Below are 57,671 nucleotides of genomic sequence, written 5' to 3' on the forward strand. Positions count from 1 at the left end.
GAATTTTTGCGTGAAATCCACACCACCACCTGTGATGACAGTAATCAGCGGCATGATAATGTCTTTTACCAATGAATCAACAATCTTACCAAATGCCCCACCGATGATCACACCGACAGCCAAATCAATCATGTTGCCTTTTACCGCAAATTCGCGAAACTCTTGAACAATGCTCATTGAAATCTCCAGTTATTTTTTGACTTTAATTTATGTGATGAAGTATACATTATTGAAATCTATATATTTCCATCTAATTTACTTGGTTTTGTAAATTTTCTACAACGCTTTGTTGAACAACTTATACAAAAAAAACCGCTGATCAAAATCAGCGGTTTTTATCATCCGAAGATAAGAATAACTTATTTGTTACGCTTACGTTCGTTTTCAGTCAACCAGCGTTTACGGATACGGATTGACTTAGGTGTTACTTCAACTAATTCATCATCTTCAATGAACTCAAGCGCTTGTTCAAGCGTGTATTCAACAGCAGGAACAAGAGTCAACGCATCATCAGTACCAGAAGCACGTACGTTAGTTAACTGTTTCGCTTTAGTTGGGTTAACCACCATATCGTCTGAACGTGAGTTAATCCCAACGATCATACCTTCGTAAACTTCTAACTGTGGCTTAGCGAATAGACGACCACGGTCTTGTAAGCTGAACAGTGCATAGCCAAGGCAAGTACCTTGAACCATAGAAATCAACACACCGTTTTGACGCTTCGCAACAGTACCTTGTTTCATCGGACCGTAGTGAGAGAAGCTTGAAGTCATGATTCCTGTACCAGAAGTCATGGTCAAGAATTCTGAACGGAAACCAATTAAACCACGTGAAGGCACAGTTGCTTCAATACGGATACGGCCTTTACCGTCAACTTCCATATTGGTCATTTCACCTTTACGGCTACCCATTTGTTCCATTACAGAACCTTGGTGCTGTTCTTCAACGTCAAAAGTTACGTTTTCGTATGGTTCTTGTTTTTCACCGTCAATTTCTTTGATGATTACTTGTGGGCGAGATACGCCCATTTCGAAACCTTCGCGACGCATGTTTTCAATTAAAACTGAAAGGTGAAGTTCACCACGGCCAGATACTTTGAAACGGTCTGGACTGTCAGTATCTTCTACACGTAATGCTACGTTGTGAATTAATTCGCGGTCTAAACGTTCACGGATGTTACGTGAAGTAACGAATTTACCTTCTTTACCTGCAAACGGTGAATTGTTTACTTGGAAAGTCATGGTCACTGTAGGTTCATCTACAGACAATGGTGGTAAAGCTTCAACATTTTTCGGATCACAAATGGTGTCAGAAATATGAAGTTCATCAATACCTGTGATACATACGATATCGCCTGCTTGAGCAGAGTCAACATCAACACGCTCTAGACCGTGGTAACCCATAATTTTTAAGATACGGCCGTTACGCGTCTTACCGTCTTTATCAATGACAGTTACAGGTGTATTCAAACCAATTGAACCACGTTGAATACGACCCACACCGATAACACCTACGAAGCTGTTATAGTCAAGTGAAGATATCTGCATTTGGAATGGACCATCAGCATCAACTGCTGGTGGTTCAACAATGTCAACGATTGTTTGGAATAACGGGGTCATGTCGTCAGCCAATTCTTCCGGAGAAGGACCAGCAACACCACGTAAGCCAGATGCATAAACAACTGGGAAGTCGAGCTGTTCATCAGTCGCACCCAAGTTATCAAATAAATCAAATACTTGGTCGATTACCCAGTCACAACGTGCGCTTGGTTTGTCAACTTTGTTGATAATTACGATTGGTTTCAAACCACGCGCGAACGCTTTTTGCGTTACAAAGCGAGTTTGTGGCATTGGACCTTCTTGAGAGTCAACCAATAACAATACACAGTCAACCATCGACATTACACGTTCAACTTCACCACCGAAGTCTGCGTGTCCCGGGGTGTCGACGATGTTAATACGATACTCAGTATTCGTACGAGCATCAGTCCATTTAATTGCAGTGTTCTTTGCAAGAATGGTAATACCACGTTCACTTTCAATAGCGCCCGAATCCATGACACGCTCAATCTCACCTGCGCGATCACCGAGAGCACCTGATTGTTGAAGTAATTTATCGACAAGTGTGGTTTTACCGTGGTCGACGTGGGCAATAATTGCAATATTGCGGAGATTTTTGATATCTGACATAGAATTCGATAAGTCTAAAACTTGAGGGCAAATTATACAGAAAAATAATAGATTTTAGTAGTGACAGTTTATTGACAAGCTCATTTTTTTTCACAAGTGGTCGGCATTTTGTTTTGTAAAGCCGTGTAACTCGATTAGAATAGCGCCATCTTGGCCCACAGCTTTTGGCTTATGTCTCATCAGAATCAATCTCCCCATTCGCAAGATCAGCTTGACTTGGTCTATGGTTTAAATGACCGTCCAAAGCCGCTGATTGCTTTCCTCGCTGCTTTTCAGCACTTACTTGCCATTATTGTTCCGATTGTTACGCCGGGCTTACTCATCTGCTTAGCTTTAGGCGTATCCCAAAAAGATACCAACATGATTTTATCCATGTCTTTGGTTATTTCTGGCATAGCAACCTTCTTACAATGTAAAAAAGTGGGTCCTTTTGGCGCAGGTTTACTGATTGTTCAAGGCACAAGTTTTAACTTTATTGGCCCAATTATTGGAATTGGGTCTGCCATGGTTGCTGCAGGCACACCTGTAGAATCAGTTATGGCAGCGATTTTTGGCGTGGTGATTGCAGGTTCATTCATTGAGATGGGCGTTTCGCGTATTTTGCCTTGGGTCAAAATGCTCATTACCCCATTGGTCACAGGCATTGTGGTGCTGTTGATTGGTCTGACTTTAATTAAGGAAGGCTTAATCAGCATGGGCGGTGGCTATCAAGCCATGTCAAACAATACCTTTGCCAATGCAGACAACTTAATCATGTCGTGTACAGTGCTGGCACTGATCATTATATTGAACCGTATTCATATTACTTGGGTCAAAAGTTCAGCCATTTTAATCGCACTGATTGTCGGCTATATCCTTGCAGCCTTTATGGGACATCTCGATTTTTCAGGTCTAAAAGATGCTCCTTTGGTACAAATACCCACACCAATGCACTTTGGAATTGACTTCTCTTGGAGCTTGTTTATTCCTATGGCCTTTATTTATCTGGTCACATCTTTAGAAGCAATTGGTGATATTACGGCAACCTCTAAGCTTTCCAACCAACCAGTCGATGGTGCAATATGGATGGAACGCATTAAAGGCGGTGTATTGGTCAATGGGGCAAACTCATTCCTCGCGGGTATTTTCAATACCTTCCCTAGCTCGGTCTTTGCGCAAAACAATGGTGTGATTCAACTTACTGGCGTTGCGAGTCGCTACGTCGGTATCTGGATTGCCGCCTTGTTGGTCATTTTGGGTTTACTTCCTGCGGTTGCAGGCGTGATTCAAGCCGTTCCTCAAGCCGTGTTAGGCGGTGCTGTCATGGTCATGTTTGGTGCTGTAGCAGCATCAGGCATTAATATTCTTGCAGGAGTACATCTAGACCGTCGCGCCCTGCTCATTATTGCGATTTCACTCGCATTAGGACTGGGCGTTGCTCAAGTACCACAAATTTTAGAGCACCTGCCTGAATTGTTCCGTAACATTTTTAGTTCAGGTGTTGCAACAGGTGGTATTGCCGCACTGGTTTTAAATATTGTGCTTCCTGAAACGAAGAAATAAGTTTTCATTTCTGTATGCACCTTGCCCAGCATTGTCTGGGCATCGTTTTTACTATGGAGTAAATAAGATGGATCCACGAAGTGAAGTTATTCTTCGTCAGCAAACATTTCTTTCTGGTTCAGTTCTGTTGGTCAATGCACCGTGTGATGAATTAAGTTCAGAACTGGCAGGGACAGTTGAAACCCATTTTTGGACTTGGAATTTTAACGAATTACAATATTTTCAAGCCCAACAAAGCTCTGTACATTTTGGCACCGATTTGCCAGAGACAGGTTTTGAACAGGCAATCGTCTTTGTCCCAAAATCAAAAGAACTACTCAACTACGTCCTATACCAACTGGTCGGTCGTATGGCCGTAGGTTCTTCCATCTTTTTAGTTGGTGAAAAAAAAGGTGGCGTGGAACGTGCAGCAAAGCAACTGCAACCTTTTGGCAAAAGCCTCAAATTAGACAGCGCTCGACATTGTCAAATGTGGCAATTGGTCACCGAAAAGACCGTAACAGCAAAACCTTTGGCCGATTGGGCACAACATTACACGGTACCAACCCCTAAAGGTGAATTACAGATTTGTGCATTACCCGGTGTGTTTAGCCAAAACCGCCTAGACGTGGGTACCGCCGTGTTATTACCTCACCTTTCACAGGTCACCTCTGGCAAAATTGCAGACTTTGGCTGTGGTGCTGGTGTAATCAGCGCCTATTTAGCCAAATTGAATCCGAAAAACCGCATTTTTTCTTTAGATGTCGATGCCTTTGCACTCGCCTCTACCAAAATGACCTTTGAAAGAAATAATCTTTTACCAGAACAACTTGAGATTAAAGCAGTCCGTGGAATTGAGGATGCACCCCTCTTTTTGCACGCAATCGTCAGTAATCCCCCATTCCATCAAGGCATTCATACAGATTACAATGCCAGCGAAAATTTATGCAAAACTTCCCGCCGTCATCTGAAATCAGATGGCGAATTGTGGATTGTTGCCAATCGCTTTTTGAATTACCCATTACTTATTGAGCAAAGTTTTGGTCAATGTACAACCAAAGCCGATCAACAAGGCTTTAAAGTGCTGTTTGCTAGCGCACAAAAGAAATCTTAAGGAACAACGATGAGCGAAACGACTCAACCAGCTCAACTCAAGCGTAAGCTTGGAGCTCGTCATCTGAATATGATCGCCATTGGTGGTTCTATTGGTACAGGTTTATTCTTGGCCTCAGGTGCAACCATTGCAAATGCTGGTCCAGGCGGTGCATTGTTAGCCTACTGCTTAATTGGTGTGATGATTTACTTTCTCATGACCAGCCTAGGTGAACTTGCGACCCATAACCCAACTTCAGGTGCCTTTTTCACTTACGGCACCAAGTATGTTGAAGGCGGCTTTGGTTTTGCCCTCGGCTGGAACTATTGGTACAACTGGGCCATTACGGTTGCATTTGAATTGGTTGCTGTCCAATTTATTATGAAATTCTGGTTCCCAGATATACCTGGTTTCTACTGGAGTGCCCTGTTCTTAGCTGTTGTCTTCGGGATCAATGCCCTCACAGTGAAAGGCTTTGGTGAAAGCGAGTTCTTCTTCTCATTGGTTAAAGTCTTTGCCATTATTGTGTTTATCATCATTGGTATCTTCATGATTGCTAAAATCATGATGACGCCTGGTGTCACAACATTCGCGAACTGGTCCAAAGGTGAAGCACCCTTTGTTGGTGGTCTAACTGCACTGATTGGTGTAGCCATGATTGCAGGATTCTCGTTCCAAGGTACAGAAATGGTTGGGGTTGCAGCAGGTGAATCTAAAGACCCGCAAAAAACCATTCCGATTGCCATCAAGCAAATCTTTTGGCGTATCTTGTTATTTTATGTGGTGTGTATTTTTATTATCGGTACACTCATTTCCTATGATGATCCATTGCTTCTACAAGCTGCTTCATCTGAAAATATTGCGCTTTCTCCTTTTACCTTACTCTATGAAAAAGCAGGTTTTGCTTTTGCTGCGAGTGCAATGAATGCTGTGATTTTAACTGCGATTCTTTCAGCAGGTAACTCGGGCATGTATACCTCAACCCGTATGCTGTTTAACATGGCACAGAATGGCAGTGCGCCTAAAGTCTTTGGCAAACTCGACCCACGTGGCGTGCCAATGAATGCACTGTTTGCAACCACAGCAATTGCTGCACTCTGCTTCTTAACCACCTTTATTGGTGAAGAGCAAGTATTTAACTGGCTACTGAATATGTCAGGCATGTGCGGTTTTATTGTTTGGTTAGGGATTGCGGTTTCACACTATCGCTTCCGTAAAGGCTATATTACTCAAGGACATAAGATTGAAGATTTAGCTTATCGTGCAAAATTCTTCCCTTTTGCGCCATGGTTTGCTTTTATTCTCTGCTCAATTGTGGTTCTAGGTCAGAATTACCAAGCGGTACTTGCGGGTGAGTGGTTATCAGTTTTATCCACCTATATTGGGATTTTCTTATTCTTGGTGATTTGGCTCGGTTATAAATGGAAATACAAAACCAAGTTGATTTCTTATCAAGAAATGGATGTTAGCCCGATGAAGATAGAGCGAGAATAATTTCCTCTTAAAAAACAGCCTTCGGGCTGTTTTTTACTTCTTAAATTTACCATTAAAAATTAACTATATACAAAATAAAGCTTACATAATCGCAGTCGAAGCAGATGAGTTCTGGAGTTTTCCAATCAGATAATCAATATACAAAACCGTATATTTTAAACTAAAAAGCCCCGACTTCCTGTCGAGGCTTTATTAGATTCTTGCTGCGGTATAACTCCTGTCGTACCGTTTTGCATCCGTTCTACACTATTATTGTTATTGTAAAGAAACATCCTGTTCCTGATAAATCCATCATATAAATAAATCATTAGGATTGCGAGACGCTATAAGGATCAAATGCTGTCAGCCAAAACCTACAAAAAACCACCGACATCTATTTCGAATAATCTCGCGCACCAAATAATGCCGTCCCAATCCGTACCATCGTCGAACCTGCCGCAATCGCAGCCTCCAAATCTGCTGACATGCCCATACTTAAAGTATCCCAATCTTCAGGATGTGCATGGAGTGTTTTCACCTGATTAAACAGCGTTTTGGCATCCCATAATGCCGCTGTATTATGCGGTGCAGGAATGACCATGATGCCACGAAGTCTTAAATGCGGAAGTTGGCTCAGCTTTTGTACCAACTCTGCAACTTCTTCTGGCTGACAGCCATCTTTACTGTCTTGCCCATCAATATTGACTTGCAAGCAAATATTCAAAGGTGGCTGAGTTGCTAAACGTTGACTCGATAAACGCTCAGCAATAATTAAACGATCTACCCCATGCACCCAAGCAAATTTTTCCGCCAGATGCTTGGTCTTGTTACGCTGCACATGCCCAATAAAATGCCACTCAATCTCCAGATCAGCCAAAGTCTCAATTTTTTCAAGGGCTTCTTGTAAGTAGTTTTCACCAAACTCACGCTGTCCTGTTGCATACATCTCACGCAATGCTTCACTTGGATGAGTTTTCGATACTGCAAGCAATTGCACAGTTTCTGCCTGACGTCCTGCCTGTTGACACGCAGCCTCAATTTGCCCTAAAACTTGATTTCGCGACTCTTTCAAACTATTCATTGACGATATTCTCATTTCATTCATCTTTTTTTACGTTCAAGCAACTCTAACTGTTGGTTAAGTGGCAGGAAAGCCTTATTATTCTATCAAAATAATTAAGATTTATATGATCTCGGGGAATTCATGGACATTACAGAATTATTGGCTTTTTCTGCAAAAAACGGGGCTTCTGACTTACACTTATCTGCGGGTATGCCACCAATGATTCGCGTAGATGGTGAAGTACGTCGCATTAACTTACCAGCTTTAGAACATAAAGAAGTACACAAACTGGTGTACGATATTATGAATGACAAACAACGTCGTGACTTTGAAGAACAATTGGAAACTGACTTTTCCTTCGAAGTTCCAAGCATCGCACGTTTCCGTGTAAACGCATTTAACCAAAACCGCGGCGCTGGCGCAGTATTCCGTACCATTCCTTCAAAAGTTCTTACCATGGATGACTTGGGATTAGGACAAACATTTAAAGAGCTTTGTGACTTACCACGTGGTTTAGTTTTAGTCACGGGCCCAACGGGTTCTGGTAAATCGACCACGTTAGCAGCCATGATCGACTATATTAACGACAAGCGTTATGACCACATTTTAACCGTCGAAGATCCAATCGAATTTGTACACCAATCAAAAAAATGCCTGATTAATCAACGTGAAGTACATCGTGATACGCATGGCTTTAACGAAGCATTACGTTCTGCACTACGTGAAGATCCAGACATTATTTTAGTTGGTGAGATGCGTGACCTTGAAACCATTCGCCTAGCCCTGACCGCTGCAGAAACAGGTCACTTGGTTTTCGGTACACTGCATACCACTTCTGCGGCCAAAACCATTGACCGTGTGATTGATGTATTCCCCGCTGAAGAAAAAGATATGGTTCGTGCCATGCTTTCTGAATCATTACAAGCGGTTATCTCACAAACACTCTTAAAGAAAAATGGTGGTGGCCGTGTCGCCGCGCATGAAATCATGATTGGTATTCCTGCTATTCGTAACCTAATTCGTGAGAACAAAGTTGCGCAAATGTACTCTGCGATCCAAACAGGTGCTAACTATGGTATGTCCACCTTAGACCAAAGCCTTAAAACGCTGGTATCTAAAGGTATCATTAGTCCACAAACAGCACGTACTGTTGCCAAACAACCAGAATCATTCTTATAAGAATATCAAAACGGAATTAGGATAAGGTTATGGACTTTAACGACTTACTCAATCTCATGATTCAACAAAAAGCATCTGACCTTTTCGTCACAGCTGACGTTGAACCATCCATGAAAATTAACGGTCAAATTATTCCTGTTGCGAAAACCAAGTTAACAGGTGAAATTGTTGGTCAGCTCTTAAATTCAATTATGAGCGATAAACAACGCAAAGAATTCGCTGAAACACGCGAATGCAACTTTGCGATTATGAATCGTGATAAAACAGCACGTTTCCGTGTCAGTGCTTTTCAACAACGCGACCAACCTGGCATGGTGTTACGTCGTATTGAAACCAAAATTCCAACGATGGATGAACTCAAGCTTCCTCCAGTACTCAAAGATTTAGCCATGACCAAACGTGGCATCATTATCTTTGTTGGTGCAACAGGTACTGGTAAATCAACATCATTGGCTTCAATTATTGGTTTTCGTAATCACAATTCGAAAGGTCATATCATTACCATTGAAGACCCGATCGAATTTATTCACGAACATGCGGGGTGTATTATCACTCAACGTGAAGTGGGTATCGATACTGATTCCTTTGAAATTGCATTGAAGAATACTTTGCGTCAAGCACCCGATGTGATTCTGATTGGTGAGATTCGTTCACGTGAGACCATGGACTATGCGATTGCCTTCGCAGAAACAGGACATTTAGTTTTTGCAACACTGCATGCCAACAACGCCAACCAAGCCATTGACCGTATTATCCACTTCTTTGAAGCGGACCGACACAGTCAACTGTTTATGGATTTATCTTTAAACCTAAAAGCCATGGTTGCACAGCAACTTATTCCAACCCCAGATGGTAATTCACGTCGCGCTGCGATTGAGATCTTGATTAATTCACCATTAATTTCTGATTTAATCCGCAAGGGTGATATTCATGAAATTAAAGATTTAATGAAGCGTTCACGTGAACTCGGTATGCAAACCTTTGACCAAGCACTTTATGATTTGTATAAAGCCAAGCAAATCACCTATAAAGATGCACTGAAACACGCCGATTCACCAAATGATTTACGCTTACAAATCAAACTCTCTGAAGAGGGAGCTGATCGCTTAATGAATGCAAGCTCACATATTACCTTTGATGGTCAGTAAATAGATACAGATTCAAGATTGAAGAAAAACGGGCCTATTGGCTCGTTTTTTAATGCAAAATAAAGCATTTATTTTTTTATCGCAAAGAAAAAGCAGCCTTAAGGCTGCTTTCTCAAATCAAAATCAATAATTAATTATTGAGCTTGACCAGGTTGTACTGTAACAGTACGGCTACCAGTGATTGTCGCGAATACGCGACGGTTCATAGCACGACCTTCTTTAGTTTTGTTGTCAGCAATCGGTTGATCCCAAGCGAAACCTTGAGTAGACAAACGAGATGCATCTACATTGTATTCATTTACAAGAGCAGATTTAACAGAGTTAGCACGAGCTAAAGATAAACGTTCGTTCAATGCACGTGGACCAGTGTTATCTGTGTGACCTTCGATGCGAGCAGTAGCGTTTGGATATTCAACTAACTTCTCAGCAACTTTAGCAATTTCTGGCTTGTATTGATCTTTGATGTTTGATTTATTCGTATCAAAGAATACACGAAGTTCCATGTTAAGGTCTTCAGTCAATTGCTCAGGAACTGGCTCAACTGGAGTAACTGGCTCAACTTCTACTACTGGTGCAGCAGGTTTCAAGTGACCACCAAGAACAACGTTAAGACCAGCTAAAGCTGTGTAGTTCCAGAACTTTTCATCAAAGTCATAAGTACCACGAGCTTCAGTACGAAGAGACAATGCGTCGTTTAAGCGCCAGAAAGCACCTAGACCAGCATTACCAATCGTGTCTTCTTTGTCTGCATAAATGCCATCAAAGTCAGTTTTAGTCTGACCAGCACCTAAAAGTACGTATGGCTTGATTTTGCTGTCATAGTTTTTAGTGAACAAATCAGAAGTAGCATAGAAGTTACCAGCTACAGTACGTTGTTTGTATTCAGCACCCTGTACGCCAGTACCGTCAAGATCACCCTTAACTTGGTTATATTCAGCTTCAAAGCCTAACCATGGAGTTAACTCAACACCTAATGCAGCACCAACGAACATATCGTCTTGTAATTCTGCATGGCTAGTTAGTTTGTCATTATTATGCTCAGAATCCTGCCAAGTATAACCGAGCATTAAAGGAGTAATGGTTACACCAGCATTAGCAGCAGCTAAAGGTGCAGCAACGAGCATCGCTAAAGCAATACGACTCATTTTCATGGATTTATCCTCCAGAGATAAACAATTGTTGTTCAAGCTAAGCCTAAAATTTTAGCTATCCTGAGATAGGCTTTTTTAAATACCCCAGTTTTATTTTTAAGCTACTCACCTTGAATAATACAAACACTTAATTCGTTTGTCCAAGTGTTTGATAATTTTAATCAAGTAAATTATTGACAAAATTACTTACAATTTCAGTTGTAGTTCAGTAAATTTATAATCTCTTGCTTTTTAAGAATAGCTTATCCTCACTTGCGATTCACTATAGCATTTTCTTATTCACTGAGAAACACATTTTTCATTATAAAATGAATAAAAAACAAGAGATTAATATTCATTATTAACTTAAAAAAATACAGGTACTTAGGTTATTTTATATGCACCTCAATAAATATATGGCTTATACATTAGTAGAACTTGCCATTACAATATTAGTTTTGTCAATACTTGTTACACTTGCTTTACCTTATTACCACGAAATGAAAGCAAACCAAGAGCGCAGAACAATTTTTAGACAAGTTGTAGGTAGTATACAACTCGCAAAACAGCATGCTGCTATACATCATACCAATGTTGTAATGTGCTCTTCACAAGACATGCAAAACTGTAAAGAAGCGATGTGGGAACAAGGTTTTATTTTATTTCTCGATTCCAATCAAAATAGACAGCTAGATTTGAATGAAACCTTAATTACCCAAGAACGTACGGACTTGTCCTACGGCACATTAAACTGGCGTGGAACCTTGCACTTCTCCAGCCTTAATTTTATGGCTGAAGATGGTCTGCCCATCGGCTCAAACGGCAGTTTCTATTACTGCTCATCAACTGTAAAACATATGAAGATTATCCTGAATAAAATGGGTAATTCACGCAGCATTGACCTAAGCAATTGTTGAAAACCGATGAGTCAACAGCAAAAGCAACATCTAATTTCCAGTTTTCAATATACTGCATGAGATTGAACAATAACCAATTATACTCGTTCGGAGATATATCAATGACTGATATCGTGATTGTAAATGGCGCACGTACTGCAATGGGCGGTTTTCAAGGAAGTTTATCTGGTCTAACTGCACCAGAACTTGGTGCAACAACCATCAAGGAAGCGATTGCTCGTGCTGGCCTACAACCGACCGATGTAGAAGAAGTCATTATGGGCTGCGTTTTACCTGCTGGTCTGAAACAAGGTCCTGCTCGCCAAGCTATGCGTCAAGCAGGTTTACCAGATTCAACAGGTGCCGTTACAATCAATAAATTATGTGGTTCTGGCATGAAAGCAGTCATGCAAGCTGCCGATATGATTAAAGCAGGTTCTGCTGAAATCGTGGTTGCAGGTGGTATGGAGTCTATGACCAATGCACCCTATGTCTTGACCAAAGCACGTGCGGGTTACCGCATGGGTCATGGCGAAGTTAAAGATCACATGTTTCTTGATGGTTTAGAAGATGCTGAAACTGGTCGTTTAATGGGCTCATTTGCACAAGATATGGCCAATACCCGTGGCTATACACGTGAGCAAATGGACGCATTTGCAATTCGTTCATTACTACGTGCGCAAACTGCGGTCAACGAAGGTTACTTTGCAGATGAAATTGTCCCTGTGACCGTTTCAACACGTAAAGGTGATGTTGTTATCGATAAAGATGAACAACCTTTCAACGCCAACATTGAAAAAATTCCTACATTACGCCCAGCATTTGCCAAAGACGGTACCATTACTGCTGCAAATGCCAGCTCAATTTCTGATGGTGCATCAGCTTTAGTTTTAACTTCAGCGGATAATGCATCTGCAAAAGGTTTACAGCCATTGGCTAAAATCTTGGCTTATGCATCAAACTCTCAACATCCTTCTGAGTTTACGATTGCTCCTGTTGGTGCAATTGAGAAAGTGTTAAAGAAAACTGGTTGGGATGCGCAAGACGTTGATCTTTGGGAAATCAATGAAGCGTTTGCCATGGTAACCATGTGCCCAATGGATGACTTTAAACTTGATCCTGCAAAAGTGAACATTAATGGTGGTGCTTGTGCGCTAGGTCACCCAGTCGGTTCAACAGGTTCACGGGTTATTTTAACGCTCATTCACGCCTTAAAACGTACTGGCGGTAAGAAAGGGATTGCAGCTTTATGTATTGGTGGCGGTGAAGCAACGGCTGTTGCAATTGAACTTTTATAAGTTTCAACATTCTACTATTCGCTATTCTTAAGTAAAAATCCTCCTTAACGGGGGATTTTTTATACTTACATTTTTTCATTATTCTTTTTGATCAAGACTGTTAAATTAAGACACCCAAAATAAAAAACGGAACATATAACAATGCAACTCAACCATTATCTGAATTTCCAAGGTGAAGCCGAAGCTGCTTTTAATTTTTATAAATCTGTGTTCGGTGGTGAGTTTGCCATGCTAAAACGTTATGGTGATATGCCCTCTGATGAAAAATCTCAGCTCAGCGATGCCGAAAAAAATTATATTCTACATGTTTCCTTACCAATTAATGAATTTACAATTCTGATGGCCTCCGATACCACTGAACAGTTTTGTGCAGCAAATAGCCCTTTTATCAAAGGCACCAATCACTACATTTCCATTAATTTAGAAAAGCATGAACAAGCAGAAGCACAACGTCTGTATGAAGCGCTGTCACAAAATGGGCAAATTGAAATGCCCTTGGAAAAGACCTTTTGGGGTGCACTCTATGCGGCATTTACCGATCAGTTTGGCGTGAAATGGATGGTGAATTGCCAACTTGAAGAGATGTAATGTTTCACCAAAGAACAAATGATTTTTTTGTAAAGATGGCTGTTATAAAAAAAGCCAGATTTTATCTGGCTTTTTTTAACTGAAGGACTTAAGCCCCAGTTTGATAACTTGCTTGAGCAACCGCAGTGGATGCTTGATACGGATGTCTAAAATCATTTAAACCTGCCGCAGCTTCCTGAATATCTTTACCTTCTTTAATCACAAAAGTATCGAAACCAGAACGCTTCATATAGTTTAAGACATCCTTAAACACATCACCTGTCGCACGTAATTCGCCTTGGAAACCTTGGCGACGCAACAATGCAGCAAATGAATAACCACGACCATCGTTGAAACCCGCAAAATCAATAAAGATCGCATCTAATTGATTTAAAGGAAATTCATTAATTTCAGGAGAAGCATCCACAGTAATCAATAATGCTTTTTTACCTGTAATATTGGTAAGTTGATCCAACTGATCAACAGTCAATACCACATCACCTTGCGGTAATACAGCATCTTCGCCAATGAATTGGTAACTATTGTCTGCCACTGTGCCATCTTTAGAGAGCACTTGAAGTGCGGTATTAAGCATAAGCACGCTCCTTGAATGGTTGAATGCCAACACGGCGATAAGTTTCAATAAACTCTTCACCTTCTTGACGTAAATCAAGATAAGTATTCAGAATTTCTTCAATAATGTCAGGTACAACTTCTGCTGCAAATGATGGCCCTAAGATGTCACCAATCGAAGCATCATGGTCTGCATTACCGCCTAAAGTAATTTGGTAGAATTCAGCACCTTTTTTATCGACACCTAAAATACCAATATTACCCACGTGGTGATGACCACAAGCATTCATACAACCTGAAATGTTCAAGTCGATATGACCCAAATTGTAAACCGTATCTAGGTCATCAAAACGACGTGAAATCGCTTCAGAAATTGGAATCGATTTCGCATTTGCCAATGAACAGAAGTCACCACCTGGGCAGCAAATAATATCGGTAATAAAACCAATATGCGCACGCGCCAAGTCATGTTGTTCAAGCGTTTGCCACAACTCAAACAAGTCTTTTTGAGGTACATCGACCAACGAAATGTTTTGTTCATGCGTGGTACGTAATTCACCAAAGGTGTATTTGTCTGCAAGGTCTGCAATCAAATTCATTTCTTCAGTCGTCACGTCACCTGGTGCAATACCTGCGCGTTTTAGCGAAATGGTCACTACACGGTAACCTGTCACTTTATGTGTATTGGTATTAATGTTGAACCATTGTTTAAACTTCGGATATTCAGCAAATAATGCTGTGAAGTCTTCATCTGCCAATTGCTGATATGCAAATGGAGTAAATTCTTCATCAAGTTTCGCTAAAGTTTCAGCATCTACTTTTAGCGTTTGCACAGTGTGAGCAAATTCTGCTTCCACTTTTTCTGCAAACACTTGAGGCGTTAATGCTTTGACTAAAATTTTGATACGGGCTTTGTATTTGTTGTCACGGCGGCCGTGTAAATTATACACACGAAGTACCGCTTCAAGATAAGCAATCAAATCTTCACGTGGCAACCATTCTTTGATGATTGAACCAATGATTGGTGTACGACCTAGACCGCCACCCACTTTGATTTTATAACCGATCTCACCCGCTGCATTTTTCACGATATACACACCAATATCATGGAATGACGTTGCAGCACGATCTACTTCTTCTAAAGCAGACACCGCAATTTTGAACTTACGTGGTAAGAAGGCAAATTCTGGGTGGAAGGTTGACCATTGACGAATCAATTCACACGTTGGACGTGGATCAGCAACCTCACCCGCAACTACACCTGCATATTGGTCAGTTGTGGTGTTACGAATACAGTTACCTGAAGTTTGAATCGCATGCATCTGCACAGTTGCCAATTCGGCAAGCATGTCAGGCACATTTTCAAGTGCAGGCCAGTTAAACTGAATGTTTTGACGTGTTGACACGTGTGCATAACCACGGTCATATTCTTTCGCCAATTCCGCAACCTTGCGTAACTGCGTAGAGCTCATCAAACCATAAGGAACAGCAATACGTAACATCGGCGCATAGCGTTGGACGTATAAACCGTTTTGGAGACGTAGCGGACGGTATTCATCTTCAGTGAGTTTACCCGCTAAATAACGTTCCGTTTGGTCACGGAACTGTGCAACACGTTCATTGATCAGTTGCTGATCAAAATCAGTATATAAATACATGGCGTACAGCTAGTAGTTTCATTATAACGGCTCACAGCATAACGATATTTAGACTATCAACAAAACGCGTTTTTTACATATTTCATAGCGGTTTTATTGATAAGCTTAAATTCCTGAATACCAAACAACTTTCCCTAGAATATTGTTTGCAGGCACAAAACCCCAATAACGACTATCGGCACTCTGATCACGATTATCTCCCAGAACAAAAACCATCCCTTCTGGTACGACACATTCATGACGAGTATTATAGATTGGACAATTTTCCATAAAAGGGTACTCTTCGATTGTATTGCTCGGTATAATTTGCATGAGATGAGACTGTGAACCAAATGCTTCTTCATAAACCTGCGTATCAACACCGTCTAATTCTTCTGTACGAATCATTTTTAAGACTAATGGCTTCCCATTAAGGATGATTTGACCTCGTTCAAAAGCAATCCTGTCTTTAGGTAAAGCAATCACCCTTTTGATATAGTGAATTTCAGGATTAACTGGATATTTGAAGACAATAATATCGCCAGCTTTAAAGTTGCGTAATTGGACATTACGATGAGCAAGCTGATCCACCAGTCCCAAACCTGTACGGCGCATAATGACATAATCTCCGGAATGGATAGTAGGTCGCATGCTGTCTGCTGGTACGGAATAAAAATCAAAAAATAGAATTCGTAAAGCAGCCCATAATATTGCAAAAATTGCGATACCTTGAAGCAAGTGATGATATCTTTTCCATCGTAAACTCGGGGATGAAAAGCCCAAATTGATAGTATAGATCACACCTAAAACATAGGTTAAAAGAAATGTGACATCGGTATAAGGTAATGCTTTCCAAGTTGTAAGTAGGGTCAATAAAAAATAAATTAAAGCTTTTTTGCCATATCCTAAATAAAGCAAACCAAAAACAGGACTTAATAATGTCAATAAAATAAGTAACCATGTATTTGGTTTATTTGATATTTCCTGTTTAGATAGTTCTGTTTTTTCTATGTTCTGCATATTTTTCTGTAATTTAAATAAAGTCTTAATATACCCAAATAGAATTAAATCCCCAATAAAAATGCCCACCAAAGTGAGCATTTTTATGACAATTTTTATTTACTATCTGGCAAAGCATAGGCGACCAAATAATCCCCCATCTTGGTGCCAAAAGAACCATGCCCGCCGGCCATAATGACCACATATTGCTTACCATTGCTTTCATAGGTCATTGGTGTTGCCTGACCACCTGCGGGTAAACGCCCTTCCCACAACTGCTCGCCATTGGTGACATTAAATGCACGAAGATAATTATCCTGCGTGCCAGCGACAAACATCACATTACCAGCGGTTGAAATTGGACCACCCAAACCAGGTACTCCAATTTTTAAAGGTGGCAGTTGGAACAATTTTGGCAAACTGTCACGGATAGTCCCAATCCGCTTTTTCCAGACCACTTGATGGGTTTTTAAATCTACACCCGCCACATAGCCCCAAGCTGGTTGCTTACACGGTAAACCGAGCGGAGACAAGAACGCACTGATTTCCACACCATAAGGCACACCATACATTGGCTGTACCCCTTGTTCAGTCCCTGCACCTTTGGCCGTTTCTTGACGGTTCGGATCTGCGGGAATTAAACGGCTGACAAAAGGCAATCCGATTGGATTCATGACAGCAACTTGACGATCTGCATTCACTGACATGCCTCCCCATTCAAATACGCCTAAATTCCCAGGAAAGACCAACGTGCCATTTTCTGAAGGTGGGGTATAAATACCGTCATAATTCAAACGATGGAAATAGACCCGACAAATTAACTGATCAAACATGGTCGCGCCCCACATGTCTTTATCTTTTAACTTGTCTTGTGGTGCCAGATTTAAATCAGAAAAGGGTTGGGTTGCCGAATAGTATTCGCCTTGGGTTTGTGGCCCGCGTTTTACTGTTTGAGGGACTGCGCGCTCGTTAATAGGCACGATCGCTTTGCCTGTACGTCGGTCTACTACAAAGACATTCCCTGTTTTGGTTAACACATAAATCGCTGGGACGGTTTTTCCAGTAGTATCTTGAATATCTGCCAAAGAAGGTTGCGCTGGTACATCCATATCCCACAAATCATGATGGGTCGTTTGAAAATGCCAAACCAGCTTGCCTGTACTGGCATTGATTGCCAACATCGAATTGGCATAACGCTCTTTTAACTCAGTACGATCTCCGCCCCAAATATCGGGGGTTCCTACCCCTGTTGGTACATACACGATATCCAGTTTGGAGTCATAAGCCAAAGGTGCCCACGCATTTGGAGAGTTATGTACAAAGGTCGTATTTTCGTTTGGCATGGCATTAGGATTTTGTGCCCCTGTATCAAAGACCCAAAGCAACTCACCTGTATTCACATCATAGCCACGAATGACCCCAGAAGGCTCTTTGGAAGAATAGTTATCCGTGACTGAACCCGCAATAACCACTGTTGTACCCGAAATAATCCCAGGTGATGTCGGGTTATAGCCCCCAGGATAGGCATAAGGCATAAATTTTTGTAAATTCACTTCACCTTGCTCACCAAAATCTGAGCAGACTTTGCCTGTATCAGCATTCACTGCGACTAAACGCCCATCATTCACAGGAACAATTACCTTACGTGGACACTCGGCAGAAACTGATTTTCGATTTTGCAAACTGGTCGCAAACTCGGCTGTATTATTGGCATCGTAATACATTACCCCACGACAGGTGAGATGCTGAAAAGTATGGTCGGCTTTCAATTTTGGATCAAAACGCCATTTTTCCTTGCCCGTTGCTGGATCCAAGGCAATTAACCATTGGTGAGTGGTACACATATATAAGTTATTGCCCACTTTAATCGGGGTCACCTGATTGGTGGTTTCTCCCGAATCTTTATCTGTTTTGACATCACCTGTGCGGAATGTCCAAGCCACTTTCAGATTTTTAACATTTTGATCATTAATCTGTGTCAAAGGTGAATAACGCACCCCGCCCTGAGTACGTCCATAAGCGGGCCAGTCTTGTTCTGCCACCCCCTCAATGGCTTGAGCCGATGCAGGTTGTGGTTGTTGAATGACGCCATTAATTTCTTGGGGATCGTTGAAAATCGCGTAGACCATAACTGCAATAGCAATCAACAACGTGCCCGAAAGGGCGATTTTGCTGCCTTGGACTTGACTCATATTGCGCGTGACTGCAGGAATGAGTAACCATAAACCCAATACCCCCAAAATATCCAAACGAGGTGCGAGAGCCCAAAAATCAGTTCCAACCTCCCATAAACTCCAGAGTATGGTTGCTAGCATTAAGAAACTGTACACCCATAAAAAGGAACCTTGCCCCCTTTTAAGTAAAAAGGCTGATGCCAAAATTAGCAGACCAGCAATCACATAATAGATTGAACCACCGAGTAGAATGAGCCATACCCCCCCAATCAACAGATAGGCAGCAATTAAAAGCATCACAATAACGGTAAAGGTTCGCATCGTATTTGATGGGTTACTCATTCCATTCACCTCATTCACTTTATTATTTATCGCTAGCCCAGTAAAAACAGCTAGATTATTTTGTCGTTTGTTTCGCTATTCTTATTCGCATTTAAATCATTGATCTAGGAAAGATGGTTTCTCTAACATCGTTAAAATGCGGTTTGAAACTTAATCCCACCGACCCAAACATTTTCTCCATTTTTATCCGCACCCACATGTCGGATATATTGAAGATTTGGACGGATCGTTAACCAATTGGTGGCATGTACCCCGTAATACAGTTCGGTATTGTATTCTTCATCTTGCCCCGTATTTAAGTCATCATTTAGATGGATTCGGGCAAATCCCAAGGCAATTTCATCTTGCGGGCGCATATCCAACACACCTGTATAGATCAAACCAATATTTTGCATAGTGTCGACATTGTTGGTTTTATCATCATGCACAGTCAGGTTTATAAATCCTGTAAGTCCGCGCTGCGGATCTTGAGCGTGTTGCAACAATTGTTGTTTTGCCACAATCCACATGCCTTGCTTATGTGATGTTGCACTGGGATTTTGAATTTCAATGGCATCCGCGCTGCTGTAGTAATAGCCCAGTCGATATTCACCTGTTTTGCCTTGCATACCAATTTTCGGCTGCCAGACCATCTCTATAGGTACAATGACGCCATCGGCACCCGAAGTACTTAAATTAAAGCCCTGACTACGCTTTAAGTTCTCAGGGTTATATTCATATACCCCAATTTGGCTAAAGACTTCAGGGGAAAATTGATATTTCAGTCTGGCTGCCCATTGACTGACGGGCCAATTAAACCATTGATCCCCCACCCAATTGCCAACTTGAGAGCCACATAAAGCCAAGTTCTGAAAATCACAATCAAAACTATTAAAATCTTCCCCTTCACCAAAACGTCCGACTTTAAGATCTAACTGTTGATTGAGAAATTTTTTCTTAATCCAAAAATTGGTCAAACGCCACGTTTGCCCACGTCCCCATACTTCTTGGGTTGAACTTAAATGCCCATTTAAGGCATCCGACGTTTGTGATAAAGAATGTCCATTCCGTTCAGTAATAATAATTTGTGCTTCAGTGTCTTGCCATCCCAGTATTTTGTCTAAGTCGAAATGACTCCCCAACACGAACTGATCGGCATATTCAGTACCGTGACTCGAATGCTTTTTCGCGTCCAGTAAAGTTGCCATTTCTCCTGTATAGCCCAAATTAAAGCGATAACCCTTGGTTTCTAATTCAGTTCGAGTGCCATTCCAATCTCCAAACATCCAAGGACTATCGACAGCAAAAGCCGACTGGGCATACGTCCATGAATTTACACTCAAACCCATTAAACACAACGTGAGCAATCCCCTTGAGATTCGGAGCTTTTGCATACCTGCAACCTTTTATAATTTTTTTATTCCTATCAGGTTACGCCTGTTTTTTATGGTTAAAATATAATCTTTTTGTCGTTTTTTGTTAAGCTACTGATATAGAGTAAAATTTACAAAAGTACAGGCTACCAAGTGCCTGTACCTAATACTTGCCCCATAAAGTCATAGCGCATTGCTGAACGAGAAAATTTGATTGGGCATGCCAACTGCGCTTGGGTTTCGGTGGAATGTTCATGCAGTGGAACGTGGACTACCCAATGCCGTTGTTGCGCCAAATCTGAATGCAAAGCTTCATCTAACTTTAAAACAGGTTCTACACAGACATCTTGGGTCGAAAACAGTTGCTGCCACTCTAACAAGGAACGGGTTTTAATTTTTTCCTGTAGAGCATGTTTGACCTTAAGGCAATCTTCCGACTGTAGTGAAGCACCTTTCTCTAATAAAACTGGCAATTCTAACAACCGAGCCAAACCCGACATAAATTGTGGCTCTAAACTGCCAATTGAAAGATAACGCCCATCTTGTGTTTCATAGTAATCATAGAAGCTAGCACCATTTAAAATGCCTGATTCTGGCTGCGGGGTGATATTTCCTGCCAATGCGGCGGCGGCGGCCATACTGTTTAACGCCACAACACAATCGGTCATGGAAATATCAATATACTGCCCTTTTCCACTTTGAGTACGCTCAATCACAGCCGTTAAAATGCCAATCACCGCATGTAAAGAACCACCTGCAATGTCCGCGACTTGAATACCTAAAGGTGGTGGTCCACTCTGGGTACGACCACTATGCCCCGCAATCCCCGATAAGGCTAAATAGTTAATATCATGCCCTGCCTTATCTTTATAACTCCCCGTTTGACCATAGCCTGTAATCGAGCAATAAATCAATCGCGGATTAATTTCCGCTAAAGTGGCATAGTCCAATCCCAGTCGTTGCATGACACCCGGGCGAAATTGCTCTACGACAATATCGTATTGGCTAATCTTTTCCTTAATCGCAGCGATGTTTTGTGGATCTTTTAAATCCAGAGCCACGGATTGTTTATTTCGATTCAAATAAAGATGTGCAGTCGCCTGTCCATGTGCATAAGGTGGAAAAAGACGAATCAAATCTGGTCGCGTGGGTGATTCAACATGAATCACTTCTGCCCCCAAATCTGCTAAATATAAAGTGGCAAATGGACCGGGTAATAATGTTGAAAAATCCAGTACTTTCAATCCCTGTAAAGCATGTTGCATGTTCTTTTTACTCTTGGACTATTGTATTTTCATGTATCTTAGAAATATAAAATCAACAAAACAATGTCATGTTCAGCCATTTACCTTGATCATTTCGGCAATTTACCATGTAGAAAGGCAAATTTACCTATTGTAAATTGCCTATAAAAACTTTTTTAGCGTCATTTAGGTCATACGCAAGTGAATACAAAAGAGACTGAAGGATTAAACATGAGCCGCGATACAATCAGTATCCATTTTGTCAATGCGGCTTTGACTGGCGTAAAACGCCTCGGCATGGATGTCGAAACCTTACTTTCGCACGTCGGAATTGAAGCCGAACTGCTACGTCAGCCTAAAGCTCGAATTTCTCCAGAACAATACACACGTTTTGTGAAAATGTTATGGATGGTGACTCAGGATGAACATATTGGTTTCGATACCCAACCTCGTCGTTTGGGCACCTTTGCCATTATGTGCCAACTGATCATCCACGCAAAAACCTTAGGTGATGCACTTGAATTATCGACGCAATTTTATAAATTGTTCGGCGATGAATGGTGTGTTTCTTTAGAACGTGATAAGCATGAAGCCCGCTTAGTTCCACTCATTCCAATTGGAATGGATCCAAATCATTTTATTACTGAAAGCATGTTAATGATTTGGCACGGTTTAGCCTCTTGGCTCATTGAACGTCGCTTACCTTTAGAGCGCGTACATTTTGGCTACCCACGCCCTGCCCATGCAGATGAATATGATGCTCTGTTTTTCGCACCCGTGATGCAGTTTGACATGCCACGTACCGAAATCACCTTTGCTGCGGATTATTTAGACTTACCGATTCGTCAAAACGAAGAAACCCTAGAAGAATTCTTAAAAGCAGCACCTGCACAGCTACTGGTCAAGTTCAAAAACACCAATTCTCTCACCTCTCGTATTCGTGAAGTGTTGAAGAGCCAAATTGGCGAAGAAATGCCAACGCTAAACGATGTAGCTTCAATGTTATATCTTTCACCTCAAACTTTACGTCGTCGTTTAGCTGCAGAAGGTAAAAGCTATCAAGGTGTGAAAGATGCCTTACGTCGTGATGCCGCGATTCACTTGTTACTCAATCCAAATTTAACTTTGGAAGATGTTGCACAGCAGGTTGGTTTCAGTGAAACCAGTACTTTCCACCGCGCATTTAAGAAATGGACGGGCGTAACCCCAGGTTTATACCGTCAATTACATGGTTATCTTTAAGCCATAATTTTTTGAATAGACAGCTTATATAAGCTGTCTATTTTTTGCACAGCCACTGCGCTATGCCCTTGGGATAAACAGGATACTGACCTGACGCCAATAACTGTGTATTAACCCATTCAGCGATATAAGTTGAACCATTTGTCTCGCACCCCTTTATTTCTACTTGGCTATACAAAGTTTCATCAAAAAATTCAGCCTCATAAACAAAAACGATTTCATGCCCTGCTTGACCATCAAAAGTAAATAAATTTTCAAGAACACCTAACAGTTTTGTATGAATAATCTGCTGATTTATTTCCTCTAAAACTTCTCGTTTAACTGCTTCTAAGGAAGTTTCTCCAAATTCAATAGTGCCTCCTATCGGTCTCAAATAATTTTCATTTTTGCTAGGGTCATGTCCATGAGAAAGCAAAACTTTATCTTGATATCGAAAAATACAAAGCGCCTTTGCTGGAATATGCATCATTATATGCTCTTAATTTTCTGTAAAAATTCTGCTGCTTGTTTCGGTGAAGTTAAACGAATAAATTGAATATGTTGATAAGCGGGATTCTGCATCATCATTTGATATTTTCTTTTATTTCTAGGATATTGCTGAATCAGCCAAATAAAAATCGATTGTTTAGAAAACAATAGCTTTAAACTCTCTCGATTATTAGAGTTTTTCCATAATTTTCTTTGGCTCATAAGATTGAATAAACTCCGTTTCGTTAAGTGAAAAAAATTTCTAGAAAAGGAGTAATCCAACCAAACTATGGTATCTATTTTCACCAATTTCAACGACATAGTACGAGTATAATTACCATCTAATACCCAACCACTCGCAGTACTATCCATTTTGTTTTTTAATTTTTCGAAAAACACCTCATCCGTTGGCTCTTGCCAATTATCTAGCCAAAATAAATCGTCCATTTCAATATGAACTAAATCTAATTTCTGCGCTAACTGTCTAGAAAATGTGGTTTTACCAGAAGCGGTTGTGCCAACAATATTAATAAATTTCATCTAAATAGATTATTTTCTTATGGTTGAACAGTTTACTCATGATGCCCGATCTTGATCAAGTTTATATTTTTACACGCCAACTGACCAAAACTATCATGTTCCCTGTGTCACTCTTGTCATTGCGCTTCTGCAATTAAGCATTACACTCAAAAAGCAAAAGTCATAAACAAAATACAAGGAATAACGAGATGAGCGAGGCTTACATTATTGATGCAATACGCACGCCACGCGGAAAAGGGAAAAAAGATGGCTCATTACATGAAGTAAAACCAATTACTTTACTCACAACATTATTGAATGAATTACAACAACGCCATCAACTCGATACGTCTAAAGTCGATGATATCGTTCTCGGTTGTGTGACACCAATTGGTGATCAAGGTGGGGATATTGCCAAAACAGCAGCGATTTCCGCAGGTTGGAATGATGATGTTGCAGGTGTGCAAATAAACCGTTTCTGTGCTTCTGGTTTAGAAGCTGTCAATTTAGCTGCACAAAAAGTCCGCTCAGGTTGGGAAGATGTTGTTGTTGCTGGCGGTGTGGAATCCATGTCACGCGTTCCAATGGGTTCTGATGGTGGGCCTTGGGCACTTGATCCTGAAACCAACTTAAAATCTTCTTTTGTTCCACAAGGTATAGGTGCAGATTTAATTGCGACTCTAGATGGCTATAGCCGTGCAGATGTAGACGCCTTTGCAGTCAGTTCACAACAAAAAGCTGCTGCTGCTCAAGCAAATGGCCACTTCGATAAATCTGTGGTGCCTGTGAAAGATCATTCAGGGGTGATGATTTTAGAAAAAGATGAATTTATTAAAGGCAATACCACCGTTGAAGGCTTGGCAAAACTGAATGCCAGCTTTGAAATGATGGGACAAATGGGCTTCGATGCGGTTGCCTTACAAAAATATCCAGAAGCTCAAAAAATTAACCATGTGCATCATGCAGGTAACTCATCAGGTATCGTTGATGGTGCTGCGGTGGTATTGCTTGCTTCTGAAAAAGCAGTGAAAGAACAAGGTTTGAAACCACGTGCCAAGGTACTTGCAACTGCATTAGTCGGTACAGATCCAACCATCATGTTGACTGGTCCTGCCCCTGCTGCCCGTAAAGCATTAGAAAAAGCAGGCTTGAGTATCGACGACATTGATCTATTTGAAGTAAACGAAGCTTTTGCAGCGGTGGTCATGCGTTTTATTACAGAACTCAAAGTTCCTGCTGAGAAAGTCAATGTCAATGGTGGTGCAATTGCGATGGGACATCCATTGGGTGCAACTGGTGCCATGATTCTAGGAACTTTGCTAGATGAATTAGAGCGTCAAGGTAAAAAACGTGGTCTAGCAACATTATGTGTGGGTGGTGGTATGGGTATCGCGACTATTATTGAGTTGGTGTAAAGCACTCAACACCTCCCTGAAATATGAGACTCGGAAACGTCATTCGCAACCTGAGCAAACCAAAGCGGCTAAAGCTTTGGATCAGCACAAGACAAACAAAGTGCGTAGTTTATGCTCAAGCATAGCTTTCGCCTTGCGGTACGGCAAAGATTATTAATCTTTGCTATTCGTACCTCAGGTTTTGCGAATGACAATGGTTTTGCCTACTTTTGCCGAAACAAAAGTAGGTCGAACCGAAGGTTTATCCTGAAACTAGATGAGAGCTTAACAAGACGCTGCGATGCTTATATTTACTTATGCAGGTCACTTACGATTAAGCCCATAAAATATTGGACGATGATGTATGAGCGCGATTAAATACGAAAAAAACGCTGACAATATTGTAATTCTTACCCTTGATTCATCGGGTCAATCTGCCAACACCATGAATGCAGAATTCCGTGATTCACTCAATGACGTCAGTCAAAAGCTCAAAGCTGAAACTGATCTGAAAGGTATTATTTTCCGTTCAGCTAAGAAAACCTTCTTTGCTGGCGGTGACTTAGATGAGCTGATTCAGGTGCAACCCGAACACGCCACAGAATTTTTCAAGATGATTGAAAAACTCAAAGGTGACTTACACACAATCGAAACTTTAGGTGTGCCTGTTGTTGCAGCTTTAAACGGTACTGCGCTTGGCGGTGGCTGGGAAATCGCGTTAGGTTGTCATTATCGTATTGCCATCAATGATCCAAAAACTAAATTTGGTTTACCTGAAGTGACTTTAGGTCTACTTCCTGGTGGCGGTGGTATCGTGCGTATGGTGCGTCTGCTCGGCTTACAAAATGCATTCCCGTTCCTCATGGAAGGTAAGCAATTTGGTGTCGATAAAGCAAAATCTCTCGGCTTGGTACATGACACGGCAGAGAATGAACAAGAGCTGTTAGAAAAAGCAATGGCTTGGGTCAAAGCCAATCCAAAAAGTCAGCAACCGTTTGATGTAAAAGGCTACAAAATCCCAGGTGGTGATCCTAAAACGCCTGCGGTAGCGCAAGTGCTTGCAATTGCCCCTGCCATGCTTCGTGACAAAACTAAAGGCTGTTATCCTGCTCCTGAAGCGATTATGGCTGCGGCAGTTGAAGGTGCACAAGTCGATGTAGATACCGCGCTTCGTATTGAATCACGTTACTTTACACAACTGACTGTCGGTCAAGTGTCGAAGAATATGATTGGTACGTTCTGGCATGGTTTGAATGCAATTAAATCTGGTGCGAGCCGCCCTGCGGATGTTGCTAAATGGCAAGCGAAGAAAGTCGGTGTTTTAGGTGCAGGTATGATGGGTGCAGGGATTGCCTACTCAACCGCAATCAAAGGCATTCCTGTAGTACTCAAAGATGTGTCTGTAGAAAATGCAGAAAAAGGCAAAGCTTATTCGCAAAAGCTACTTGATAAACGTGTTTCACAAGGTCGTATGACAGCAGAAAAGCGTGACCAAGTCTTAGCGCGGATTACTGCTACCGCTGATGCAGCAGATCTACAAGGTTGTGACTTAATCATTGAAGCGGTATTTGAGAATCAACAACTCAAAGCCAAGGTGACTCAAGAAGCTGAACAGTATTTAGTTGAAGGTGGAATCTTTGCATCGAACACTTCTACCTTACCAATCACAGGTCTGGCAACAGCAAGTAAAGATGCCAAAAACTTTATTGGCTTACATTTCTTCAGCCCTGTAGACAAAATGCAATTGGTCGAAATCATCAAAGGTAAAGAAACTTCTGCGGAAACATTAGCTAAAGCTTATGACTTTGTACAACAAATTGCGAAAACACCAATCGTAGTGAATGACAGTCGTGGTTTCTTTACCAGTCGTGTGTTTGGTACATTCATTCAAGAAGGTATGCGTTTACTTGCTGAAGGCGTGCATCCAGCGAAAATCGAAATGGCGGCACTCAAAGCCGGTATGCCTGTGGGTCCTCTTGCGATTCAGGATGAAGTATCTTTGACTCTCACTGAGCATGTTGCAAGCGAAACGCGCAAAGCACTGCAAGCTGAAGGGAAAGACCTACCGAAAACTCCTGTAGATGAAGTGGTTCACAGCATGATTCACGAGCTGAATCGTAAAGGAAAAGCAGCAGGTGCAGGCTTCTATGACTATCCTGAAAATGGCAAAAAGCATTTGTGGGATGGACTCAGCCGTTGGACGAAAGCGAATGATATTTCTGAACAAGATATGATTGATCGCTTCTTGTTTGTTCAAGCGCTGGATACTTTACGCTGCTATGAAGAAGGTGTTCTAGAATCAGTAATTGATGCCAATGTCGGTTCTATCTTTGGGATTGGTTATGCGCCTTGGACGGGTGGTGCAATTCAATTCCTAAATCAAAACGGGATTGAAAAATCACTACAACGTTCAGAAGAATTGGCTGCTAAATATGGTGAACGTTTCAATCCACCACAATTGTTAAAAGACAAAGCGCAGAAGAAAGAAATTATTCAATAAATTTTCTATACGCAAAATTTGATTTGGAGGACATTTCCTCCAAATCTTTTCACCCTCGTCCCTCAGCAAGAACACTTAAGCTTTTTATAAAATTTAGTCTGCATCCATCCCATTTTATGTTATAAAGTTACATAATTTTTAATAGTTTCTTTTTTATCCATTGGGTTATTTGTTATGTCAGACAACACTTCTCCTGAAAAATCTCCATGGGGTTGGAAGGCCCTGATTATTGCCACAATTCTTAGTATTATTTTTCTAGTGGTGTTTTATTTAGCCATGCAGAACGAACCTGACTATATGCCAGGTAAACAACGCGAAGCTCGTGCTGCCCAAGCCAGCAGTGCCGCAGCAGAGCACACTATGGACATGAGTGCCGAAGAGCATGCTGCGATGACTGAGTCCTCGGCATCTACAGCACACAACGGGCATTAAATCCCAAAGCCATCTCTCAGAAGATGGCTTTTTTATGCCTAAAATTTAGGACGTTTAGCTCTGTGCAAGCAAGGACATTTGCATATCAATATGTGGAATCCCACAATCTATATACGCTTCTCCATGCGCTTGAAAGCCTAAATTTTGGTAAAAAGACATGGCATGCACCTGAGAGGAAAGCTGCAATAAAGGACGTTGCTGCTGCTGCGCTTGCTGAATAATTTGCAACATCAAAAGCTTGCCAATCCCTTGTCCACGATGCGATGCCAATACGGCAACACGCCCAATACTGTGATTTGGCAATAAGCGTGCTGTCGCAATGGCATGTTCCCCATCAAATACCACAAAATGCTGGGAAACCTCATCCTGTGCATCCCACTCATCTGCCGCAGCAATATGTTGTTCCTGAATAAACACTTGCTCACGAATGGGCTTTGCATCTGTTTGCAATTCAACCCAAGTCCCTGTGTGAATCTGTAGTGTCATGTCGAATTCCTTTTGAATCTTGCTACTTAGCACTTAGCACTTAGCACCAATATCACGTTGATCCCATTGGTTATTGAGCAATAATTCCAAGGAATGTTTTTGAATGCCATACATATTTTTTAAAGCCTCAATTTGCGCCAATACCGTAGCGTCAGGTGCAACAAAATCGGCACGTTTGGTGGCTAAAATCATCTTATTTTTGCTGGTATGTTCTAAAGCAACAAATTCAAAGACCTTGGTTTCATAACCATAGGCTTTTAACAGTAATGCGCGAATGGTATCAGTCAGCATTTCTGCCTGTTGCCCCGCGTGAATACCAAAGTGCAACATCGGCTTCAATACTTCTGGGCTTTTCAGTTGAGGACGTAATTCCTTATGGCAACACGGCGCACACATAATCATCTGTGCATTTAAGCGAATCCCCGTATGAATAGCAAAATCAGTTGCCACATCACAAGCATGCAGTGCAATCATCACATCTAAACGTTCAGGCTGATAAGTTCGGACATCACCTTGGAAAAAATCCAGTTGCTTAAAGCTTGAAGCCTCTGCCACGTGTTGGCAAAACTCTACCATCTTTTCATTCAATTCCACGCCTGTTACAAATGGAACCTGCTGCTGTTTTGCCAAATAATCATATAAAGCAAAGGTCAAATAGCCTTTACCCGAACCAAAATCAACCACATGCAACGCCTGATCTTGATTTGGAAGTTGCGTCAAAGCCCCCGAAAAAATTTCCACGAATTTATTAATCTGTTTCCATTTACGCGCCATGCTGGGAATAATCTGGCCTTGAGCATCGGTAATACTTAAATGCTGCAAAAACACACTTTCTTGCTCTACAAAACGATGTTTGCTCCGATCATGCGCTTGGGCTGCACGAGCTTCATTTTTTGCCACCGCTGTTTTCTGAGTAATGGTCAGTAAATCTTTTTTCTTGTTGCGCTTGAGTTGTACATCTTGAGTCGATGCAAACAAATTACCTTGCTTACAACAGGCCAAATGCTCCGCAATGATTTGCATGGCATCTGATATTGGGTAGTTTTTGGTGACATCTTGGGTTTTATGCCGATATAAAACATTCAAGACAGGTTGCTGTTGTAGCTCAATCAGGCGGAAAGTCATTTTTTCTAACTGTTGCATTTCCCCCTTGTATTGGCTCAGGATTAAACGCTCAAAACTTTGTGTTTCAAGTGCTTGCTGCACAGCATCGAGAAACTGTTGTTCCTGAGCTGAAGGAGAAGTCGAGTCAGACATACAATAAACCTAATCAAATTTGCGACTAAATTTTAAAGCGTCTTACACGAAAAGCAAAATTGAATTACTATACATTTGTATTTTTAATAAAAAGCAGCCGCTATGACCGCTCCCCATACGCAAGATTATCATCCAACCGAAGAGCAGTTTAATGTGTGGAGCCATGCGCTCGGCGTAATTCTTGCCTGTATCGCCACAATTCTGCTCATCATGAAAGGATCTTACCTCTCTACGGGACAATGGATTGGACTTTGGGTATACGGTTTTAGCATGATTCTGCTGTTTACAGGTTCAACCCTGTACCACATGGCTCAAACCTACGAAAAACGCTTTTGGCTAAAAAAACTCGATCACACTGCCATTTATTATTTGATTGCTGGGACTTATACCCCTTTTCTCTCGATTGCAATTCCTACCGAAAAAGCCCACAACTTACTGATTGCACTTTGGGTGATTGCATTGCTTGGGACACTTTTCAAGTTAATCTTCATTCATCGTTTCCAGAAAGTTTCGCTCATTGCCTACTTGGTTATGGGTTGGCTTGCGGTGTTATTAGTCAATGATATGCAACGTTATTTATCATCAGATGCGCTCTTTTGGCTGGTTTTGGGGGGGCTGGCTTATACAGTCGGAGCATTGTTTTATGCCTTAAAACGGGTAAGATATACCCATGCGATCTGGCATGTATTTGTACTGATAGGCGCGGGATCACACTTCCTCGCGATCTATCTGTACGTGATTTAATCGACTTCTCTCGCGTTTTAGTGACCCTAAAAGAGTAGATGTGAGTTCGATTTTCCGTTGTTTTTTTAAGAAATTACGCCTTTTTTAAAAAGATTACGCTTTTAAAACTAAGTTCTTTTAATTTTAGTAAGTGTAAGGTTATCCATGGCGTCATCAACTACAGCTACAATAGAAGTAGCAACTAATTCAAAATTTCGTGTACTTACCGCTAGTCTGGTGGGTACCACCATCGAATTCTTCGATTTTTATATCTATGCCACGGCAGCGGTCATTATTTTTCCGCATCTGTTCTTCCCTGCAAGTACAGATCCGATGACCGCCACTATTCAGTCACTGGCGACCTTTGCGATTGCCTTTATTGCACGCCCGATTGGTGCCGCACTATTTGGTCATTTGGGAGACCGGATCGGTCGTAAAGCCACCTTGGTCGCAGCCTTACTTACCATGGGAATTTCCACGGTGTGTATCGGTTTATTACCCACCTATGCCCAAATTGGTATTGTCGCACCTTTACTGCTTGCACTTTGCCGTTTAGGTCAAGGGCTTGGTTTAGGCGGTGAATGGTCGGGTGCCGTGTTATTGGCAACAGAAAATGCTCCAGAAGGCAAACGCGCTTGGTATGGCATGTTTCCACAGTTGGGTGCACCAATTGGTTTTATTTTGGCAACGGGCTCATTCCTAACCTTGGGTGCATTCATGTCTGAACAAGACTTTATGCAGTGGGGATGGCGTATTCCATTTATTTCCAGTGCAATTTTGGTAATTGTGGGTTTATGGATTCGTCTCCAGCTCCATGAAACACCTGCATTCCAAAAAGTACTCGACAAGCAAAAAGAAGTGAATGTACCTTTTAAAGAAGTCATGACCAAGCATTTGCCAATGCTGGTATTGGGTACAATCGCTGCAATCTGTACTTTTGTGGTGTTCTACCTGACAACAGTATTTGCATTGAACTGGGGAACCACCAAACTTGGCTATTCACGTGCTGAGTTCTTAGAATTACAATTGGTCGCAACACTTTGTTTTGCTGCTTTTATTCCACTTTCTGCGGTATTGGCAGAAAAATTTGGGCGTAAAACCACCTCGATTGCAGTCTGTGTACTATCAGCATTATTTGGTTTGGTTTTCTCGACCATGCTCGAATCTGGCAACACCTTTGTGGTGTTCTTATTCTTGTGTACAGGTTTAGCCATTATGGGCTTAACTTATGGTCCCATTGGCACAGTTTTATCTGAGATTTTTCCAACTTCAGTTCGCTATACCGGCTCTGCTTTGACTTTTAACTTGGCTGGTATTTTCGGTGCTTCTTTTGCGCCACTGATTGCCACCAAACTCGCAACAACTTACGGATTATATGCTGTGGGTTATTATCTCACGGTGGCTTCAATTCTTTCATTGCTGGCATTCCTTGCCATTCGTGAAACTAAAAATGACGATGTAAATAATCAAGTTTAATCACAATTACACCCGATAAAATCTTAAAACGATAAAAAGCCCTCAAACCTTACAAAGTTTGAGGGCTTTTTTATGCGAATACCAAGATGGCATCTAAAGCGTTAAATTAAACCAATTCAATAATATCGATGGTGGGCGGAACGCGAAATCGAAATGGAACACCGACCATTCCAGTCCCTACCGTCACAAACACATCTGCATGTTCGTGGTTATACAGTCCTTTTTTATGTCCCAGAATAGAGACTTTTTTCATCACATAATTCGTTAACCACGGCAACTCTACTTGTCCACCATGGGTATGCCCCGACAACATTAATGGACGATTCGGAAGTTTTGGAACCATATCCACTGTGTCAGGGTTATGAGAGAGAATCACCCAAGGCTTGTCTTGGGGTAAATCTGGCAGATAACGCATATCGGCTTTTCCTGCCCACAAATCGCCAACCCCGATTAAACGAAATTCTTCAAATTCAACAATCTGCCCCTCAATATCAATCACATCATTCACACTGAGTGCATGACTCAATAAAGCCTGTATCGGCGGACCAGGATATTGCTCATCATGATTACCATAAACTGAATACACAGGTGCCTGAATTTTTTTTAAGGGTGCCAATTCATCAGCCAAAGCATCTTCAGGTTCATACGTCCAGTCCCCTGCCACCACCACCAAATCTGGCTGCTGCTGATTGATTTTCTCCACGATTATTTTTAGCTGTCGCTCATGTCCTGAAAACAAGCCGATATGTAAGTCAGCAACCAAGGCTATTTTCACAGGCTTTTGAATTCGATTTCCTACATCCAATTGATATCGTGTGGTTTTGACTTGAACACAATGGGGCTCTACAAAGCGTGCATAAAGTAAAACGATACTCAGCAAGAATACAAAGCCTGCTTCATGTAACGAATAATAGCCACTCCAGCCGGCATAAAGACTAAATAGTGCCAAAGGCCAGAGTAAATAAGACAAATAAAACGCAAGTAAATGCACAAATGCTTTAAATGGATGGATCGTTTCTGTATGTGACTGGCTATGCCATGCCTGTGCAATTGCCCAAAATGCAATCAACACGAAACTTCCATAAAAAACGTAAATCATTGAGTCTGTTGTCAATATCATTACTCACTATACCAATTACTAATTCTCTATTTTTATTTATCTTTTCATAGCTGACAATTATACTCAAACCAAATCTAGCGATCATAATAGTGTGATGAGTATAATAGACCCGAACAATCACGTCGTGCAGCGTCAGATGTCTGTCGTTAAAAAGAAGACCTCATCCAAGGCAGTAGTTTTACTTTGTAGTAGTTTATTATTCGGTTTACCTGCTTGCTCGACTCTCCCCCAATATACGCCACAACCCGTCGTCAATTCATTTGATATTGACACTTCTCATACATCATTAGCCAAAATTATTGATCCGTTACGTAAACAAAATCCGAATTTAACCGGTTTCCATGTCCTGAGTGACCCGTTGGAGGCTTTGGCTGCACGGATTCACCTTATTGAGCGTGCCGAAAAAACGTTAGATTTACAATATTATATTTGGGACAACGATAAAATTGGTGCAATCGCTTTGCGTGAGATTATTCAGGCGGCTGATCGTGGCGTCAAAGTCCGCCTGCTGATTGATGACAATAACGCAGGCAAAATGGAAGGCATTTATTTAGCACTGGCACAGCACCGTAATATCGATGTCAAACTCTACAATCCTTATGGTTTCCGTAACTTCCGTGCGATGGATATCTTGCTGGATTTAAAACGTGTCAATCGACGCATGCACAATAAGAGCTTTATTGTCGACAACCAGATTGCCCTAATTGGTGGACGTAATATGAGCAATCAATACTATAATGTGAGTGATCATTATCAGTTTTCTGATGTTGATGTCATGTTGGTCGGCACGGCTTCAGATGAAATTGCATCATCTTTCAATGAATACTGGAATGATGCTTATGCTTATCCAGTCAATCAAATTGTTGATCCACAAAAGTACACCTTACGCTATGAAGGTTTAAAACAACAAGTCAACCAACACTATGCCGATACTACGGTACAAAATTACCTCGATTTAGCCAATCGCTCACAAGCTTTTGAGCAATGGTTGGATCATAGTATTCAATTTGACTGGGTCAAAGCCAAAGTCGTGAAAGACTCTCCCAATAAAACACGCGACAAAGCTGCACCAGAAGATTATTTAAATCACCAACTCATTTCGTATTTAGAAACGCCGAACTCAAGTTTAGATATTGTTTCCGCTTATTTTGTACCTGAAAAGAAAGGGGCAGATATTCTCGGAAAAATATCGCAAAAAGGGGTTCAGGTTCGCGTGTTGACCAATTCCTTTATTGCCAATGACGTGGCTTTAGTCCATGCATTTTATGGAAAATATCGCCAAGACCTTTTAGAAAACGGCGTGCAAATGTATGAGTTTCTGGCAGCCCCTGAACAAGAAAACTGGTATCGCAATACTGAAGAGCTTTCACAAAAAGCCAAAATCAGTTTAAGAGGACTCAGCCACTCTAGCTTACATGCCAAAATGTTAGCGATTGATGAAAGCCAAGTATTTATTGGCTCTTTTAATTTCGATCCACGCTCAGCGTATCTCAATACTGAAATTGGGGTAATTTTAAATAGTCCACCTTTGGCTAAAGCGGTACATGAAACCATGGACCAGAACTTGTCCAAATATGCCTATAAACTGGTTTTAGATGCCAATAATCAAATTAATTGGCAACTCACGCATCCCAATGGAAATATCAAAACGTACACGACAGAACCTAAAATGAAGTGGTGGCACAAAGCTGGGGTTAAGTTTATTTCTTGGTTACCTGTAGAAGGCTTTATGTAATACCTTTGTTTCCAACTGTGCTTAAACCAAAGCACGGTTGGACGTTGCTTGTACCGAATGTAACACTCGTTGATGTAACTGCACTAGACCCACGTTCATTTCACGTTGTACGGTTGCGGTTAAACTTTCGACCGTGTGCCCTTCAGTATCAATCATCGGTAAAGTTAACAAATGCGCAGTCACTTTCGGCATTTCTAACACTTTTTTAATATGATCAGCAAAAGTGGTTTCACCAATAAACGGCGCCACCATATCTAACTCCCCCTGCTGATTCACATAACAAATCACACAGACCTGAACTGGTCGCTGCGCCTCAATGGCTGCCCCCAAAATTCGCCCATGTACTTTTTTAATCCGTGTGCCATCGGAAGTGGTTGCTTCAGGAAAAAATAACACAGGAATATCTTGTTTAAGGAAGTTGGTAATCTGTTCGCGAATTTTAATTGAATCCCCCGAACCGCGTTTAATAAACAAAGTTCCGCCCGCTTTTGCCAGTTTTCCAAACACAGGCCATTTTTCAATTTCAGCCTTAGCCAAAAAGAATACGCGTGCCCCAGAACCTAATACTGCAATATCGAGCCAAGAAATATGATTACTGACCCACAAGGCAGGTTCACGCGGAATCGTACCGTGTACTTCAACGTCAAGATTGAATACCTTGCATAATTGACGGCAAAAATACTGAACATAGCGAGTATTATTGGCATTGTTCGGGTCTTTATATAACCCATGACGGGCAACCAGATAAAATCCTTCCGAAACCACACCTAAGCCCGAACTGAGCTTTCGACCATACAAGAACAGCTTGGAAATTGGATTCAATGAAGACGTTTGAGTAGCTGAATTTTCTTTCATATATTTTGACTAACCAGCAAAACCTTGTGAGTATTTGATGAACTTTGCTTCATTCTATACGGTTCATTCCCCACATGCATTGATTATAAAAACCGAATATGAACATTACAAAATCCAATTTTAATTCAAATGACAACTTCATTATGATGATTTTATAACCACTAAAATAAATAGGTGTAACATATGCGAACCCATACATCACCTCAAAAATCCAAGTCATCTCACCACTGGTTACATATACTACAAGTGATCATCGGCTTTAGTATTCTGTATTTTGCAGCCATCATTCTGTTTGCAAAATTATTCGCTGCTACGTTATAAATCAACGAATCTCAAGCATCCCGGCCCTTTTTCCACTAGAATAGAATTTTAAAGTGGAGAAATGGCTGAGTGGCAAATCTTAAAGGTCATCAAGGTGGTGAACGCATTATTCTGGTCAGTGTTTCTGTGCAAATGCTGGAAAATCTTGATGCCGAAGAATTCAATTTGCTGGCTCAATCGGCTGGTGCTGAAATCTTGGCACATATACACGCACAGCGTATTAAACCCGATGCCAAACTTTTTATCGGTTCAGGAAAGGCCGAAGAAATTGCTGAACTGGTTGCAGAATATGAAGCTGATTTAGTCATTTTTGACCATGCATTAACACCTGCACAAGCCCGTAATCTCGAATACATCCTCAAATGCCGAGTGGTTGATCGGAATGAATTAATTCTGGATATTTTTGCTCAGCGTGCACGTACCTTTGAAGGTAAGCTACAAGTTGAATTGGCTCAATTACAGCACTTATCCTCCCGTTTAATTCGCAGTCGCGGAACACTAGACAGCCAAAAAGGCGGGATCGGTTTGCGTGGTCCTGGTGAAACCCTGCTCGAAACGGATCGTCGCTTATTAAAAATTCGCATGGGGCAACTCAAAGCCAAACTCGATAAAGTTCGACAAACCCGTCTACAAGGTCGCGTTGCACGTCAAAAAGCTGCTGTTCCTACGGTATCCTTGGTTGGGTATACCAATGCAGGCAAATCCACCCTGTTTAATGTCTTGGCCAACAGCGATGTGTATGCGGCTGACCAACTATTTGCGACCTTAGATCCGACCTTACGTCGACTTTCTTGGGAAGGCATTGGCACCGTAGTCTTGGCAGATACCGTTGGTTTTGTACGAAATCTATCTCATTCTTTAGTCGAATCATTTAAAGCCACATTAGAAGAAACACTAGAAGCCACCTTGTTGCTGCATGTGATTGATTCGAGTAGTCCAGAAATGTTGGAACAAATTGAAGCAGTTGAAAAAGTCCTCAAAGAAATTGGGGCTGATGTACCTGTACTTCGCGTTTACAACAAAATTGACCAAAGTGCTGAAGATGCAAAAATTGTGTATAGCCAGCCCAACTGCCCAGAACGAGTATATGTCTCAGCCCATACAGGACAAGGCATCGAGTTGTTACAACAAGCGGTACATGAATGTCTGATGGGACAAATTCAAAACTTTGAACTGACACTCAAAGCCGCTTATGGCAAATTCCGCACCCAACTCTATACGCTCAATGTGATTCAATCCGAACATTATGATGATGAAGGCAATCTACAACTGAACGTTAAAATTGCACCTGCAAAATTGGAACAACTGATTCGTCAGGCACATTTACCTCTTGATGAAATTCTGGGAGAGAAAGCGGCCCTGTTCAAGAGAACGCTAGAGGAATTTGAAATCAAACCTTAAATCGGTTAAAACGTGATAAGTAAAATTTTAAAATGTAATGACAAATCATGGATTGGGTAAAAACAATAGATTGGCCTGCATGGATGGGTACTCTGACACTGATTGTCGGGTTTCGTGAATTTTCCGTCTGGATCATGACGCAGTTCAATCATCCTGAATTGGGCAATTTAATTGGACTCATCAGCCTGCTGATACTGCTTTTAATCTGGCGCAAGTTCCGTAAAGTCCCTGCGCGTTTGGTCGATACCAACAATAAAATCATGAAAGAAAGTGCCTTTGCCTTTTTACCCATTAGTGCAGGTTCTTTACTGATGTTGGTACAGATGGGTAGTGAAATTCCTTTATTTGTGCTGATTCTGGTGGTGAGTACCCTCATTCCACTCTGGATTTACGCCAAAATGGCAAAGCGCTGGTTATAGGAAAATCACATGTTCTCAATTCTGTCTGGATTTCTCATTACACTTATTGCCTATCTATGTGCTAAACCAATCAATAAAAAAATTCCACAAATTCCAGTGATCGTCATCGGCATGTTTTTTGTGATCGGTTTGCTATTTTTGTTCAGCATTCCTTACGAATCCTATATGCAGCAAACCAATGCCATCTTTAGTCACTTACTCGGTTATGTCACGGTTGCACTCGCCATTCCTTTAGCTGCCATGCGTTATGATGATTTACCCCCCAAAGCCATCATCAGTATCTTAGTTTTTGCAAGCATCAGTGCCGTTGCACTTCCCATGGGTTTGGCGTATCTGTTGCATATGACCGATTCAACTATTATGGCTTTTGCGACCCGTGCGGTAACCACACCAATTGCCATCAATATTGCGACTTTATTGCACGCACCAGTCACTTTAGTCATCCTGATTGTAATTTTATCAGGTGTCATTGGTGCGGCATTTTCTCCACTGATTTTACGCCATATTAATGATGAGCGTGCCTCAGGACTGGCGCTAGGTCTTGCTGCGCATGCCATTGGAACAGCTCAAGCTTGGCAACGAGGTAGTGTCGCGGGTCGCTATGCAGCATTTGGCATGGCAGTAAATGCCGTTTTCACCGCAATTTGGCTGCCAACTTTCATACTTTACGTGCAAAATATGTGACTAACAGAGCATTCCAAAGGTTGTTTTGTACAGAAAACATCCCTAAGATAGATTTTGTTTAGTCGATTAAGTCAGTAAAAAGGAATTTATGATGGGGAAAGCTAAATTTATCAGCGCACTTGTTTTATCTGCTTTTAGTAGCATGGCTTTTGCGGAAGATATTTCAGGAACATGGAAAAACATTGATGATAAAACAGGATCTTCGAAAGCCGTTTTAGAAATTCGTAAGGAATCGAATGGCACCTATACAGCTAAAGTTGTGAAAGTGACTCCACGCCCGGGCTATACACCAAAAGACACATGTATTGATTGTCCAGCCCCTTATACCAATAAGCCCATTTTAGGTATGGATGTGCTCAAAGGGTTAAAGCATGAAAATGGTTTAAATTATTCGGGTGGCAAAATTATTGATCCACTTTCTGGCAAAATTTACAGTACCAAAGCCAAAATGAGTGCCAATGGCAAACGTTTGACCCTGCGCGGATATGTTGGAATCTCTGCACTCGGACGTAGCCAAACTTGGATTCGTCAAGAATAAAAAATTAGCATATTTAGCCGCCTTAAAGGCGGCTTTTTTATGCGCTCAAAGCATATCTTTATGACAAATTGACTAGTAAGTTTATTCTTTTTAGTTGGTTTTATCGGGACAAACCAATAAGTTACTTAACATATCTGCGTAATTTATATAAATACGTCACTTTTACACAAATAGGGAATCAATGAAAAAAATCATCTCCTTGGGTATTTTAGTAGGGCTTTTCTCTGCAACATCGATCTCATTTGCACAAGATATTGTGGGTACTTGGCAACAAATTGATGATAAGTCAGGCTCACCAAAGGCAATTATTCAAATTCGTAAAGAATCAAACAATACCTATACGGGGAAAATCACTAAAATCACCCCTCGACCAGGCTATACCCCGCGTGAGCGTTGTAACAATTGCCCTGCCCCATATACAAACCAACCCATTTTAGGTATGGAAATCATAAAGGGATTAAAATATGTTGAAGGCACGAATAATTACGAAAAAGGGCGTGTGATTGATCCTCTGTCAGGTAAATTTTACGATGCGAAAATGAAACTGAGTGCAACAGGTAAACGCCTATCTTTGCGTGCCTATTTGGGTGTTTCCGCTTTAGGGCGCAATCAAACTTGGTTAAGAATTGAATAAGCGCTTATTAAAAAATGGATTGGGCGGTTTCAGCTCAATCCAACATGATTTCCAACATACTCTAAGCAAATAAAAATCAAGCATAAATCCAATAAACTATAAGTTCTCACTTGAACCGTTTTCTCATTGCAGTGCATATACAACTTACCTAACATATTTTTACAAGGATATAACAACGTAAATTATTTCTAATGGATAGAAAAATGAAAAAATTGCTGCTTCAATTGTTGTTTTCGGTTCAATGATTATCTAAAGTTCTATTTTTGCACAAGATATTACTGGCGTTTGGCAACACATTGATGATAGGTCAGGGAATCCCCAAGCCACCATCGAAATTTGGAAAGAATCGAATAATACTCATTCTGGTACTGTGATTGATTTAATCAAACGACCTGACTATTCTCCTCCGCCCAACTGTGTGAATTGCCCTACCCCTTATATCAATAAACCGATTTTAGGAATGACTGTGTTAAAAGGACTAAAAAGCGTTGAGGGACATCTAGCTCCAATCAAGGTCTTGTAGTTGATCCACTGAATGGTCAAATCTATGATGCCAAAATGAAACTCAACCCTTCTAGTAAGCGTTTATCCCTGCGCGCCTATATTGGGACGTAGTCAAACTTGGGTAAGCATCCAATAATGCTAAAAAAAGCCACAAGATTGTGGCTTTTTTTTAATCCATAACAGGGTTATCAACCGCAAACATTTGGTGGTCTTCCAAACGATATGCCAATAATTGATTGCCCCAAACACACCCACCATCTACATTTTGGATATGTGGATTAATCGTTCTACCTTGTAAAGCAGCCCAATGGCCAAAAATCACCTGATGGGTTTCAGTGGCTTTCGATTCAAATTCAAACCAAGGTTGAAATCCCTCAGGCATCGGATCTTCAAGCGCATCTTTAAAGCTAAACTCCAAACGCCCTTCAGCATTACTTAAGCGCATCCGCGTCAGATAATTGGTAATACAACGTAAGCGCGCATTTCCGTTTAACTCATCCGACCACACATCAGGATGCGTACCATACATTTCTTTTAAGAAGGCATCCATCACAGCAAAGTCTTCATGACCAATAACAGCTTCCACTTCTTTCGCTAAAGCTGCGGTTTGTTCCGCGGTCCAGAGACATGGAATACCCGCATGCGTCAAAATAGTCTGTTCGTTCGGAAACAAGCAAAGCGGTTGCTTACGTAACCAATCAATCAAATCATCACTATCAATGGCATCAATTACATCTCGGGTACGGTCTTTATCTTTCACTTGTTTCAAGCCGCGTGCACATGCCAAAAGTGTCAGGTCATGATTACCCAATACCGTCGCAGCAGAACCGCGCTCTACCAGTTTTTTAATAAAGCGTAATACGCCAATCGAGTTTTCTCCACGCGCAACCAAATCGCCTGCGAACCAGATAAAATCTTGATCGGGATCAAACTGAATGGACTTCAATAATGCTTTTAATGCTTCGAAGCAGCCTTGCACATCGCCAATGACATAATTGTAACGCGCCATGGTTACACCATTTGATCGGCTAAAGCCACAAACTGAGCCAAGCTTAATGTTTCAGGACGTGCCATTGGATCAATACCCGCTTGTTCAAAACCATCTTCACGTAACATCCCTTTTAAGCTGTTGCGTAGCGTTTTACGACGCTGAGTAAAGACATGCGACACCAAACGCGCTAAAGCTTTTTCATCTTTGGCAATAATCGGTTTGGTTGCATAAGGCTCCAAACGGAAAACAGCAGATGTCACTTTAGGTGGTGGGTTGAATGAACCTGGTGGCACTTCAAACAAAAAAGTTGGCTTACAATAATACTGAATCATCACCGATAAACGCCCGTACTCTTTCGTGTTTGGCGCTGCGGTAATACGGTCCACCACCTCTTTTTGCAACATGAAATGCATGTCTTTAACTTTGTCACCAAATTCCAAGAGGTGAAACAAAAGTGGTGTCGAGATGTTATACGGCAGGTTACCTACCACGCGTAGCGGACGACCCTCTTCAAATAAATTAGTGAAATCGTATTTCAGTGCATCCGTTTCAATAATGGTTAAACGTTCAGGATGAGGTACACGCCCCGGTAGGCCTGCCGCCAAATCACGGTCTAGTTCAACCACAGTTAATGCATCACATTCGCCAATTAAGGGTGAAGTCAATGCCGCTAAACCAGGGCCAATTTCAACAATATTATCGCCAGTTCGTGGGTTCACTGAACGTACAATTTTCGCAATGACACGTTGATCATGCAAAAAATTTTGACCAAACCGTTTACGAGCCTGATGCCCTTCTTGTTTCGGGTTAAGCGCATTAATTTGATACATAAAACATTTCCAACGTGAGATTGATTAAGTAAATCAGTGTCGAGCTAAATCTAAAGCCAAGTCTACAGCAACATTTAGGCTAGAACTTTTTGCCTGTCCTGTGCCTGCAAGGGAGAGTGCTGTGCCATGATCTACAGAAGTACGAATAAACGGTAAGCCCAAAGTAATATTGATGGCTTCACCAAAACCCTGTGATTTTAGCACAGGTAAACCTTGATCGTGATACATTGCCAAAACAGCATCAGCATCTTTCAAATGCTCAGGTGTAAACAAGGTGTCCGCAGGTAAACTTAAACTCAGATTGATCCCTTGAGCACGATAGCTTTCCAGCACGGGATTAATAATTTCAATTTCTTCCATACCCAAATAACCGCCTTCACCAGCATGAGGATTCAATCCACAAACCAATACTTTAGGGTTCGAAATTTTAAATTTGGTTTTTAAATCATGCAGTAAAATATCTATCACTTGATGTAAGCGTTCTTGAGTAATCGCATCAGGCACAGCTCTTAACGGCAAATGCGTTGTGGCAAGCGCGACACGCAAAGTTTTGGTTGCAAGCATCATCACCACACGATCAACCCCAGCAAACTCTTGGTAATATTCAGTATGTCCACTGAAATGAATGCCTGCATCATTAATGACGGACTTTTGTACGGGTGCAGTCGCCACACCGACACTTTTTCCAGACATGGCATACTCCGCCGAGCGACGAAGTTGCTCTAAAACATAAGCCGAATTTTGAGGATTCAGCTCACCCAAAACCACAGTCTGATTTAAAGCAATATGCTCCACATAAAGTTGGCCGAGAAGCGATGAATTTTCTTGACCTGAATACTCAATCAGCTCAACGGAAATACCTAAGCATTCTGCACGCCGACGCAATAAATTGAGATCACCCAGAACCACAATAGGACGCTCATCTATACGTCCTGCAAGACTCAAACAAATATCTGGACCAATTCCAGCAGGCTCACCACTGGTGACATATAAAGGAAGCATAAGCAACTCAGAGAAAATGCATGTCGCTCATTATACAACGTCTATTTCCAGATCGATGAATGACACAACGCATATCTAAAACTTGTTTATTTCAATGCTAACTGCGCTTATTTTCAATTGACTGAAAAACCTTATCACAGGGCAAAGTTTGAAATCAAAAAAAGAAAGAATAAACACTATATTGTATAAAACACAAAGTATTCAAACGCTATCAGCAGCCTGTATTTCAAAAGCTAAAACCCTTTTATTCTTTTTTGTTCTTATCCGCACGTCAGCCTCGGCATATATGCCATGACCATATTTGTATTTTTTAAAAAGAATAAACTTTGTTCTCTTCCTTTATACGGGGAAATACCTTAGAATACGGCTCTTGAAATTTTATATTTTCATTTGTGATTCCTAACGTATTCGTTTAGAATCGCGTCTCCTTTTGTTTGGACAGATTCCATAGTCCAAACCAACTATAATAGGTAGTGGTTTAATGAAAACTCTCAGCGCTAAGCCTGCTGAAGTTCAACACGACTGGTACGTTGTTGATGCTTCTGGCAAAACTTTAGGTCGCCTTGCGACTGAAATCGCTCGTCGTCTACGTGGTAAGCACAAGACTTCTTATACTCCTCACGTTGACACTGGCGATTATATCGTTGTAATCAATGCTGAAGAAATTCAAGTGACTGGTAAAAAAGCACTTGATAAAAAATACTATCGCCACACTGGCTTCCCTGGTGGTATCCGTGAGACTAACTTTGAAAAGTTAATCGCTCACAAACCTGAAGCAGTTTTAGAAAAAGCTGTTAAAGGTATGTTACCAAAAGGTCCTCTTGGTTATGCAATGATCAAGAAAATGAAAGTGTATGCAGGTACAGAGCATCCACACGCTGCTCAACAGCCACAAGTTTTGGACATCTAAGGGATACAGCACATGGCTACTAATTATGGTACAGGTCGCCGTAAGACCGCAACTGCACGTGTTTTCTTGTCAGCTGGTACAGGCAAGCTCGTAATTAACAACCGTACTCTTGAGCAATACTTCGGTCGTGAAACTGCTCGTATGGTTGTTCGTCAACCTTTAGAGCTTCTTGACGTTACTGAAAAGTATGACCTTTACATCACTGTTGCTGGTGGTGGTATCGGTGGTCAAGCTGGCGCTATCCGTCACGGTATTACTCGTGCGTTGATCGCTTCTGACGAAACTTTAAAACCTGCTCTTCGTCAAGCTGGTTTCGTTACTCGTGATGCTCGTGAAGTTGAACGTAAGAAACTTGGTTTACGTAAAGCTCGTAAACGTCCTCAATTCTCTAAACGTTAATTCGTTTACCGAATTGGACAAAAAACCTCGGATTTTCCGAGGTTTTTTTATATCTTAAGTAAAACTATTCTGGCTTAGAACAAAACATCTCTACATCACCACTGGCATACTTCAACATTTGACAACTATACTGCCCATCTACTTTATAGACCTTAAAAAATTGATGGCCTTTTAAGAGTAATTCACCTCTTTACACGCTTCGAACTCTACTGCTTTTTAAATTTCAGCATCTGACAGCTTAATCAATCACCCGTTACCGCAATCTCCTACATCATCTCTAACATCTTAATCAGCAACCTAAACCGACGCTAAATCCAACTTATCACAAAGCACCCAATCCCAAACACAACTGTAAAATGAGATTGTCTCATTTGCTTTTCTCTTTTCTGGTTTATTTGAGAATAAATCTGCTCATAAGCAGCATATTATTCAGCATGGCGTGATTTCCGACGCTAATTTTAGTATTCTATATGATCAATCAAAATTTTTGAGACTTATGTCTTTAGAAAATCCTGCAACTCCCATTCAGGGAATTACCCTTTATAGTCACGCTGATGATTTTCGCTCGCATTGGATTCGTTATGTGCTTGCCGAAAAGCAGATTAAATTTAATCTCATCTTGCTCGATTACGACGATGAAGATCTGGCGAGCCTGAACCCTTATCATCAACTTCCAATGTTGATTGAAAATGATCTTAAATTATTTAACACCAATATCATTTCGGAATATTTAGATGATCGCTATCGTCAAAATAAACTGTATGCTGATGCACCAGCACCACGTGCCGAACAGCGTCAATATATTTGGCGTTTTGAACAAGATTGGTTGAAATTAGCCGATATCATGCTTCGTCATCCAGACAGCCTCAATAAAAATGATAGCGCTAAAGCACAGAAGCGATTAAGAGACACACTAATTTCTCTTACACCATTGTTCCAACATTATCCTTATTTTATGTCGGATAACTTTACAATTTTAGATTGTATGTTAGCACCCATTTTCTTACGCTTAGATTCTATGGGAATAGAATTACCGCATAAATTATGTCGCCCAATCCTCTTATACTGTCAACGTATTTTCCAACGACCTGCATTTATCAAATCTTTGACCTTGCAGGAAAAAAATCGTTATAGCAAGTTTTTATCTTCGCCACCGAGTAAACCATAATGTCTGAACAGGAAACCAACTTATCTCCTACCCGTCCCTATTTGGCCCGTGCTATTTATGAATGGATTTGTGATAACAATCTCACACCATACTTGTTAGTCGATGCGACACAACCAAACACCATGGTCCCTGAACAATTCATTCAAGATGGTCAAATCGTCCTCAACATCGTGCCACATGCGGTACATCAGCTCCATATGAGTAACGATGCAATTACCTTCTCTGCACGTTTTGGTGGTGTATCTCGTGATATTTATGTGCCACTATATGCAGTATTAGGTATCTATGCTCGTGAAAATGGGCAAGGCTTATTTTTTGATCCAAATGAATATGAAAATGTTCAAATTCAGCAAGATGATTTAAAATCAGAACCTGAACAAAACCAAGAACAACCCAAGAAAAAGCCAAGCTTGAGGTTATTAGATTAAAACAAGAGGAAGCAATATGGCTTTTGACTTAGTACAATATTTTGCAGAGCAAATTCACATTCAAAAGCCAGAGCTTCTGAATCAATATCAGTCGAGTGAGCGTAAAGCACATCTGGCAGAAATTAATACGCTCAGTCTTGCCAAACTGATTACCTTATGGCGTAAAGATGAAAATAAACTCTATCAAGAAATTCAATCCCAAGAACAACTTTATATTATTGATATTGCTCGCCACCTCACCACTTCAGACCAGAATCATTCCACTTTAAAGAAAACTGAATTTGAACATACGATTACGGAAGTTTTGTCTTTACAGTTAGCCGAATTAAAACAATTAGATGATACAGGTCATTATGGCATTAAAGGCTTACGTGAACTGATTACAGGGCAAGTCGAACATTTGTCTGGGCAAGCAGCTGACTGGGTTTGGTCAACAAGTGAGCTAACAGAGCTCAAAGGATCTAAACCGATACCCGAAGAAGAGCTATCATTAGAGGAAACTATGAAGGAGTTTAATCAAATGGTTCATCAGAACAATGTTGTAGAGCATCATGAACAAGTAACTGAAGTTGAAAAAACTGTGGTTCCAACTTGGGCTAAAATTTTAGAACCAGTTGTCGCTTTAGCCATTTTATGGGTACTTTATTCTGCTGCAACTCAGATGTTTGTATAAGAGATGACAAGAGAGTGTGATTAAATCATAGTTGCACTCTCTTTTTTATAAAAAACAATTTCGTCTCAATTATTTATCAATTTATTTGATTAGTCCTCTTTTTTATTTTTGACCGCCCGGTAAAATTTACACATTGTTACACTTCTATTATAGTCATAATATGACATCCAAATTCATATGGTTATTCATATTCCTTTCTTCATTATGAGACTCAAATCACAATTAAGTTGAGTGCCGTAATCGGATATAGACCCAAATTGTCAGATGCTTTTAGAGAGAAAAATAATTTCTGTTGATAATATTTTAGTGCCATTCATATAATCAAATGGATTTGATACCAAGTTAAATCAATCCAAAAAATGCAAAAAACATAAGAGAATCAATATGGCTAGAGTATCATTAGAAGCATTATCAGAAATTGATGGTTTCCATGCAGCTGCATTAGTTGATGGGGAAAGCGGTTTGGCTTTAGCAACACAGGGAGGGGGTGACATCGATCTTGAATTAGCTGCAGCAGGAAATACTGAAGTTGTACGTTCAAAACGTCGTGTTGCAAATGCACTAAATTTGAACGATACAATTGAAGATATATTGATCACCCTCGGCAAACAGTATCACCTAATTCGCCCATTAGAAGGTAATGAAAAACTCTTTTTATACCTTGTATTAGAGCGTTCCAAAGCAAACCTTGCAATGGCACGTCATGAACTTAAAAGTTATGAGAAAGGTTTAGATTTCTCATGATTCAACATGCCCCCTTTTTGAATTGTCTAAAAAGGGGGATTACCGTTTCAACTTGTTAGATGTGTAGAGATAGTATGACAGAGCAATATCTTAATATTGCGATAACTGGTTTAAGTATTCATCATTCTGAAGAACTCAAAACCCAGCTACGTAATCTCATTCCACAAGAATATAAAATTAAATGGAGTACAGCAGCAGACCCCACTATCGATTGCTTATTTATACATGAAAATTTTTATGAAACTGACGGTATTCAAAAAATAATTCAAAGCCGTAATTTTCCTTGGTTAAAAATTACCAAGAATAATAACAATGAGAATATCCTTCAGGAAAATACCTTATCTCTACCTATTGTTAATCCACAGAGTTTTTCTGACTGGATTCTACAACATTTGCTCAATACATCACTCGAAAACCCGAACGATCATATTTTTGAAGTTAATCCTAAGAAAACCCCGTATAAACTCGAATATTTCAGTAAGATGCTCGACAAAGAGCACAACTCAAAACTACATCTTTTCGATACTTTAGGCACAATTGCAATTATCGATGTCAAAAAAAATATTGCTTGGCTCAATACAGAACGAGAACAGGCTTTTACAGATTCTGGTTTTGGCTATGACATTGCCAGCACCAGTAGTTTTATGAAAGTTTCGAGAAAACAGACTTATCTTTTAAATGACTGGTTATGGCAATTCTTTTGGGATTCCCCTTTATTCTTAAAAGAAATTGCACCAGAAGATGGCCATTTTAAGCTTCATATGTGGCCAAAACCTTCTCAAGACCTAGATCGAAAAGTTATATTCCAACTTTCTAGCTGTTTTATTCAAGGAGGGAAAGTTTCAAAAATTGCAACTCAATTAAATATTCCTTTAGAAACAGTTCAAAGATTCATAGCAGCAAATATTGCAGCCAATAATCTTTCCCGAATCAACATTTGGGATAAACACTTTAATCCACCAGAAGTTCCAGTCACGACTGAAGACTCAGGATTTATTAAAAGTTTCTTTGGAAAATTAAGAAAAAAATTGGGCATATAGGAAAATATCATGATATTACAACGGTTCAAAATTGTTTTTGCTGGAGGTATGGGGGCTGGTAAAACTGAAGCCATTAAATCATTATCAGAAATTCCAGTGTTGCAAACTGAAGCTTTTAATACAGATTCTCAACGCCATAGCAAAATGGAAACTACGGTTGGCATTGATTACGGAGAAATCACTCTAGATGACAATGTCACTATCGGACTCTATGGAACACCTGGGCAGAGTCGTTTTGACTTTATCTGGTCAGCGATTACGAAAGGCGCAATCGGTGCAGTGATTCTTATCGACCATCATTCTGAAGATCCTATTCAGGAACTCGAAAGCTATTTAGAAATTTTCCAAAACTTTACCGACAATATCTCGATCGGCATTACCCACACCGATCTCATCTCTGAAAATTCAAAATCTACAGGGATTTATAAAGACTGGTTATTACAAAATGACTTGTTTTCACCGTTATATTTTATTGATGCACGCAAGAAAGAAGATGTACTCTTATTATTAGAGGCGTTAATCACATCCATTGAAATTAACTCCAATATTGCTAATTAACTTGAATAGAGGTTTGATATGTTTACTCTAGAGCAAAGCCGTACGGCACCCAAAGAGTTAATTCAATTCGCCAAAGATGAAATTCACGACTTACTGATGAATGTCCGTGGTGTCAATTATGTGATGCTTTGTAGCACTGATGGCTTTGAACTGGCTCATGTCCATAAAAAAGACGGTTACAATAGCACAAAGCTTGCAGCCGTGAGCAGCTCAATCCTCGCAATGGTCGCAGCATTCATGAATGAAATTCATTTGGAAGGCTGTCAATCCATCACCTTAGATGCTGAGAATGGCAAAGCTATTCTCACCTCTATTACATCAAACAAGCATCCAATGATTATTGTGACTCTTGCTGAAAAAGATGTGTTACTAGGACAACTCCTTTATGCCTTAAAAACTGCCAGTAATCGTATTTCAGATTTTTAATCTTTGATTTAAAAAAACACTGAAGAAATAGCCTTACAGTTATAAGTAGCAACTTTAAGGTTATTTATAATAATCTTCATACAATAACGAGTGGATTAAAAAGCCAAATTTTTCTAATCATTATTTCACATCTCAAACCAGCATTTTAAGCTTCTCATTAATTTTTATTATCTCCTCTTTAATTATTTCAGAATAACGATAAAACCCTCTAATCATCCCCGCTAAAGTATTATTAATTTTTTAATAAAACCCCATGCAATAAAAAACACCCCCTAACGTTGGTTAGGGGGTGTTTGAATAAATGAGCTGGCGATGACTTACTCTCACATGGGTAACCCCACACTACCATCAGCGCTAAGAGGTTTCACTTCTGAGTTCGGGAAGGGATCAGGTGGTTCACTCTTGCTATTGTCGCCAGCACAACTGTTTATGACTATTCGTTATGGTCTTATTTACACAGCGTGTATGCCTAACTTTCGTCAAATGAGTTATTAACAGGTATATTTGAGTTGGATATTGTATCTAGCTTTATAACTAAATCAAGTTATTTGCAGTGATTTGAACCACAACACCAACTGTTTGGGTGTTGTATAGTCAAGCCTCACGAGCAATTAGTATTGGTCAGCTTCACATATCACTATGCTTCCACATCCAACCTATCAACGTCGTAGTCTTCAACGGCTCTTTAGAGGACATAAAGTCCTAGGGAAATCTTATCTTGAGGTAGGCTTCCCGCTTAGATGCTTTCAGCGGTTATCCCTTCCGAACATAGCTACCCGGCGATGCGACTGGCGTCACAACCGGTACACCAGAGGTTCGTCCACTCTGGTCCTCTCGTACTAGGAGCAGATCCTCTCAAATTTCCAGCGCCCACGGTAGATAGGGACCGAACTGTCTCACGACGTTCTAAACCCAGCTCGCGTACCTCTTTAAATGGCGAACAGCCATACCCTTGGGACCTGCTTCAGCCCCAGGATGAGATGAGCCGACATCGAGGTGCCAAACACCGCCGTCGATATGAACTCTTGGGCGGTATCAGCCTGTTATCCCCAGAGTACCTTTTATCCGTTGAGCGATGGCCCTTCCATACAGAACCACCGGATCACTAAGACCTACTTTCGTACCTGCTCGACTTGTGGGTCTCGCAGTTAAGCGCGCTTTTGCCTTTATACTCTACGCGTGATTTCCGACCACGCTGAGCGCACCTTCGTACTCCTCCGTTACTCTTTAGGAGGAGACCGCCCCAGTCAAACTACCCACCAGACATGGTCCTCGTCCCGGATAACGGGACAGAGTTAGAACCTCAATATTACCAGGGTGGTATTTCAAGGACGGCTCCATTGGAACTAGCGTTCCAACTTCAAAGCCTCCCACCTATCCTACACAAGTAAGATCAAAGTTCAATGTCAAGCTGCAGTAAAGGTTCACGGGGTCTTTCCGTCTAGCCGCGGGTACACCGCATCTTCACGGCGAATTCGATTTCACTGAGTCTCTGCTGGAGACAGCGCCCCCATCATTATGCCATTCGTGCAGGTCGGAACTTACCCGACAAGGAATTTCGCTACCTTAGGACCGTTATAGTTACGGCCGCCGTTTACTGGGGCTTCGATCAAGAGCTTCGCTTACGCTAACCCCATCAATTAACCTTCCAGCACCGGGCAGGCATCACACCCTATACGTCCACTTTCGTGTTTGCAGAGTGCTATGTTTTTAATAAACAGTTGCAGGGGCCTGGTTTCTGTGGCTGCCAATAGCTCATCCCGCGAGGGGAATCACCGTCAGCAGCGTACCTTCTCCCGAAGTTACGGTACCATTTTGCCTAGTTCCTTCAGCAGAGTTCTCTCAAGCGCTTTGGTCTACTCGACCTGACCACCTGTGTCGGTTTCGGGTACGATTCCTGTGTAACTGAAGCTTAGAGACTTTTCCTGGAAGCATGGTATCAGCCACTTCACTGTACAAGTACAGCTTGCTATCAGTTCTCAGCATAGAGTACCCCGGATTTGCCTAAGATACATGCCTACAACCTTTCACCTGGACAACCAACGCCAGGCTGACTTAACCTTCTCCGTCCTCTCATCGCATTACACAGAAGTATTGGAATATTAACCAATTTCCCATCGACTACGCCTCTCGGCCTCGCCTTAGGGGTCGACTCACCCAGCCCCGATTAACGTTGGACTGGAACCCTTGGTCTTTCAGCGTGCGAGTTTTTCACTCGCATTGTCGTTACTCACGTCAGCATTCGCACTTCTGATACCTCCAGCATACTTCTCAATACACCTTCATCGGCTTACAGAACGCTCCCCTACCACTTGCAATAAATTGCAAATCCGCAGCTTCGGCATATAGTTTTAGCCCCGTTACATCTTCCGCGCAGGCCGACTCGACTAGTGAGCTATTACGCTTTCTTTAAAGGGTGGCTGCTTCTAAGCCAACCTCCTAGCTGTCTATGCCTTCCCACATCGTTTCCCACTTAACTATAATTTTGGGGCCTTAGCTGGCGGTCTGGATTGTTTTCCTCTTGACTACGGACGTTAGCACCCGCAGTCTGTCTCCCGGATAGTACTCATAGGTATTCGGAGTTTGCATCGGTTTGGTAAGTCGGGATGACCCCCTAGCCGAAACAGTGCTCTACCCCCTATGGTATTCGTCCGAGGCGCTACCTAAATAGCTTTCGGGGAGAACCAGCTATCACCAGGCTTGATTAGCCTTTCACCCCTATCCACAAGTCATCCCCTGGCTTTTCAACGACAGTGGGTTCGGTCCTCCAGTTAGTGTTACCCAACCTTCAACCTGCTCATGGATAGATCGCCTGGTTTCGGGTCTACACCCAGCAACTAAACGCCCTATTAAGACTCGATTTCTCTACGGCTCCCCTATTCGGTTAACCTTGCTACTGAATGTAAGTCGCTGACCCATTATACAAAAGGTACGCAGTCACCGAACTAGTCGGCTCCCACTGCTTGTATGCATGCGGTTTCAGGATCTATTTCACTCCCCTCACAGGGGTTCTTTTCGCCTTTCCCTCACGGTACTGGTTCACTATCGGTCAGTCAGGAGTATTTAGCCTTGGAGGATGGTCCCCCCATATTCAGACAAGGTTTCACGTGCCTCGCCCTACTCGACATCATCATATCAGCCCTTTCGTGTACAGGACTATCACCCACTATGGTTGCACTTCCCAGAGCATTCCACTAAAACTGATATGACTTAATGGGCTTTTCCCCGTTCGCTCGCCGCTACTAAGGGAATCTCAATTGATTTCTTTTCCTAAGGGTACTGAGATGTTTCACTTCCCCTCGTTCGCCTTGCAACACTATGTATTCATGTTGCAATACCTACCTTATAGTAGGTGGGTTTCCCCATTCAGAAATCTCCGGATCACAGGATATTTGCCGCCTCCCCGGAGCTTATCGCAGGCTATTACGTCTTTCATCGCCTCTGACTGCCAAGGCATCCACCACATGCACTTAATTACTTGACTATACAACCCCAAACAGTCGTAGCACCTACAAGTAGTACTAGGACAGATCGATTGCTCGATCATACAGTTTGTTGTTCTGTGTACTTAAACACGGTACAGCTTCAATTCAATTCACATACCAAAACGCTTGATTCAGTTAATTTCGCTAGTAACTCATTTAATCACTTCATAGTTGCCTATGTCGTTTTCAACGAGTATGAACAAATTATTTCAACTCAAATATATTCTGTTAATGATTTTTCCAGCCTTCGTCAGGTCAGGAAACTGTGATAAATCACAGAAGTTAATAAAACAAGATCTTCCAATCTCTATTCACTAATTTCTATAATCTAACTACTTAGCTTATATATTGATATTCAATATATGGTGGAGACTAGGAGAGTCGAACTCCTGACCTCCTGCGTGCAAAGCAGGCGCTCTACCAACTAAGCTAAGTCCCCAGCTTATCAATAAGTTAATGTCTCTGTTTTTCTGTATTCAGCATTTCTTCAAATGCTTCGTTAGTCAGATTTGGTGGGTCTGACAAGACTTGAACTTGTGACCCCACGCTTATCAAGCGTGTGCTCTAACCAACTGAGCTACAGACCCTCAGATACATCGTCATGAAGAACAACTTGTTGTGGATTCTTACCAATCGTCAATCTTTCGTTAAGGAGGTGATCCAGCCGCAGGTTCCCCTACGGCTACCTTGTTACGACTTCACCCCAGTCATCGGCCACACCGTGGTAAGCGTCCTCCTTACGGTTAGACTACCTACTTCTGGTGCAACAAACTCCCATGGTGTGACGGGCGGTGTGTACAAGGCCCGGGAACGTATTCACCGCGGCATTCTGATCCGCGATTACTAGCGATTCCGACTTCATGGAGTCGAGTTGCAGACTCCAATCCGGACTACGATCGGCTTTTTGAGATTAGCATCCTATCGCTAGGTAGCAACCCTTTGTACCGACCATTGTAGCACGTGTGTAGCCCTGGTCGTAAGGGCCATGATGACTTGACGTCGTCCCCGCCTTCCTCCAGTTTGTCACTGGCAGTATCCTTAAAGTTCCCACCCGAAGTGCTGGCAAATAAGGAAAAGGGTTGCGCTCGTTGCGGGACTTAACCCAACATCTCACGACACGAGCTGACGACAGCCATGCAGCACCTGTATGTAAGTTCCCGAAGGCACCAATCCATCTCTGGAAAGTTCTTACTATGTCAAGACCAGGTAAGGTTCTTCGCGTTGCATCGAATTAAACCACATGCTCCACCGCTTGTGCGGGCCCCCGTCAATTCATTTGAGTTTTAGTCTTGCGACCGTACTCCCCAGGCGGTCTACTTATCGCGTTAGCTGCGCCACTAAAGCCTCAAAGGCCCCAACGGCTAGTAGACATCGTTTACGGCATGGACTACCAGGGTATCTAATCCTGTTTGCTCCCCATGCTTTCGTACCTCAGCGTCAGTATTAGGCCAGATGGCTGCCTTCGCCATCGGTATTCCTCCAGATCTCTACGCATTTCACCGCTACACCTGGAATTCTACCATCCTCTCCCATACTCTAGCTGACCAGTATCGAATGCAATTCCTAAGTTAAGCTCAGGGATTTCACATCCGACTTAATCAGCCGCCTACGCACGCTTTACGCCCAGTAAATCCGATTAACGCTCGCACCCTCTGTATTACCGCGGCTGCTGGCACAGAGTTAGCCGGTGCTTATTCTGCGAGTAACGTCCACTATCCAGTAGTATTAGTACTAGTAGCCTCCTCCTCGCTTAAAGTGCTTTACAACCAAAAGGCCTTCTTCACACACGCGGCATGGCTGGATCAGGGTTCCCCCCATTGTCCAATATTCCCCACTGCTGCCTCCCGTAGGAGTCTGGGCCGTGTCTCAGTCCCAGTGTGGCGGATCATCCTCTCAGACCCGCTACAGATCGTCGCCTTGGTAGGCCTTTACCCCACCAACTAGCTAATCCGACTTAGGCTCATCTATTAGCGCAAGGTCCGAAGATCCCCTGCTTTCCCCCGTAGGGCGTATGCGGTATTAGCATTCCTTTCGGAATGTTGTCCCCCACTAATAGGCAGATTCCTAAGCATTACTCACCCGTCCGCCGCTAAGTGATTGTGCAAGCACAACCACTCCGCTCGACTTGCATGTGTTAAGCCTGCCGCCAGCGTTCAATCTGAGCCATGATCAAACTCTTCAGTTTAAAATCAGTAGTACCTATAAGGGTACCAATCTTGGCTCATCAATTTTCTGACAAATATTTCTCAAATAAACTTCGAGTAATTTCTACCATCAATCAATGAAAATAATTTCGATCAATCAATCAGTAAAAATCCACACAAGTTGTTCTTCATAATCTCTTAATGATCTTCTTGATGACTCGTCATCATCAAGCTAGGTCGGCTATGTTACTCTAATCTAAGTTAAAGTCAACAGGTTTTGTTAATTATTTTTAAACCTCTTCAAGACTTCCAGATTCTACCGCTTGGGCTAAATCCTTGTTTCTCAACAAGTTTTAATCAACATCACCGCCGATGGATGTGCATTCTACAGTATTCCCAACCCGTTGCAATACCCTTTTTAAAATTAAATCATCAAGCGTTCTTTTTTTAATCAAAACATGTGATTTCTATCACGCCTCCTCCAATTAAGAGAACTATTTTTATTGATTACTTTTAGCTACAATCATCAACTTATTTCACTTATTAATTAAATTACTTGAAATGGTTAACACTAAAATAAGGGTTTATGTATTTATTTTCATCACCGCATTGATGTCAAAGCCTGTATATGCCGTTTCTACACATAATATGTTTATTATCACGCTGTCTATTTTAAGTTATGCAAAATGGAATACTCCCACGCCAGCTTTGTGCGTGATTGATAATCCAAACTATGCCCTACAATTTAATCAAGCTATTCGCTTACAAGGTTATCATTACAAAATTTCATCGATTCGTTTAAATGAATTAGATAAGTCTTCATGTAATGCCATTTTTTTATCTACCTTTTCCCCTCAGGAAGAACAGAAAATTATTCACAGTCAAAGACAGGATCCTCTCCTCTCTTTTAGTTCGACCAACCAAGCCTGTGAAATTGGAAGTTCCTTCTGTCTTTATACACGTAATAACAACACCTCATTTAAAGTGAACTTAGACAGTTTGAGTCAATCCAAAGTACGAGTAGATCCACGTGTGTTATTGCTTGCGAAAGCGACGGAGCAATAAAAATGGCTAAACGTTCTCGCATGACCTCATTGCAATCCTTATTTAAACGTTCGCAACTCGCAATGTTTGCTTTAACTTTTTCAATTTGTACGATTATTTTTATTGTCGTTTCCACCTACACCATGAATACTTACGCGAAACAAAGCTTAAATATTCTTGCTGAGGCGTTGAGTGAGCGCATACAGCCTGCAATGGTATTTAATGATCGCATAACGATTCAACAAATTTTAAATAACTACACCACACAATATTCTATTCGCTCCATTCAAGTCCTTGATCCTTCAAAACATGAGATTGCAAATAGTCGACAAGTTGCTCAATCCTTCCAGAACACTCAAAGTATTTTAGATCATTTATTTTTTCAGCAGCCCATTGAGATGGCTATTCGGCATAATCAACAGTATTACGGCTCAATCGTGGTCTATGGCAGTTCGCAAAGTCTGTTAGATTTTTTCTTTAAAATTTTAATTGGTTTATGTCTGGCTATTATTTTAATTTTATTTGCGCTTCTTTGGTCCGTGCGCTCCACATACCAATATTTAATGCGTTCTATTCATCCACTGGTCTCTACTGCGCGCGAAATTAGTGAATTTAAAGCCTATCAACTGCGCCTACCTCATTCTAATATCAAAGAACTACAGCAACTGAATGAGGTATTTAATGAATTACTAGATAAGATTCAAGCATCAACCCAAAAACTACGTGCGGAAAATGACGTATTGGCTCATCAAGCATTACATGATCAGCTCACACAACTACCTAACCGTCATTATTTTTATCAAACACTCTTGGCTAGCTTTGACCAATCTCCAAAGACCACCTCTGCATTATTTTTTATTGATAATAATAACTTTAAAGAAATCAATGACCAATATGGTCATTTGGCGGGTGATGCAGTATTACAGGAAATGGCTAAACGATTACAAAACTGCTTAAGACAAGATGATTTTATTGCACGTCTGGGTGGAGATGAGTTTGCTGTCCTCATTCGCAACGTCTCCAAGACCGAACACCTCACCAAAATTAGTGAAAACTTATTGAAATGCTGTGAACAACCGCTTCATTTTGATCAACACCAGATTTATTTCAGCTTTTCCATCGGGATTGCGTCAACCGAGCAAGCACATAGCCCCGAAGATCTCATCACTGCCGCTGACAGTGCAATGTATAAAGCAAAAACATTGCAACAAGGCTGGTACCTCTCTCTCCGCTAGGAACTTTA

General features: G+C 41.3%; 50 protein-coding genes, 2 tRNA genes, 3 rRNA genes and 1 pseudogene (1 of these 56 running past the window's edge). 32 read left to right on the forward strand and 24 right to left on the reverse strand.

Annotation, left to right across the window (positions count from 1 at the left end; translation table 11 throughout):
* Positions 1–177: the start of a large conductance mechanosensitive channel protein MscL gene (gene mscL, locus M5E07_RS13080; protein ID WP_116760018.1), read on the reverse strand. Its footprint begins 258 nt before the window's first position; the window shows 177 of its 435 coding nt (coding positions 1–177); it begins with the start codon at positions 175–177; its stop codon lies off the left edge, out of view.
* A gap of 182 nt (positions 178–359) precedes the next feature.
* Positions 360–2,189 carry a translational GTPase TypA gene (gene typA, locus M5E07_RS13085; RefSeq protein ID WP_116760016.1) on the reverse strand — a complete coding sequence of 610 codons (1,830 nt, stop codon included), beginning with the start codon at positions 2,187–2,189 and terminating at the stop codon, positions 360–362.
* 171 nt (positions 2,190–2,360) lie between these two features.
* Between typA and M5E07_RS13090 the strand changes: the two genes are divergently transcribed.
* The 3 genes from M5E07_RS13090 (at position 2,361) to M5E07_RS13100 (ending at position 6,297) form a co-directional block, all read left to right on the forward strand.
* A complete protein-coding gene (locus tag M5E07_RS13090; RefSeq protein WP_252219829.1) occupies positions 2,361–3,731 on the forward strand; it encodes a uracil-xanthine permease family protein in 1,371 nt (456 codons plus the stop codon).
* 67 nt (positions 3,732–3,798) lie between these two features.
* Positions 3,799–4,824, forward strand: coding sequence for a methyltransferase (locus M5E07_RS13095; RefSeq protein WP_252219832.1), 1,026 nt, complete (start codon positions 3,799–3,801; stop codon positions 4,822–4,824).
* Positions 4,825–4,833: 9 nt separating this feature from the next.
* Positions 4,834–6,297 carry an amino acid permease gene (locus tag M5E07_RS13100; RefSeq protein WP_116760010.1) on the forward strand — a complete coding sequence of 488 codons (1,464 nt, stop codon included), beginning with the start codon at positions 4,834–4,836 and terminating at the stop codon, positions 6,295–6,297.
* A gap of 373 nt (positions 6,298–6,670) precedes the next feature.
* Here M5E07_RS13100 and M5E07_RS13105 read toward each other — a convergent pair whose 3' ends face one another.
* Positions 6,671–7,357, reverse strand: coding sequence for a YggS family pyridoxal phosphate-dependent enzyme (locus M5E07_RS13105; RefSeq protein WP_116760008.1), 687 nt, complete (start codon positions 7,355–7,357; stop codon positions 6,671–6,673).
* A 123-nt stretch (positions 7,358–7,480) separates the two neighbouring features.
* On the opposite strand from M5E07_RS13105, the gene M5E07_RS13110 reads away from it, so the two are divergent.
* Positions 7,481–8,518 carry a type IV pilus twitching motility protein PilT gene (locus M5E07_RS13110; RefSeq protein WP_116760006.1) on the forward strand — a complete coding sequence of 346 codons (1,038 nt, stop codon included), beginning with the start codon at positions 7,481–7,483 and terminating at the stop codon, positions 8,516–8,518.
* Between the two features lie 29 nt (positions 8,519–8,547).
* The gene (locus tag M5E07_RS13115) at positions 8,548–9,666 is read left to right on the forward strand and encodes a PilT/PilU family type 4a pilus ATPase (RefSeq protein WP_252219835.1); all 1,119 of its coding nucleotides are present in this window, start codon (positions 8,548–8,550) and stop codon (positions 9,664–9,666) included.
* 134 nt (positions 9,667–9,800) lie between these two features.
* On the opposite strand, the gene omp38 is transcribed toward M5E07_RS13115, so the two are convergent.
* Positions 9,801–10,817: an outer membrane protein Omp38 gene (gene omp38 / locus M5E07_RS13120; protein WP_116760002.1), complete on the reverse strand. Its 1,017-nt coding sequence runs from the start codon at positions 10,815–10,817 to the stop codon at positions 9,801–9,803.
* A 377-nt stretch (positions 10,818–11,194) separates the two neighbouring features.
* On the opposite strand from omp38, the gene M5E07_RS13125 reads away from it, so the two are divergent.
* The 3 genes from M5E07_RS13125 to M5E07_RS13135 all read left to right on the forward strand — a co-directional run bounded on the left by M5E07_RS13125 (position 11,195) and on the right by M5E07_RS13135 (position 13,578).
* Complete coding sequence (locus tag M5E07_RS13125) at positions 11,195–11,713, forward strand: GspH/FimT family pseudopilin (protein WP_252219838.1); 519 nt, start codon at positions 11,195–11,197, stop codon at positions 11,711–11,713.
* Positions 11,714–11,814: 101 nt separating this feature from the next.
* Positions 11,815–12,990 (forward strand): thiolase family protein, encoded by a 1,176-nt coding sequence (locus tag M5E07_RS13130; protein ID WP_252219840.1) that lies wholly within the window; start codon positions 11,815–11,817, stop codon positions 12,988–12,990.
* Between the two features lie 141 nt (positions 12,991–13,131).
* Positions 13,132–13,578: a VOC family protein gene (locus tag M5E07_RS13135; RefSeq protein WP_116759996.1), complete on the forward strand. Its 447-nt coding sequence runs from the start codon at positions 13,132–13,134 to the stop codon at positions 13,576–13,578.
* Between the two features lie 88 nt (positions 13,579–13,666).
* On the opposite strand, the gene M5E07_RS13140 is transcribed toward M5E07_RS13135, so the two are convergent.
* From M5E07_RS13140 to M5E07_RS13165, 6 genes are all read right to left on the reverse strand, one after another.
* A complete protein-coding gene (locus M5E07_RS13140) occupies positions 13,667–14,152 on the reverse strand; it encodes a DUF934 domain-containing protein (protein ID WP_252219842.1) in 486 nt (161 codons plus the stop codon).
* On the reverse strand, positions 14,145–15,788 hold the full coding sequence (locus M5E07_RS13145) for a nitrite/sulfite reductase (protein ID WP_252219844.1): 1,644 nt from the start codon (positions 15,786–15,788) through the stop codon (positions 14,145–14,147). The genes M5E07_RS13140 and M5E07_RS13145 overlap by 8 nt, the downstream gene beginning before the upstream one ends.
* Before the next feature lie 105 nt (positions 15,789–15,893).
* Entirely contained in the window at positions 15,894–16,868 is a 975-nt protein-coding gene (gene lepB / locus M5E07_RS13150) for a signal peptidase I (RefSeq protein WP_252219847.1), read from the reverse strand.
* Positions 16,869–16,882: 14 nt separating this feature from the next.
* Entirely contained in the window at positions 16,883–19,282 is a 2,400-nt protein-coding gene (locus M5E07_RS13155; RefSeq protein ID WP_252219850.1) for a glucose/quinate/shikimate family membrane-bound PQQ-dependent dehydrogenase, read from the reverse strand.
* Between the two features lie 131 nt (positions 19,283–19,413).
* Positions 19,414–20,655 (reverse strand): carbohydrate porin, encoded by a 1,242-nt coding sequence (locus M5E07_RS13160; protein WP_116759988.1) that lies wholly within the window; start codon positions 20,653–20,655, stop codon positions 19,414–19,416.
* 125 nt (positions 20,656–20,780) lie between these two features.
* Positions 20,781–21,899: a CaiB/BaiF CoA transferase family protein gene (locus M5E07_RS13165; protein ID WP_116759986.1), complete on the reverse strand. Its 1,119-nt coding sequence runs from the start codon at positions 21,897–21,899 to the stop codon at positions 20,781–20,783.
* Positions 21,900–22,109: 210 nt separating this feature from the next.
* On the opposite strand from M5E07_RS13165, the gene M5E07_RS13170 reads away from it, so the two are divergent.
* Positions 22,110–23,120, forward strand: a complete 1,011-nt coding sequence (locus M5E07_RS13170; protein WP_116759984.1) for an AraC family transcriptional regulator — start codon at positions 22,110–22,112, stop codon at positions 23,118–23,120.
* A gap of 37 nt (positions 23,121–23,157) precedes the next feature.
* Here M5E07_RS13170 and M5E07_RS13175 read toward each other — a convergent pair whose 3' ends face one another.
* On the reverse strand, positions 23,158–23,589 hold the full coding sequence (locus tag M5E07_RS13175; protein ID WP_252219853.1) for an NUDIX hydrolase: 432 nt from the start codon (positions 23,587–23,589) through the stop codon (positions 23,158–23,160).
* Positions 23,589–24,128 (reverse strand): P-loop NTPase family protein, encoded by a 540-nt coding sequence (locus tag M5E07_RS13180; protein WP_252219856.1) that lies wholly within the window; start codon positions 24,126–24,128, stop codon positions 23,589–23,591. The genes M5E07_RS13175 and M5E07_RS13180 overlap by 1 nt, the downstream gene beginning before the upstream one ends.
* 188 nt (positions 24,129–24,316) lie before the next feature.
* Here M5E07_RS13180 and M5E07_RS13185 point away from each other — a divergent pair, with 188 nt between their 5' ends.
* The 3 genes from M5E07_RS13185 to M5E07_RS13195 all read left to right on the forward strand — a co-directional run bounded on the left by M5E07_RS13185 (position 24,317) and on the right by M5E07_RS13195 (position 28,433).
* Positions 24,317–25,522 (forward strand): acetyl-CoA C-acetyltransferase, encoded by a 1,206-nt coding sequence (locus M5E07_RS13185; RefSeq protein ID WP_252219859.1) that lies wholly within the window; start codon positions 24,317–24,319, stop codon positions 25,520–25,522.
* 343 nt (positions 25,523–25,865) lie between these two features.
* A complete protein-coding gene (locus M5E07_RS13190) occupies positions 25,866–28,001 on the forward strand; it encodes a 3-hydroxyacyl-CoA dehydrogenase NAD-binding domain-containing protein (RefSeq protein WP_252219862.1) in 2,136 nt (711 codons plus the stop codon).
* Positions 28,002–28,175: 174 nt separating this feature from the next.
* Positions 28,176–28,433 carry a hypothetical protein gene (locus M5E07_RS13195; protein ID WP_116759974.1) on the forward strand — a complete coding sequence of 86 codons (258 nt, stop codon included), beginning with the start codon at positions 28,176–28,178 and terminating at the stop codon, positions 28,431–28,433.
* A 54-nt stretch (positions 28,434–28,487) separates the two neighbouring features.
* On the opposite strand, the gene M5E07_RS13200 is transcribed toward M5E07_RS13195, so the two are convergent.
* Positions 28,488–28,919: a GNAT family N-acetyltransferase gene (locus M5E07_RS13200; protein ID WP_252219865.1), complete on the reverse strand. Its 432-nt coding sequence runs from the start codon at positions 28,917–28,919 to the stop codon at positions 28,488–28,490.
* 33 nt (positions 28,920–28,952) lie between these two features.
* On the reverse strand, positions 28,953–30,176 hold the full coding sequence (locus M5E07_RS13205) for a class I SAM-dependent methyltransferase (RefSeq protein WP_252219867.1): 1,224 nt from the start codon (positions 30,174–30,176) through the stop codon (positions 28,953–28,955).
* A gap of 102 nt (positions 30,177–30,278) precedes the next feature.
* On the opposite strand from M5E07_RS13205, the gene trhA reads away from it, so the two are divergent.
* Both trhA and M5E07_RS13215 read left to right on the forward strand, forming a co-directional pair.
* Complete coding sequence (gene trhA / locus M5E07_RS13210; RefSeq protein WP_252219869.1) at positions 30,279–30,920, forward strand: PAQR family membrane homeostasis protein TrhA; 642 nt, start codon at positions 30,279–30,281, stop codon at positions 30,918–30,920.
* A gap of 144 nt (positions 30,921–31,064) precedes the next feature.
* Positions 31,065–32,375 carry an MFS transporter gene (locus M5E07_RS13215; protein WP_252219872.1) on the forward strand — a complete coding sequence of 437 codons (1,311 nt, stop codon included), beginning with the start codon at positions 31,065–31,067 and terminating at the stop codon, positions 32,373–32,375.
* A gap of 106 nt (positions 32,376–32,481) precedes the next feature.
* Here M5E07_RS13215 and M5E07_RS13220 read toward each other — a convergent pair whose 3' ends face one another.
* Positions 32,482–33,495, reverse strand: a complete 1,014-nt coding sequence (locus M5E07_RS13220) for a metallophosphoesterase (protein ID WP_434087785.1) — start codon at positions 33,493–33,495, stop codon at positions 32,482–32,484.
* 136 nt (positions 33,496–33,631) lie between these two features.
* Here M5E07_RS13220 and M5E07_RS13225 point away from each other — a divergent pair, with 136 nt between their 5' ends.
* Entirely contained in the window at positions 33,632–35,230 is a 1,599-nt protein-coding gene (locus M5E07_RS13225; protein ID WP_252219875.1) for a phospholipase D family protein, read from the forward strand.
* Between the two features lie 21 nt (positions 35,231–35,251).
* Here the strand turns inward: M5E07_RS13225 and M5E07_RS13230 are convergent, their stop codons facing one another.
* Positions 35,252–36,085: a lysophospholipid acyltransferase family protein gene (locus M5E07_RS13230; protein ID WP_252219878.1), complete on the reverse strand. Its 834-nt coding sequence runs from the start codon at positions 36,083–36,085 to the stop codon at positions 35,252–35,254.
* 453 nt (positions 36,086–36,538) lie between these two features.
* Between M5E07_RS13230 and hflX the strand changes: the two genes are divergently transcribed.
* The 6 genes and pseudogenes from hflX (at position 36,539) to M5E07_RS13260 (ending at position 40,697) form a co-directional block, all read left to right on the forward strand.
* The gene (gene hflX, locus M5E07_RS13235; protein ID WP_434087815.1) at positions 36,539–37,807 is read left to right on the forward strand and encodes a ribosome rescue GTPase HflX; all 1,269 of its coding nucleotides are present in this window, start codon (positions 36,539–36,541) and stop codon (positions 37,805–37,807) included.
* Between the two features lie 47 nt (positions 37,808–37,854).
* The gene (locus M5E07_RS13240) at positions 37,855–38,226 is read left to right on the forward strand and encodes a hypothetical protein (RefSeq protein ID WP_252219883.1); all 372 of its coding nucleotides are present in this window, start codon (positions 37,855–37,857) and stop codon (positions 38,224–38,226) included.
* Positions 38,227–38,235: 9 nt separating this feature from the next.
* The gene (locus tag M5E07_RS13245) at positions 38,236–38,910 is read left to right on the forward strand and encodes an LrgB family protein (protein ID WP_116759956.1); all 675 of its coding nucleotides are present in this window, start codon (positions 38,236–38,238) and stop codon (positions 38,908–38,910) included.
* Positions 38,911–39,001: 91 nt separating this feature from the next.
* Positions 39,002–39,448, forward strand: coding sequence for a DUF2147 domain-containing protein (locus M5E07_RS13250; protein ID WP_116759954.1), 447 nt, complete (start codon positions 39,002–39,004; stop codon positions 39,446–39,448).
* Positions 39,449–39,629: 181 nt separating this feature from the next.
* The gene (locus M5E07_RS13255) at positions 39,630–40,082 is read left to right on the forward strand and encodes a DUF2147 domain-containing protein (RefSeq protein ID WP_116759952.1); all 453 of its coding nucleotides are present in this window, start codon (positions 39,630–39,632) and stop codon (positions 40,080–40,082) included.
* 259 nt (positions 40,083–40,341) lie between these two features.
* Positions 40,342–40,697, forward strand: a pseudogene (locus M5E07_RS13260) (DUF2147 domain-containing protein).
* Between the two features lie 58 nt (positions 40,698–40,755).
* Here the strand turns inward: M5E07_RS13260 and M5E07_RS13265 are convergent.
* The 3 genes from M5E07_RS13265 to pdxA are packed head-to-tail and all read right to left on the reverse strand — an operon-like array spanning position 40,756 to position 43,409.
* The gene (locus M5E07_RS13265; RefSeq protein ID WP_252219886.1) at positions 40,756–41,595 is read right to left on the reverse strand and encodes a symmetrical bis(5'-nucleosyl)-tetraphosphatase; all 840 of its coding nucleotides are present in this window, start codon (positions 41,593–41,595) and stop codon (positions 40,756–40,758) included.
* A 2-nt stretch (positions 41,596–41,597) separates the two neighbouring features.
* Positions 41,598–42,407 carry a 16S rRNA (adenine(1518)-N(6)/adenine(1519)-N(6))-dimethyltransferase RsmA gene (gene rsmA / locus M5E07_RS13270; protein ID WP_252219889.1) on the reverse strand — a complete coding sequence of 270 codons (810 nt, stop codon included), beginning with the start codon at positions 42,405–42,407 and terminating at the stop codon, positions 41,598–41,600.
* Positions 42,408–42,440: 33 nt separating this feature from the next.
* Positions 42,441–43,409, reverse strand: coding sequence for a 4-hydroxythreonine-4-phosphate dehydrogenase PdxA (gene pdxA, locus M5E07_RS13275; RefSeq protein ID WP_252219891.1), 969 nt, complete (start codon positions 43,407–43,409; stop codon positions 42,441–42,443).
* Between the two features lie 481 nt (positions 43,410–43,890).
* Here pdxA and rplM point away from each other — a divergent pair, with 481 nt between their 5' ends.
* The 9 genes from rplM to M5E07_RS13320 all read left to right on the forward strand — a co-directional run bounded on the left by rplM (position 43,891) and on the right by M5E07_RS13320 (position 49,755).
* The gene (gene rplM / locus M5E07_RS13280) at positions 43,891–44,319 is read left to right on the forward strand and encodes a 50S ribosomal protein L13 (protein ID WP_004695096.1); all 429 of its coding nucleotides are present in this window, start codon (positions 43,891–43,893) and stop codon (positions 44,317–44,319) included.
* Between the two features lie 12 nt (positions 44,320–44,331).
* The gene (rpsI, locus tag M5E07_RS13285; RefSeq protein WP_004829853.1) at positions 44,332–44,718 is read left to right on the forward strand and encodes a 30S ribosomal protein S9; all 387 of its coding nucleotides are present in this window, start codon (positions 44,332–44,334) and stop codon (positions 44,716–44,718) included.
* Between the two features lie 496 nt (positions 44,719–45,214).
* Positions 45,215–45,886, forward strand: a complete 672-nt coding sequence (locus tag M5E07_RS13290) for a glutathione S-transferase N-terminal domain-containing protein (RefSeq protein ID WP_104441104.1) — start codon at positions 45,215–45,217, stop codon at positions 45,884–45,886.
* A complete protein-coding gene (locus tag M5E07_RS13295) occupies positions 45,886–46,314 on the forward strand; it encodes a ClpXP protease specificity-enhancing factor (protein WP_252219894.1) in 429 nt (142 codons plus the stop codon). Before M5E07_RS13290 ends, M5E07_RS13295 begins: the two co-directional genes overlap by 1 nt.
* Before the next feature lie 16 nt (positions 46,315–46,330).
* On the forward strand, positions 46,331–46,987 hold the full coding sequence (locus M5E07_RS13300; protein ID WP_252219897.1) for a hypothetical protein: 657 nt from the start codon (positions 46,331–46,333) through the stop codon (positions 46,985–46,987).
* Positions 46,988–47,371: 384 nt separating this feature from the next.
* Positions 47,372–47,731, forward strand: a complete 360-nt coding sequence (locus tag M5E07_RS13305) for a roadblock/LC7 domain-containing protein (RefSeq protein WP_016165410.1) — start codon at positions 47,372–47,374, stop codon at positions 47,729–47,731.
* Positions 47,732–47,805: 74 nt separating this feature from the next.
* A complete protein-coding gene (locus M5E07_RS13310) occupies positions 47,806–48,771 on the forward strand; it encodes a hypothetical protein (protein WP_116759939.1) in 966 nt (321 codons plus the stop codon).
* A gap of 9 nt (positions 48,772–48,780) precedes the next feature.
* On the forward strand, positions 48,781–49,329 hold the full coding sequence (locus tag M5E07_RS13315; protein WP_252219900.1) for a GTP-binding protein: 549 nt from the start codon (positions 48,781–48,783) through the stop codon (positions 49,327–49,329).
* Positions 49,330–49,347: 18 nt separating this feature from the next.
* Positions 49,348–49,755 carry a roadblock/LC7 domain-containing protein gene (locus tag M5E07_RS13320; RefSeq protein ID WP_252219903.1) on the forward strand — a complete coding sequence of 136 codons (408 nt, stop codon included), beginning with the start codon at positions 49,348–49,350 and terminating at the stop codon, positions 49,753–49,755.
* Between the two features lie 304 nt (positions 49,756–50,059).
* On the opposite strand, the gene rrf is transcribed toward M5E07_RS13320, so the two are convergent.
* The 5 genes from rrf to M5E07_RS13345 form a co-directional block, all read right to left on the reverse strand.
* Positions 50,060–50,174, reverse strand: a 5S ribosomal RNA gene (gene rrf, locus M5E07_RS13325).
* Between the two features lie 171 nt (positions 50,175–50,345).
* Positions 50,346–53,239 (reverse strand): 23S ribosomal RNA (locus M5E07_RS13330).
* 364 nt (positions 53,240–53,603) lie between these two features.
* Positions 53,604–53,679, reverse strand: a tRNA-Ala gene (locus tag M5E07_RS13335).
* A 71-nt stretch (positions 53,680–53,750) separates the two neighbouring features.
* Positions 53,751–53,827, reverse strand: a tRNA-Ile gene (locus tag M5E07_RS13340).
* Positions 53,828–53,888: 61 nt separating this feature from the next.
* Positions 53,889–55,425: ribosomal RNA gene (locus M5E07_RS13345) — 16S ribosomal RNA — on the reverse strand.
* The 16S, 23S and 5S rRNA genes sit together here with 2 tRNA genes alongside, the layout of an rRNA operon.
* Before the next feature lie 571 nt (positions 55,426–55,996).
* On the opposite strand from M5E07_RS13345, the gene yfiR reads away from it, so the two are divergent.
* Together yfiR and dgcN are read left to right on the forward strand one after the other, a co-directional pair.
* Positions 55,997–56,449, forward strand: coding sequence for a regulatory sequestration protein YfiR (gene yfiR, locus M5E07_RS13350; protein WP_252219907.1), 453 nt, complete (start codon positions 55,997–55,999; stop codon positions 56,447–56,449).
* Between the two features lie 2 nt (positions 56,450–56,451).
* Positions 56,452–57,663 carry a diguanylate cyclase DgcN/YfiN gene (gene dgcN / locus M5E07_RS13355; RefSeq protein WP_252219910.1) on the forward strand — a complete coding sequence of 404 codons (1,212 nt, stop codon included), beginning with the start codon at positions 56,452–56,454 and terminating at the stop codon, positions 57,661–57,663.
* Positions 57,664–57,671 lie beyond the last annotated feature (8 nt).

It is taken from the genome of Acinetobacter tibetensis (assembly GCF_023824315.1).
Classification (GTDB): Bacteria; Pseudomonadota; Gammaproteobacteria; order Pseudomonadales; family Moraxellaceae; genus Acinetobacter; species Acinetobacter tibetensis.

Bases quoted from the DNA above. Each gene is read 5' to 3' on its own strand.
- M5E07_RS13155 (WP_252219850.1), bottom strand. From the start codon at position 19,282: ATGAGTAACCCATCAAATACGATGCGAACCTTTACCGTTATTGTGATG.
- M5E07_RS13090 (WP_252219829.1), top strand. From the start codon at position 2,361: ATGTCTCATCAGAATCAATCTCCCCATTCGCAAGATCAGCTTGACTTG.
- M5E07_RS13110 (WP_116760006.1), top strand. From the start codon at position 7,481: ATGGACATTACAGAATTATTGGCTTTTTCTGCAAAAAACGGGGCTTCT.
- M5E07_RS13305 (WP_016165410.1), top strand. From the start codon at position 47,372: ATGGCTAGAGTATCATTAGAAGCATTATCAGAAATTGATGGTTTCCAT.
- M5E07_RS13180 (WP_252219856.1), bottom strand. From the start codon at position 24,128: ATGAAATTTATTAATATTGTTGGCACAACCGCTTCTGGTAAAACCACA.
- M5E07_RS13265 (WP_252219886.1), bottom strand. From the start codon at position 41,595: ATGGCGCGTTACAATTATGTCATTGGCGATGTGCAAGGCTGCTTCGAA.
- M5E07_RS13190 (WP_252219862.1), top strand. From the start codon at position 25,866: ATGAGCGCGATTAAATACGAAAAAAACGCTGACAATATTGTAATTCTT.
- trhA (WP_252219869.1), top strand. From the start codon at position 30,279: ATGACCGCTCCCCATACGCAAGATTATCATCCAACCGAAGAGCAGTTT.
- M5E07_RS13200 (WP_252219865.1), bottom strand. From the start codon at position 28,919: ATGACACTACAGATTCACACAGGGACTTGGGTTGAATTGCAAACAGAT.
- M5E07_RS13095 (WP_252219832.1), top strand. From the start codon at position 3,799: ATGGATCCACGAAGTGAAGTTATTCTTCGTCAGCAAACATTTCTTTCT.
- M5E07_RS13290 (WP_104441104.1), top strand. From the start codon at position 45,215: ATGTCTTTAGAAAATCCTGCAACTCCCATTCAGGGAATTACCCTTTAT.
- dgcN (WP_252219910.1), top strand. From the start codon at position 56,452: ATGGCTAAACGTTCTCGCATGACCTCATTGCAATCCTTATTTAAACGT.
- M5E07_RS13215 (WP_252219872.1), top strand. From the start codon at position 31,065: ATGGCGTCATCAACTACAGCTACAATAGAAGTAGCAACTAATTCAAAA.
- M5E07_RS13195 (WP_116759974.1), top strand. From the start codon at position 28,176: ATGTCAGACAACACTTCTCCTGAAAAATCTCCATGGGGTTGGAAGGCC.
- M5E07_RS13175 (WP_252219853.1), bottom strand. From the start codon at position 23,589: ATGATGCATATTCCAGCAAAGGCGCTTTGTATTTTTCGATATCAAGAT.
- M5E07_RS13140 (WP_252219842.1), bottom strand. From the start codon at position 14,152: ATGCTTAATACCGCACTTCAAGTGCTCTCTAAAGATGGCACAGTGGCA.
- rsmA (WP_252219889.1), bottom strand. From the start codon at position 42,407: ATGTATCAAATTAATGCGCTTAACCCGAAACAAGAAGGGCATCAGGCT.
- M5E07_RS13105 (WP_116760008.1), bottom strand. From the start codon at position 7,357: ATGAATAGTTTGAAAGAGTCGCGAAATCAAGTTTTAGGGCAAATTGAG.
- pdxA (WP_252219891.1), bottom strand. From the start codon at position 43,409: ATGCTTCCTTTATATGTCACCAGTGGTGAGCCTGCTGGAATTGGTCCA.
- M5E07_RS13295 (WP_252219894.1), top strand. From the start codon at position 45,886: ATGTCTGAACAGGAAACCAACTTATCTCCTACCCGTCCCTATTTGGCC.
- M5E07_RS13315 (WP_252219900.1), top strand. From the start codon at position 48,781: ATGATATTACAACGGTTCAAAATTGTTTTTGCTGGAGGTATGGGGGCT.
- M5E07_RS13165 (WP_116759986.1), bottom strand. From the start codon at position 21,899: ATGCAACATGCTTTACAGGGATTGAAAGTACTGGATTTTTCAACATTA.
- M5E07_RS13250 (WP_116759954.1), top strand. From the start codon at position 39,002: ATGGGGAAAGCTAAATTTATCAGCGCACTTGTTTTATCTGCTTTTAGT.
- hflX (WP_434087815.1), top strand. From the start codon at position 36,539: ATGCTGGAAAATCTTGATGCCGAAGAATTCAATTTGCTGGCTCAATCG.
- omp38 (WP_116760002.1), bottom strand. From the start codon at position 10,817: ATGAAAATGAGTCGTATTGCTTTAGCGATGCTCGTTGCTGCACCTTTA.
- M5E07_RS13240 (WP_252219883.1), top strand. From the start codon at position 37,855: ATGGATTGGGTAAAAACAATAGATTGGCCTGCATGGATGGGTACTCTG.
- M5E07_RS13125 (WP_252219838.1), top strand. From the start codon at position 11,195: ATGCACCTCAATAAATATATGGCTTATACATTAGTAGAACTTGCCATT.
- M5E07_RS13255 (WP_116759952.1), top strand. From the start codon at position 39,630: ATGAAAAAAATCATCTCCTTGGGTATTTTAGTAGGGCTTTTCTCTGCA.
- M5E07_RS13130 (WP_252219840.1), top strand. From the start codon at position 11,815: ATGACTGATATCGTGATTGTAAATGGCGCACGTACTGCAATGGGCGGT.
- M5E07_RS13135 (WP_116759996.1), top strand. From the start codon at position 13,132: ATGCAACTCAACCATTATCTGAATTTCCAAGGTGAAGCCGAAGCTGCT.
- M5E07_RS13100 (WP_116760010.1), top strand. From the start codon at position 4,834: ATGAGCGAAACGACTCAACCAGCTCAACTCAAGCGTAAGCTTGGAGCT.
- lepB (WP_252219847.1), bottom strand. From the start codon at position 16,868: ATGCTCACTTTGGTGGGCATTTTTATTGGGGATTTAATTCTATTTGGG.
- M5E07_RS13185 (WP_252219859.1), top strand. From the start codon at position 24,317: ATGAGCGAGGCTTACATTATTGATGCAATACGCACGCCACGCGGAAAA.
- M5E07_RS13220 (WP_434087785.1), bottom strand. From the start codon at position 33,495: ATGATATTGACAACAGACTCAATGATTTACGTTTTTTATGGAAGTTTC.
- M5E07_RS13115 (WP_252219835.1), top strand. From the start codon at position 8,548: ATGGACTTTAACGACTTACTCAATCTCATGATTCAACAAAAAGCATCT.
- rplM (WP_004695096.1), top strand. From the start codon at position 43,891: ATGAAAACTCTCAGCGCTAAGCCTGCTGAAGTTCAACACGACTGGTAC.
- M5E07_RS13205 (WP_252219867.1), bottom strand. From the start codon at position 30,176: ATGTCTGACTCGACTTCTCCTTCAGCTCAGGAACAACAGTTTCTCGAT.
- M5E07_RS13300 (WP_252219897.1), top strand. From the start codon at position 46,331: ATGGCTTTTGACTTAGTACAATATTTTGCAGAGCAAATTCACATTCAA.
- M5E07_RS13230 (WP_252219878.1), bottom strand. From the start codon at position 36,085: ATGAAAGAAAATTCAGCTACTCAAACGTCTTCATTGAATCCAATTTCC.
- typA (WP_116760016.1), bottom strand. From the start codon at position 2,189: ATGTCAGATATCAAAAATCTCCGCAATATTGCAATTATTGCCCACGTC.
- M5E07_RS13145 (WP_252219844.1), bottom strand. From the start codon at position 15,788: ATGTATTTATATACTGATTTTGATCAGCAACTGATCAATGAACGTGTT.
- rpsI (WP_004829853.1), top strand. From the start codon at position 44,332: ATGGCTACTAATTATGGTACAGGTCGCCGTAAGACCGCAACTGCACGT.
- yfiR (WP_252219907.1), top strand. From the start codon at position 55,997: ATGTCAAAGCCTGTATATGCCGTTTCTACACATAATATGTTTATTATC.
- M5E07_RS13310 (WP_116759939.1), top strand. From the start codon at position 47,806: ATGACAGAGCAATATCTTAATATTGCGATAACTGGTTTAAGTATTCAT.
- M5E07_RS13320 (WP_252219903.1), top strand. From the start codon at position 49,348: ATGTTTACTCTAGAGCAAAGCCGTACGGCACCCAAAGAGTTAATTCAA.
- M5E07_RS13170 (WP_116759984.1), top strand. From the start codon at position 22,110: ATGAGCCGCGATACAATCAGTATCCATTTTGTCAATGCGGCTTTGACT.
- M5E07_RS13245 (WP_116759956.1), top strand. From the start codon at position 38,236: ATGTTCTCAATTCTGTCTGGATTTCTCATTACACTTATTGCCTATCTA.
- M5E07_RS13225 (WP_252219875.1), top strand. From the start codon at position 33,632: ATGTCTGTCGTTAAAAAGAAGACCTCATCCAAGGCAGTAGTTTTACTT.
- M5E07_RS13160 (WP_116759988.1), bottom strand. From the start codon at position 20,655: ATGCAAAAGCTCCGAATCTCAAGGGGATTGCTCACGTTGTGTTTAATG.